Source organism: Alkaliphilus serpentinus (assembly GCF_009017255.1).
Lineage (GTDB): Bacteria > Bacillota > Clostridia > Peptostreptococcales > Natronincolaceae > Alkaliphilus_D > Alkaliphilus_D serpentinus.
In genome coordinates this window covers 1-57,671 of sequence record NZ_WBZB01000013.1, presented here as the reverse complement: position 1 = coordinate 57,671, position 57,671 = coordinate 1, and the positions used below count along the sequence as shown (strand labels likewise).

The window sequence follows — 57,671 nt, the reverse complement described above, 5'->3', positions numbered from 1 at the left end:
GGATCCTACCCAGTATGTAGAAAATGATCCCAGCGCTTCAAGATATAGTGAAGCCAGTCAAACAATAAACTATGAAATTAATGAATTAAGAAGAAAAATTGTTACAGCCCAAGGACAGGTGAAGGATATAACAGTAGCTGTCTACATAAATAGCCAAGCAATTAACACTGGAAGTCTAAGTGATGAGGAAATACAGGAATTACAAAGTATTATCTCTGCTGCGGCAGGCTTAGATACTAGAGTGGTTCAGGTTGGCGTTAAGGAGTTTAATAATGCTATACAGGATCAGATGAGGGCAGCTATTGATGCTTCTGCTACCTCTGGATTTATGGGGATGCCCTTCTGGGTATTGGGAATGTTAGGAGCATTATTATTAGCTGGTATATTTGTTACAGCCACCATAATTAAAAAGAAATCAAAGGCTCAACCTTTAGAAAGTGCAAAGGAAATTATTCCAAAGGAAGAGCTAGAAGAAATAGACCTAGAATTATCTGGATCACAAGTTAAGCAGCAAATCGAAAAAATGGTAGCCAAAAAGCCCGAAGCAGTGGCACAGCTATTAAAAAACTGGCTTAGTGAAGAGTAGAGGTGAAGATCGTGAGAAAGTCTGCCAAGGGAGAATTGTCTGGAAGAGAAAAGGCTGCAATACTGCTTATAAGCTTAGGTCCAGAATATTCTGCCCAAATATTTAAACATTTAAATGATGATGAGATAGAAGAACTGACTTTAGAAATCGCCAATATGAGGAAGGTATCCCCAGAGGAAAAGGAAAGGATTCTTTCTGAATTCTATGAGATATGTGTAGCTCAGGAATATATCTCAGAAGGTGGTATAAATTACGCAAAGGACGTATTGGAGAAGGCTTTAGGCTCTCAAAAGGCCATGGATATCATTAATAAGCTAACGGCATCCCTTCAGGTGAAACCCTTTGATTTTGCCCGCAAGGCTGATCCCAGTCAACTCCTTAATTTTATCCAAAATGAGCATCCTCAAACAATTTCCTTAATATTAGCCTACTTACCATCCAATCAATCTGCACAAATTCTTTCTGCGCTACCTCCTGTTAAGCAAGCGGAGGTTGCTCAACGGATTGCAGTAATGGATAGAACTTCTCCTGAAATTATTAAAGAGGTGGAGTCGGTTTTAGAAAGAAAGCTATCTTCATTGGTAAGTCAAGATTATACTTCAGCTGGAGGACTCCAATCCATTGTTGATATACTCAACTTTGTTGATAGGGGAACAGAAAAGAATATTATGGATACCCTAGATATCCAAGATGCTGAGTTAGCAGATGAAATTCGCAAGAGAATGTTTGTATTCGAAGACATTATTAGCCTTGATAGCTCCTCTATCCAAAGATTTATTAGAGAAATTGATAACAAGGAGTTGGCTATTGCATTAAAGGGAGCAACAGAAGAGGTTGCCAATGTTATTTATGCAAATATGTCTAAGCGTATGGCAGAAATGATTAAAGAGGACATGGAATTTATGGGCCCTGTTAGATTAAGAGATGTAGAAGAATCTCAACAGAAAATTGTGAATATTATCAGAAAGCTTGAAGAAGCTGGCGAAATTATTATAGCCCGAGGCGGAGGAGATGAAATAATTGTCTAAGGTGTTTAAGTCTACGAATGTCGTTTGGGGTTCTAAAAAGGAATTAGAGTATACAGATCATAAATTAGATAACGTCATTAAGCTAAGAGATGATGCAGGAATCAATCTTGCTGATAAATTTGATGATGACATCCTTCAAGAAGCAGAACCTACTCCAGAGGAAGTATTAAATGATGCTATGGAGGAGGCCAATAGGATTATTGAAGAAGCCAAAAGAGAAGCAGCAATGATTATTGAAGAAGCCTATCAAGATTGTAAAAATATCTATGATAAAGCAAAGCGGGAAGGCTATGAGGAGGGCTTCAACGAAGGTTTAAACAAGGGCTATAGTGAGGTAGATGAAGAGATTAAAGAAGCCATGGAAATAAAGCTACATACTATGGAAGAAAAGAAGAGAATGGCTAAATCCCTTGAAAAACAATTAATATATCTTGTGAGAGATATCGCAAAGAAAGTGATAAAACATCAACTAGAAGAGGATCATAGTCTTCTATTAAACTTAATAGAAGAGGGATTAGAGAAATCCACCTTTACTGAGTCCATCATTATTAGAGTTTCAGATAAAGACTTCGATTTAGTAAATACATCCAAAAACAAAATTCTAATGATGACAGAAGGAATTGAGAAGATGGAGGTTAAATGCGATTCCTCCCTTGAAGCAGGAAGTGTAATTATTGAGACACTATCAGGAACCATAGATGCAGGCTTAGAAACTCAACTGCAATTTATTGAAAAACTATTTGAAGAACTTCTACAGGATGAGTGATAATATGGGCCAATTAAAGTTAAACAAGTATAGTGAAGCCTTACAATCAGCAGATTTAATTAAATACTCTGGTAGGGTCTCCCAAGTAATAGGACTAACCATTGAAGCCATAGGACCAGCAGTAAAAATTGGAGAGGTTTGTGTAATATACACCCTAAAGGGTAGGGCTCCAGTTTTAGCTGAGGTGGTTGGATTTAAAGAAAAAAAGGTTTTGCTAATGCCTCTAGGTGATATGGAGGGAATTGGTCCAGGAAGTAAGGTTGAAGCCACAGGAACATCCTTAGAAGTAAAGGTAGGTTACGATTTATTAGGAAGGGTACTGGATGGTCTCGGTAATCCCATTGATGGAAAGGGACCTATTGCAAAGATAAAGTCTTATCCCGTTATGGGAACACCCCCTAACCCCTTAGAACGAAAAAGAATAACAGAACCATTATCAATAGGAGTAAGGGCAATAGACGGAATGCTGACAATTGGTAATGGCCAAAGGATAGGAATATTTGCCGGTAGTGGTGTTGGTAAGAGTACTCTTTTAGGGATGATAGCAAGAAATACCGAAGCAGATGTGAATGTAATCGCACTAATTGGTGAGAGGGGCCGTGAGGTAAAAGAGTTTATTGAAAATGATTTAGGGGAGGAAGGTCTAAAGAGATCTGTGGTTATTGTAGCAACCTCTGATCAACCTCCATTAATTAGAATGAAGGGTGCCCTCCTGGCAACATCCATCGCAGAATTTTTTAGAGATCATAATAAAAATGTAATGCTTATGATGGACTCCTTAACAAGGTTTTCTATGGCCCAAAGAGAGGTGGGTTTAGCAATTGGCGAACCACCTGTTACAAAAGGATATACCCCTTCAGTATTTGCTATTTTACCAAGGTTGCTTGAAAGATCAGGCACCTCCGAGAAGGGCTCTATAACAGGGTTATACACTGTTCTGGTAGATGGAGATGATATGAACGAACCAATTGCCGATGCAGTTAGAGGTATCCTTGATGGACATATCGTGTTGGCAAGGAAGCTTGCCAATCGCAACCATTATCCTGCCATAGATATCTTATCAAGTATTAGCAGGGTAATGCCCAGCATTATAGATGAAGATCATTTATCTACAGCCAATAGACTTAAGGAAATTATGGCCACCTATAATGAGGCAGAGGATTTAATTAATATAGGAGCTTATGCTAAAGGTACCAATAAAAAAATAGATTATGCAATTAAGAAAATTGATAGCATAAATGAATTTTTGGTTCAGGGAACCCATGAAGAAACAGATTTTTCTGAAACCCATATGCTTATGAAAAATATTATTAAGGATTAGTGAGGGATCATCATGGCTAAAGAATTCTCCTATAGATTTGAAACCATCCTTAATATAAAGGAAAAGGATGAAGAAAACAAGAAAATATTGCTGGGAAATGCAACCAAAGCCCTTAATAAGGAAAGAGAGCATTTGCAGCTTTTGTTAGAAAAAAAGACCAGTCTTCAGCAGCAATGGAGATCACTGGGTGAGATTAGAACTACCATTAAGGACATTAAAACCTTCTCAAATACCATTAAGTATTTTGAAGATTTAATTAAGAGTCAAAGTAATACCGTTAAGAATTGTGAAGCAAAGGTAAATGGTTGCAGGTTACAGTTGGTGGATGCCAGAAAACAAACGAAAATTTACTCAAAAATTAAAGAAAAAGATAGGAGTCTTTATCAGTATAAGTTGGCAAAGGATGAAGAAGTCTTAGTAGATGAACTAATCTCATACAATACTGTTAAAAAACAAGGAGGATAATATGGCTAAAAATGAGAAAAAAGGTGGGGCCTTCAAAGCGATAGCCATTATATTAGCATCTTTCCTACTGGTTCCTGCTTTAACATTAGTAATAGTATATTATTCAAATGTCAATTTTCAGTATACAGTTAATAGATTTTTATCCGGCGCACCAGGGGTAATAGGTAACTATTTTGAAAGAATCCCCACTAAAGAAGAGCAGGAGCTATTGAAACGTCAGATTGCTGAAAACTACATCACCCTAGAGGAAGATAGACTGATAGATAAGCTATTACTAATAAGAAGTGAAGATAATAAATTGTTTAATGATCTAATCATCATTTTAAATGATCTTAATTCAAGAAAGATGACAAAGGTAAGTGAGGGTATAAGAAGATCCGATTTAAAGGGTAGTAGTCTAGATAGAGTACTTGAAGAAATTGACTTAGATAAAGAAAAGGAAATCATCCAATTAGTAGATTATTATACAGCTATGAAGGTTAGTGATACAGTTATGGAAATATCTGCAGATCTTAATAATGGCGAATTAACCCTGGAAACCTTACCTCAATTGTTTAGTAAATTCTCTGTAGATACTGCAGCAAAGTACATTATGTATTCTGAAGAAGAATTATCTAATAAGATATTGTTTAATTTACCTGCTCCTAATAAACAGGAAATAGAAATAGAAATTGAGAGAATTATGCAAAGTCTACAGCAATCGAGAGAGATGGCAGAAATCTATGGCATTAAGACTACAGAAGAATTATTGACCTTAATAGGGAATACCGATAAACATAAAATCCAAGAGTTAGTGAATATTTATGGTTATCTTCCTTCGCAAAAGGGAGGACAGGTTTTATCTAAGGTTAGTGATGAAGAGTTAACTTTAACCATAATAGAGGGTCTAGTAGAGCTTGAAAAGTTAGGACAAACTCCAAAGGGTAAGTCAAAAAATCTATCAACAGCCATACAGGTTTATAAAAACTATGACCTAAAAATCCAAGAGCTGGTGGAAATCTATCAAAAGCTACCAATTGAAAATTTAGCAACTCTGGTAGATCAAATGCTCTCAACAAATAGTACCTACCAAATAAATCAGTTGATTGATGAAGATGACATCGTATTTACACAGGAGCAATTAATCATTGATGTACTAAGACAGCTTAAGCCAACCCTTATTGCAGATTTAATAGAACAATTAAGAACTCAAAGGGCAATTGAATTAACTCAGAAATATGTTGGAAATTAACATATTTATTAAAAATGAAGGGAGGTGAAAGAATGATACAGATGGAAAAATTAATCTTTGCCAATGAGGTAAACTCAAAATCCTCCATGCCACTAAAAAAGCCCCAGGGTCAGAAATCCTTTGGCGAAATCTTTAAAACCTTAAAGGATAAGAATGAGGTTGCTAAAGAGGCTGTAGACGAATCTACAAATAACAAAGCCCTTGTGTTAGATCAAGCAAAGAAGCCTCTAGAGAATAAAGAAGCAGTGGGCACTCAAGAACCTGATACCAAAATTTCTGAGGATTACAAAGAAATGCTAGTATTTGAAGAATATTCTTCTGTGGAGTTAATAGAAGAAGAGAATGAAATCATCATTGATATACCTTCTATTTTAAATCTACTACAACAGCTTCAGAATCAGGATATCTTGAATAAAGAAGAGATTAAAGAGATATTAGCGGTACTGAATAGCAGTGGAAAAGAGCTCCCAAAACTTGAAGGCTTGCTTAAGCTATTGGAGGAGAAAATTACAACCATTGAAGAGGGTATTCTTAATCTTTCTAAGCTAGACAGTAATGAAACTGAAGTGCTACAAAAAATGTCAGAAGAAAAAGCCCTATTGTTGAACATAAAGGAGCACATTCAAAAGCTTCATAAGGATATTAAGGTAGATCCTCAATCAGTGTCTCAGAAAAATATGGACCCTATCCTAATGGAAAGCGCTCATAAAAAGGCTGCAACTTCAAATGTAGAGGCAAAGGAAGTAAAGGTGACTGAGGAATCATTAACTGAGCTGACTAAAGAAAAAACAGTTAAGGTAACCTTAGAAGGCAAAGGGGAGGATAAAGGCACCTTAAAGGAATCAAATACTCCTCAACAAAAGGATGCAAGTGTAATAGAATTTAATCCAATAAATCTAACAAAAGATCTTATTAATGAAAAAGTAATTGGTGCAGCAAAGGCATTGAATCAGCAACAAATTGATCCTCAAAATGTTATGAACCAAGTGGTGGATAAGATTGAATTATTGGTGCTAAATCAAAAAAGTGAAATGAAGCTACAGTTATCTCCTGAAAATCTAGGCACCTTGACCATCAAGATTACCATTGAGGATGGAGTATTAACAGGTAAGGTCTTTACCGCTAATCCTCAAGTCAAGGAGCTACTAGAAAACAACCTAAATCAGCTAAAAATTAACTTAGGTGATAAGGGGATTAATGTAAGCAGCCTAGAGGTTTCTGTAGATCAAAACAATCAAAGGTTTGGAGAAAGAGGCTATTTAAAACAAAAGCAAAGTCTTAAAAGAGTTAGTAATATTGCTGGACTAGAAGATTCAGGTTATTTACAAGCTACTGCGCCAGCCTCAAATCCCTATTTGATGACATCTAGCTTTGATGGAACTGTATAAGGAGGTATTTAAATGAGTGAAATAAATGAAATAAACTGGAGAGGACCTAGACTCTACGATGAAAATGCAGGGAAGAAAAAGACTGATCATTTAAACAAGGACACCTTCCTTCAGTTACTTGTTGCACAGATGAGTAATCAAGATCCGTTAAATCCTATGCAGGATAAGGAATTCATTGCACAAATGGCCCAATTTTCATCCCTAGAGCAAATGCAAAACTTGAATCAAACCATGACCGCTTCTCAAGAAAACATCATGGAGCATATTAGACAAATGAACAATAATTTGGTAAAAAGCCAAACCTCCATTATAGATGAACTCGAGAACATTACAAAGCTATTAGGAGGCACTCCGATAGGGGAAGCAGATGAGACTGAGAATTCAGAAGGTACGGAGGGAACTGAAGGTACTGAAGAAACAGAAACAGAAGAATAATATTTAACCTAGATTGGATCAGTAACAGGAGGTGTTCAAGGATGTATGATAACATAAAAATTAAATCCACCGCCTTACAACAAAACAAACTTCAACAATTAGATAAGACTATACAAAAAAATCATGATTTCCAATCTATTTTCCATAAAAAGCTCCAAGAGTCTCAAGAGGTGAAGATTTCTAAACACGCCATGGATCGTTTAGAGGAAAGAAATATTACTTTAACTCCCGATGATCTATCAAAATTGAATCAAGCTATGGAAATGGCCTCAAAAAAAGGAATCAGAGAAACCTTAATTATGATGGACAATAGAGTCTTTGTTGCAAGCGTAAGGAATAACACAGTGATAACCGCAGCTGTAGGTGATCAACTAAAGGATAATGTATTTACAAACATCGATGGTGCTGTAATTATCTAAGCCGGACCAACTATGGAGGCTTACCATTTCTGACCGATTGATGAAATGGAGTACCACAATTTAATAGGAGGTCGAAAGATTATGATGAGATCTATGTTTTCAGCCGTATCGGGTTTAAGGGCACACCAAACCCGTATGGATGTTATTGGTAACAACATTGCCAATGTAAATACCGTTGGCTTTAAGGGCTCAAGGGTTACCTTTCAAGAGGTGTTTAGCCAAACCTTAAGGGGTGCTGGCTCTCCCCAAGACGGTAGAGGCGGAACCAATCCCCAACAGGTGGGTTTAGGTATTAACGTAGCTTCAATGGATACCTTCCACATTAGGGGTGCAGTAGAAAGAACCGATTACAATACAGATTTAATGGTAAATGGAGACGGCTTCTTTATCGTTGCCGATGACCCCAACTTCTTAAATAGAAGCTATACCAGAGGCGGAAACTTTGCCCTTGATGAGGCAGGAAACCTTGTTACTGCCGATGGTTATCGAGTATTAGGTTACATGGCGGATGAAAATGGCGTTTTAAAATCCAATTTAGAGGGGCTTCAAATTTCAAAGGCCGTTACCTTTGATGCTCAAGTAACTGCAAATGTTAATTTTGAGGGCAACCTAAATAGTGAAACGGACATTCTAGCTGATCCAGCTAAAACTGTAGGTAATGATGATACCTTCGTTTATAGACTAAATGGGGCTAAATATGAAATTAATCCATTGTTTGAAGAAACAGTTGCCAGAGAAACTAGCTTTCAGGTATATGACAATTTAGGTGGAATACATCAAATTAAACAGGCTTACATAAAGGTTCCAGGTGCAGCGGGACCGCCAGCAGTAAGTCAATATGCTGTAGAAACCTTCTATGTAAATGAGGATGGTTCCATGATTCGAGCAGCAGCCACCGGAAATTTAGTAGGAACACCTGGACATACTATACAATTTGACAACAATGGTAAATTAGTAGGAGGTACTAATGCTGTCTTCACTGTGGGAGAAGGATTAACAAATGGTGCTGGTGCCTTTACCTTCGATGTGGACTTTTCAAAGCTGACCATGTTCGCCAATACATCAACTGCTTCAGCCACCAAAATAGATGGCTATAAGCAGGGAACCCTAGATGATTTTACCATAGCCTCAACTGGTGAAATTATGGGAATCTTCAATAATGGTCAAAGAAGGGTGTTAGGTCAAATTGCATTAGCCAACTTTAAGAATCCTGCGGGTTTAGAAAAGACAGCCTCCAACATGTATAGAACCACCTCCAACTCTGGACAAGCCATAACCGGTGTACCAGGCTCAGGTGGATTTGGAAATTTAAATCCAGGTGCATTAGAGATGTCCAATGTAGACCTGTCAAGGGAATTTACCAATATGATCACTACTCAAAGGGGCTTCCAAGCCAACTCACGTATCATCACCACCAGTGATGAAATGCTTCAAGAAGTAGTAAACATGAAGCGTTAATTTATAAAAAATAAATAATCCTAGGCACCTAGTATTCTAAAATACCTTAAGGCTTTAGTTTAATTAATACTAGGTGTCAGGAAAACAAAGGAAGATGTGTATGATTAAATTGATAAGAATTAATAACACCCACTTTGTTTTGAATGCAGATTTAATTGAAATGATTGAGGAAACCCCTGATACTGTTATAACCTTATTGAATGGTCACAAAATGATTGTAAGCAATACTGCAGACGAGGTAATAGACCTGGTAGTAGCCTATAAGCAAAGAATCTATTCAGGTATTAGCTACAAAGAATAGGTATAGAAATGAGGTGTTAGCATGGATTTGGCAACCATTATTGGGATAATAGTTGGATTAGTTTTTATCGTAATGGGTATTTTAGTAGACGGTGATCTTGGTAGTTATTGGAATACTGCATCAGTCTTCATCGTACTAGGTGGTACAGTAGCAGCAACCCTAGTAGCCTACCCTCTACAAAAGGTATTAGAGGCTATAAAGATCGTTTCTAAGGCTTTTTCCAATAAGGTAATAGACGCAGGAGAAATCATTAATAAAATCATTGTTCTTGCCAATGTTGCAAGAAAAGAAGGCTTATTAGCCCTTGAGGAGGCTTCAGAAGCTGTTGAAGATAAGTTCTTACAAAAAGGGATCATGCTGATTGTAGATGGTACGGATCCAGAATTGGTTAGAAACCTATTGGAAACGGAATTGTCCTTTGTAGAAGAACGACATCAAAGTGGCCAGGGGATATTTGAATCCATGGGTGCCTATGCACCCGCCTTTGGTATGATTGGTACTCTAATAGGATTAATTAATATGTTAAGAAAGCTAGATGACCCCAGCGCAATAGGACCAAGTATGGCAGTAGCCCTAATAACAACCCTTTATGGTTCACTATTAGCTAACCTGATTTTTATTCCTATAGCCAACAAGCTGAAGATTCGAAGCCGAGAGGAAATTATGAGGAAGGAAATAATGGTTGAGGGCTTATTATCTATACAGGCAGGTGAAAACCCAAGAATTATAGAAGAAAAGCTTAAGGCCTTCTTACCTCCAAAGGTAAGAGAATCACTTAATGAAAAACAAGTAGGAGCTGTTGAAAATGGCTAGAAGAAAAAGAGCCAGTGAAGAAAAAAAGGGCGCTCCAGAGTGGATGACCACATATGGTGACATGGTGACATTACTTCTTTGCTTTTTCGTATTGCTATTTGCCTTTTCAGAAATAGATGCAATGAAGTTTCAAGCAATAATTCAATCCTTTCAAGGCTCTTTAGGGATACTAGAGGGTGGAAAGACCATTGAAGAAAATGATTATGTTGATGAAGCCCTAGTAGAAGAACTTACCACAGATCAAAAGGAAGAGCTTGAGGACTTTAGAAAGCTTCAAATTAGGTTGGAGGAGTTTCTTGAAGAAAATAATCTAGCGGGAGATGTACTGGTTACCTTAGAAACTAGGGGTTTGGTTCTGCGCTTTCAAGATAATGTTCTTTATGATTCGGGTAGGGCTGAGCTGAAGCAATCATCTAAGGAGCTTTTAACTTATTTATCTGGTTTCATGGTGGAACCGGAGCTAATCGAGAAAAATGTCGTTGTTGAGGGACATACAGACTCAGATCCCCTGTTACCAAATGCAAGGTATGAAACCAACTGGGAGTTATCAGTTGCTAGGGCAGCCAATGTAGTAAGGTTTATGATTGAAGAAGTAGGTCTAGAACCCCAACGATTTTCTGCCTCTGGCTATGGTGAATATCAACCTGTTGCTGAGAATGATACTGCAGAAAACAAAGCAAAAAACCGTAGGGTAGATCTTGTAATACTAAAGAAGGAATTAGAATTATCAGCACCATAAGATATTAAATATTGGAGGATTATTATGGGTATGAAGAAGATTATTTTATTTGCACTAATAGGAGTTATTCTAGCTGGTGGAGTTATAGCAGGTGTTCTTTATTTTACCGTTTTTAGAAGTACTGCTGATAAGCCAATAAAAACCTATGAGCACAATTTAGGCGATTTTACCGCAAATCTCAGCTCTACAAAAAATTTCTTTAGAAGTACAATCGTTGTTGAAACAACAAACGATGATATGATAGTAGAAATGAAGAAGAAAAATGCTGTAATTAGAGATCAGATCATTAAAATCATGTTGGGGAAAAAAACAGATGATTTGCTAAGTCCTGAGGGTCTTAGTAAAATTCAAGAAGAAATTAAAAGTAATTTATCTTCAATCCTTGATACCGATAGTATAACCAACGTATTTTTTATCGACTACATAATCCAATAGGAGGTGAAGTCGTTGTCAGATGTAATGTCCCAAAACGAAATTGATGCCCTCCTCAAAGCACTGAGCAGTGGCGAAGTAGATGTTGAAGAAATAAAGGAAGAAAAGTTAGAGAAGAAAATTAGAAATTATGATTTTAAAAGTCCTAAGAAGCTGGCTAAAGATCAGTTAAGGACCTTACAGATTATTCATGATAATTTTTCTAGGATTCTCAATACTTTTTTGTCGGGATACCTTAGAAGCTTTATCCACACAGAGGTCCTTAATGTAGAGGAATTATCCTATTATGAATACAGCAACTCGATTGTTAATCCAGCTGTAATATCTGTGGTGAATTTTCAGCCTCTTTCAGGACAAATTGTAATTGATGTTTCACCCTCTATCGCCTTCACCTTTATTGACAGGATATTAGGAGGTAATGGTAGAGCCTTTGATGACAAAAGGGTATTTACAGAGATTGAAATGACCCTAATTAGAAAACTTATGCGGCAAGTATTGGACTTATTAATTGATCCTTGGGAGAACGTAATAGAACTAGAACCTAAATTGGATAAAATTGAAAACAACTCCCAGTTTGTTCAAATTGTGTCGCCAAACGAAACAGTTGCGTTAATCACCTTAAGTCTTAAGGTTGGTGAAGTGGAAGGATTAATGAATATTTGTATACCCCATATCGTTATAGAACCAATTTTAGAAAAGCTCAGTACAAAATTCTGGTTTTCTAATATAAGTAAAGTGGTAACAGCCGATGATAAAAATACTCTGAAGAAAAGGGTTGAAAAAAGTAAAATTGGTTTAACTGCTGTACTTGGAAAAACCCGTATTACAGTTAAAGATTTTATCGAGCTCCAGAAAGGTGATGTTATTATGCTGGATACCCTTTCAAACCAAGAGCTAGAGATTTTAGTAGGAGACAAGCAAAGATATTATGGAGTGCCAGGAACAATAAAAAATAAAGTAGCAATTCGGGTAACCCGCATCGACAGGAAAGGAGATGAACAAGATGAGTGAAATGTTATCTCAAGAGGAAATAGATGCTTTGCTAAGAGGTACAGCAAGTGATGATAGCCCTAATGAGGAGTATGACTTTACACCAGAGGAGAAGGATGCTATTGGTGAAATCGGTAATATCAGTATGGGAACAGCAGCAACTACCCTTTCTACCTTACTTGGTAATCGAGTAAATATCACAACACCTAAGGTTTCTTTAATATCCATAGATAATTTAGCAGATGAATATCCGCTACCCTTTGTTGCAGTGGATGTTACTTATAAGGAAGGTTTAGAGGGTCTTAATGTACTAATCCTAAAGGAAAGAGATGTTAAGATTATCACTGACCTTATGATGGGTGGAAGTGGTGTAGCTTCTGAAGAGCCTTTGACGGATATAAATTTAAGTGCAATTGCAGAAGCCATGAATCAAATGGTGGGCTCAGCCTCCACCTCTTTATCAGAAATGTTTGCAAAAAAGATTGACATCAATCCTCCTAGGGTATTTCCTATGGATTTATCTACTGAAGAGTTTACACAAATTTTTCCCCAATTGAATATAGAATTTGTACGAATATCCTTTAGAATGGAAATCGGTGATTTGATCGATAGTGAAATTATGCAGCTGGTTCCAAAGGACTTTGCTAAGGAAATGGTTAATAAACTGATGAATGCATATGGAGAGCCTACTCCATCTGAAACTGTAGCAAAACCTCAGCCACAACCCAAAATACAGGTTGAACCACAGTCTACACTTACCACTAATAGAAGTCCTCAACAGGAAGCTAGAAATGAAAGGCATGTGCAACAAGATATCGAAGCTAAACCGCAGAAGCAACAACCCGTAAATGTTCAACCCGTACAGTTCCAATCCTTTGATCAACCCAGTAATAGAGGAATTCCTGAAAATATTGACTTGATTCAGGATGTACCTTTAAATGTTACCGTTGAGCTAGGAAGAACCGTTAAAAGAATCAGTGAAATACTAGAATTTGGACCTGGAACCATTATAGAATTGGATAAGCTTGTGGGGGAACAATTAGACATTCTTGTTAATGGACAATATGTAGCCAAGGGTGAAGTGGTTGTTATTGATGAGAATTATGGTATTAGGATTACAGATATTGTAAGTCCTACAAAGCGGTTTTCTAAAATATAGTTAATAATCTAGTTCATTAATAACATTTTTTATTAAATAATAAATTCCATTGAAAAAAGTAGATTAATAATTATATAATACCATTATAGATTCATATCGAAAAAAGTCATAAAAAGGTAGAATGGTATAATAACAGATTTTATTAGCAAAGTTTAAGGAGGAGTAAGAATGGCAAACGGTATATTAATTGTTGACGATGCAGCTTTTATGAGAATGATGATTAAGGACGTTTTAACTAAGAATGGCTTTGAGGTAGTTGGTGAGGCAGAAAATGGTGCAAAGGCTATAGAAAAATTTAAGGAATTAGCCCCTGCTTTAACCATTATAGATATCACAATGCCAGAGGTTGATGGTATACAAGCAGTAAAGGAAATCAAAAAATTAGATGCAAATGCTAAAGTTATTATGTGTTCTGCAATGGGACAGCAAGCTATGGTTATTGAAGCTATTCAAGCTGGAGCAAAGGATTTTATTGTTAAACCCTTTCAAGCTGATAGAGTAATAGAGGCAGTCAAGAAGGTTTTAGGATAAAGGTGAGATCATGCTAAAACAGATGGTTACCATGTTGTCTTTACTGGCAGTCATGGCAGTAGTGATCTTCTTAGCCTACATAACAACAATCTATGTTGCTAAAAGAACCGGTGGATATTTTAAAAATCCCTCAGGAAGGATTATAGAAAGGTTCACTTTGGGATATCAGCTAAGTATTACAATAGTTGAAATTTATAATAAGGTGTATATTCTTGCGATTTTTAACAAGAATTTGCAGGTAATAGATATTATTCCTAAGGAAGATTGGCAGAAATCAAAGGATGAAATCCTCATGAATCAACTTGAAAAGATTAATGACCAAAGCCCCTTTAGTCATCTGAAGGGGAGATTCCAAGGAAGTTTTATAAACACCCTGTTAAATAAAACAAAGTATTCTAGTAAAAATGAAGGGGACAAAAATGATTAATAATAGTAGAAAAACAAACAAAATCCTGATTTTAAATATAATCATTATCATGCTATTTTTGTCTTTTTCTTGGCAGGTACATGCAGAGCCTAATATTCCTATTCCAAGATTAGGATTAACCATTGATGAAGCTGAAAATCCGCAGCAGGTGGCATCTTCCATTCAAATACTGTTTTTAATAACAATATTATCAATAGCCCCATCTATACTTATTATGATGACGGGCTTTACTAGGATTATCATTGTTTTATCCTTTGTAAGAAATGCCATTGCAACTCAGCAAACACCTCCAACTCAGGTATTAATAGGATTAGCTCTGTTTCTAACCTTTTTCTTAATGAGTCCAATTGCAGCTGAGATTAATCAGACGGCAATACAACCCTATTTAGCGGAAGAGATTTCGGATACAGAGGCTATTAATAATGCCCTTGTTCCTATACGGGAATTTATGTTCAGACAAACAAGAGAAAAGGACTTGGCCCTCTTTATGGAATTAGCAAATAATGAAGCACCGGAGGAAATCGAAGATATACCAACTTCCACACTAATTCCGGCTTTTATTATTAGTGAATTAAAAACTGCCTTTCAGTTAGGTTTTATATTATTTCTACCCTTTATTGTAATTGACATGGTTGTAGCCAGTACCCTAATGTCTATGGGTATGATGATGCTGCCGCCTGTAATGATTTCTCTACCCTTTAAGCTATTATTGTTCATTATGGTGGATGGTTGGAATATAATAATTGGTTCATTAATAACAGGCTTTAAATAGAGGTGATTATATGAATGAAGCAGTGGTTATTGAATTAGCTCAACAAACCCTTTATACAATCTTAATATTATCTGCTCCTATGTTGGGTATCGGCTTATTGGTAGGGCTAATTGTAAGTATATTTCAGGCTACAACCCAAATACAAGAAGCTACACTAGCCTTTATACCTAAGATTATAGCGATATTTGCTGCTGTTGTAATTTTTTCTCCATGGCTATTATCCGTAATCTTAAACTTTACAACCAAGCTTTTCAACAATATGAGTAATTATATACAGTAATGAGATGATGACATGACAGAGTTAATAACTTTTATTTCAAATAACTTCATACTGTTTTTATTATTAGTGGTTAGAACCACTGGAATTTTTGTGGCAGCCCCTGTTTTTTCTAGAAGTACCTTTCCAGCCCTATTAAAGATTGGGCTCTCCGTAGCTATTGCTTTCATTTTGCTACCCATTGTTGGAAGGGATTTTATTATAGAAGCAGATAATCTTCTGATACTGATAGGCTATTCAATTAATGAATTCTTGATTGGTATCATCATTGGATTTATATCTTTTACTTATTTTTCTGTTTTATATCTTGCTGGTACCATAATTGATACTCAAATGGGATTTGGTATGGTGAATGTTTTTGACCCTCAAACCAATGCTCAAATTCCTGTCATGGGTAACTTTTACAATAACGTAGTTTCTATGCTTTTTATCGTTGTCAATGGACACCATTTATTAATACGGGCTTTAGTCTACAGCTACAATCTTTTACCTGTAGGTTTTTCTTTATCTATTAATAGTGACGGTGTTACCTTAATGACAAGAATCATGACTGAGATGTTTATTATGGCTATAAAATTTGCAGCACCTGTCTTGGTGGTTATTCTACTATCTACGATACTTCTTGGGGTATTAGCTAGAACTATGCCCCAGATGAATGTATTTATCGTAGGAATACCCCTAAAAATAGCTGTGGGGATCATATCGGTTATTATAACCTTACAATATATAGTACCCTTCTCAAATCGACTATTTGATAGAATGTTTTCTGCAATATTAGAGATGATGAAAATACTGGCAAGAGGTTGATTTTATGGAATACTTGTTTATTATAGACCTACAGCTCTTTACAGAAGAGAAAACGGAAAAACCAACCCCTAAAAAGGTTAAGGAATCGAGAGAAAAAGGACAGGTATTACAAAGCCGAGAAGTAACCTCAGCATTTTTACTAATTGGCACCTTTGTTGCTATTAGTGTTTTTTCAAAATTTATTGGTGGATTTTTAGCTAGAACCAGCATTTATACCTATCAAAATTACTTAAATCTTGATTATAGCTTCTCCATAACCAATATAAGCAAATTAGCAACTACAGTATTATTAAGTATATTTATCAGTATTCTACCTATAATGGCTGTTGCTATTTTAATTTCGGTAATAACAGGATATATGCAGGTAGGTTATTTATTTACAACTAAAACTCTAGAAATAAAGTTTAGCAAGTTAAACCCAATAGAGGGCTTTAAAAAAATGTTTTCAATGAAGTCTTTAATAGAATTATTAAAGTCCATCATTAAAATTATTTTTATTGGATATGTAGTTTTTATCTATATAAGAGGCAACCTTACGACAATATTTAGTAGCATAGAAATGGATATAGAAACCATTATTGGTACAATTTTAACTATGTCGTTACAAATTGGAATAAGGTCAGGTATCGTCCTTTTATTTCTTGCAGCCCTTGACTATTTGTATCAAAAGTATGAGCATGAGAAGAGTTTAAAAATGACCAAACAAGAGGTCAAGGAAGAATATAAACAAACGGAAGGAAATCCTCAAATCAAATCTAAAATTCGAGAAAAGCAACGTCAAATGTCCATGCGTAGAATGATGCAGGAAATTCCCAATGCCGATGTGATTATTACCAACCCTACCCATTATGCAATAGCAGTTCAATACAAGCATTTGTCTGATTCTGCACCAAAGGTAATTGCAAAAGGTCAGGATCTTATAGCAAAAAGAATTAAAGAAATTGGTCAAGAAAAGAATATTCCAACTGTTGAAAACAAACCATTGGCCCAGGCCTTGTATAAAGAGGTGGAAATAGGGGATTTTATACCACCAGATTTATATCAAGCTGTGGCTGAGGTATTAGCATATGTTTACCAGATGAATAACAGACGCTAGGGGGAACAATTTAATGAAATTTGGTGATGTTATTGTTGTATTGGCAGTAATTGCCCTTGTAATTATTATAATCATACCTATACCTTTAGGGGCCCTTGATGTACTACTCAGCTTTAATATTTCTCTGGCCTTATTGATACTTATTATTTCTATGTACACTCAAGAGACCTTACAATTTTCAATCTTTCCATCTATACTATTGATAACTACCCTATTCAGACTTGCCCTTAATATCACAACTACTAGATACATTCTATCCACTGGTGATGCAGGAGATTTGATTGCTACCTTTGGAGATTTTGTTATGCAGGGAGATGCAATCGTTGGATTTATTGTATTTTTAATTATCATAATAGTTCAGTTTTTAGTTATTACTAAAGGTTCAGAACGTGTAGCTGAGGTAGCAGCAAGATTTACCCTAGATGCTATGCCTGGTAAACAGATGGCTATTGATGCGGACTTAAATGCAGGCTTAATTGATGAAGGCGAAGCAAGGGATCGACGAAAAAAGATCCAGAGGGAAGCAGATTTTTATGGTGCTATGGATGGTGCCAGTAAATTTGTTAAAGGAGACGCTATTGTTGGTATCCTTGTGACAATAGTAAATATCATTGCAGGTTTAGTTATCGGAATGATGAGGGGTGGCTTAGACCTTTCTTCAGCAGTTCAAAAGTATACATTATTAACAGTAGGAGATGGTTTAGCAAGCCAAATTCCAGCACTTCTAATATCTACCGCAACAGGTATTATCGTAACTAGAGCGGCTTCAGAGGGTAACCTTGGTAATGATATGCTTAAGCAGCTATTTAACCAACCAAAGGTTATGTTTATTATTTCAGGAGTATTATTATTCTTAGGCTTAATGCCTCTACCTACTATCCCTTTCATGTTTTTGGCAATTGTCTTTTTCGTTCTCGGTCTACAGCTTAGAAAAGCCATTAAAAAGGCTGAATTGGAGGATATTCCTGTAGAACACCAAGAATCAGCTGAAGAAAAAAGAAAACCAGAGAATGTATTGCCTCTATTAAATGTAGATCCTATTGAATTGGAATTTGGTTATGGGATTATTCCTTTAGCTGATACAAATCAAGGGGGAGATTTGTTTGACAGACTAGTAATGATCAGAAGACAATGCGCTTTAGAAATGGGTATTATTGTGCCAATGATACGGTTAAGGGATAATATTCAACTGGAACCAAATCAATATATTATTAAGATAAAGGGTGCTGAAATTGGTGGAGGAGAGATTATATTTGATCATTATCTAGCTATGAATTCAGGCATTGCAGATGAGGAGATTGAAGGAATTGATACAATTGAACCAGCCTTTGGCTTACCTGCCAAATGGATAAACGAGCAGGAAAGAGAAAAGGCAGAGGTATATGGATATACAGTTGTAGATCCCCCATCGATTATAGCTACCCATTTAACTGAGACTATTAAGAAACATGCCTATGAGCTACTTGGTAGACAAGAAGTTAAAAAGCTCATAGACAATGTAAAAGAGCATCAACCAGCCCTTGTAGATGAATTGATACCAAATCAATTAAATATTGGGGATATTCAAAAGGTATTAAAGAATCTCTTGAAGGAAGGGATTTCAATAAGGAATATGGTGACAATTTTAGAAACCCTTGCGGATTATTCGGGTGTAACAAGGGATACTGATATGCTAACTGAGTATGTTCGACAGTCTTTGTCCAGGAGCATAACAAAACAGTTTATTCAAAATCACCCTACACGGGTTATCACATTAGATCAGGTATTAGAACAAAAAATTATTGATTCAATACAACAGACAGAAAGGGGCAACTACCTTTCTATGGATCCAGATATTGTCCAATCAATACTGAAGAATCTTGCCCATCACATTCAGAAGCTTACATCCTTGGGGGAGCAGCCAATCATCATTACTGCTCCAATAGTAAGGCTTTACTTTAAACGACTAACGGAACAATTGGCTTCAGACTTAATTGTTTTATCCTATAATGAAATAGATCCATCGGTTGAAATTGAAACGATAGGGATGGTGAATGCATAATGAAGGTTAAGAAATTCTGTGGTCTTGATAATCATGAAGCGATGCAAAAGGTTAGAGCAGATTTAGGACCTAATGCAGTTATTTTACATCAGAGAAAGATTAAGCAAAAAGGTTTTTTAGGACTATTTAAAAAGCCTGTGATTGAAATTGTAGCTGCAGTTGAAGAGGTTGAAAAACCAAGAGTCCCATTAACTGTAAATCAGTTTCATAAGCCTGAAGAAATTTTAAAGGCAAGAGTTCATAAGAGTGTAGTAAACTCTAGTGAGGATCATAAGCTCTCCAGGGACATTAATGAAATTAAAAGTATGCTATCTAATGTAATTAAAAAGGTTGATATAGAGGGAGGAGATGACTTACTTAAAGATCTTAATAATGATGACTTGATTAACCTCTATAATCATTTAAAGGAACATGAAATTGATGAAGAGCTAATTAAATCCCTTATACAGGATATAAAGGAAATAAACAGTGATGATGAAAAATTGAATTTTTCTATAGAAGAGGCCTTTAAGAAAATCATCGATAAATATATTGCCAAAGGTCAAAGTATCCACTCAAAAATAGTATTTTTTGTTGGTCCCACAGGCGTTGGTAAAACAACTACAATTGCAAAGCTTGCTGCAAATTACACCTTAAATTTTGGTAAAAAAGTAAGCTTTATAAGTGCTGATACTTATCGTATTGCAGCAGTAGAGCAATTAAAAACCTATAGCGATATTTTAAATATTCCTATCGAAGTTATTTATGAAACGCAAGAAATCCATAGAGCCATAGACAAACTAAAACATAATGACATCATCATGATTGATACAGCTGGTAGGAGTCATAGGAATAATCAGCAGATCAATGAATTAAGTCAGTTATTAGATGAAGTTCAAGAAAAGGAGATTTATCTAGTTATCAGCTGCACATCTAATAATAAGGATGTAAAGGATATTGTAGATACCTACAGTTTTATAGAGGATTATCGTATTATATTTACAAAAATTGATGAGACCAACACTTATGGTACCATCTTAAATACAGCATATAAAACCAATAGACCGATATCGTATATTACAACTGGCCAGTGCGTGCCAGATGATATTGAAGTTGTCAATGTTGATCGACTAATTAGTCTCTTAATGAAGGAGGCATAGACATGAAGGACCAAGCAGCAAGATTAAGAGAAATGATAAACCAGAGAAGAAATAATATTATTGAGCAAAGAAAAACAAAGGGTGGACCTAGAGTAATTTGTGTTACCAGTGGTAAGGGAGGAGTAGGTAAAACCAATTTTACCTTAAATCTTGCAATAGCCTTAAGCAAAGAGAATAAAAAAGTGGTTATCATAGATGCAGATTTAGGCCTAGCCAACATAGATATCGTTATGGGAGTAGTGCCTAAGTATAATTTAATGAATGTGATTAATGGTGATAAGGAGTTAGAAGATATATTAGTAAATGGACCCAATGGTATCAAGATTATCGCTGGAGGATCAGGAATCACAGACTTAGTTGATATGCCCAGCGAAAGAATAGGCTATGTGATAGAAAAATTTGAAAGACTCAATAATATTGCAGATATTATTCTTGTAGATACTGGAGCAGGATTATCAAGATCTGTTCTTTCATTTGTTTTGGCAGCTGAGGAGGTAATAATTGTAGCTACACCAGAGCCAACTGCCATCACCGATGCCTATGCTATGATCAAAACCATTGGTAAATCAGGAAATAAAAAAAAGCTAAGTCTGCTGATTAATAGAGTAGAGAATATTAATGAAGGTAAAATAGCCTTTGAGAAACTAAAAAATGCCAGTGAAAAATTTCTTAATATAAAAGTAGAAAAACTAGGTTTTTTGTCGGAGGATATTAGTGTCAGTAGAGCTGTAAAGTCACAAAATCCTTTTTTACTTCAGTACCCCAATAGTCCTGTAAGTAAAAATATTGAACTAATAGCTATGCGAATTATTGATGAGACTCATGGCGAGGGAGAGTTCCATACTTCAGGTGGCTTCTTTAACAAGGTCTTAAGTTTATTTAGGTAGGGGTGATAAAGATGAATATTAAGGAGCTAAAAATTGGAGATCCATTAGAAATAGAATTAGTAGAAGTAAAAAATCGTAGTAAGCATATGATTGTTTCCCAATTAATCGACATAAAGGGAGATTTATTAGTCATAAATAATCCCCTCAAGAGAGGAATTCCCTACCCTTTACGTGAGGGTCAACAGATAAAGATTATTTTTTACAGAGAAGAAAAAGGAATATTCAGCTTTCTTGCCGAAATATATAAGAAATTACAAGGTCGATTAACCATCTATACAGTTAAAGCTTTATGTGAGCCTGAGAAAATTCAAAGAAGATATTTTTTCAGATTAGATGCCATTTTAAAGGTAACTCTAAGAGATTTATCTGAGGATGAAGTGATAGAATCCTTTACTAAAGATATAAGTGGAGGTGGGATGAAGCTCATTAGCAAAAAGACCTTTCCAGAAGGTAGTATAATGGAATGCACCCTTTTCTTTAGGGATCATGATAAGGTAACCTTTACAGGAGAAGTCATTAGATCCATTAAGAATCCAGAAACCAATGAGTTTGAGCTGGGTATAAGATACAAAGATATAGGAGAGGGAGTCAGAAACCAGATAATCTCATTTATTTTTGAAAGACAGAGACTACTAAGAAAAAAAGGGCTGATTTAAATGGTTAAAAACAACAAGGAAATAAAGGTATTAATCGTTGACGACTCTGCCTTCATGAGAAAAATCTTGTCAGATATCATAAATGCTGATAAACATTTGACTGTAATCGGTACAGCTAGAAATGGATTAGAAGCCATTGATAAGGTAAAGGAGCTAAAACCTGATGTTGTAACAATGGATGTTGAAATGCCCATAATGAATGGTATAGAAGCTTTGGAGATCATAATGAAAAACAGTCCTTTACCTGTTGTAATGCTCAGTAGTTTAACCACTGAGGGGGGAGAAGCAACTATTACAGCTCTAGAGTTGGGGGCAGTAGACTTTATTTCAAAACCTTCCAGTGTTTTTAAAATCAATGCTGAGGTTATGAAACAGGAGCTAACAACGATGGTAAAGGCTGCAGCGAATGTTAAGCTTATCAAGAAGCTTCAGTCAGATGTTAAGTTCGAGGAAAAGAGTCTCGATATTAACTTTATAGAAGCAACTAGTAAACAGTCTTCAAGCTTAAAGATTATTGCTATTGGAACCTCTACTGGAGGACCTAGGGCATTACAATCAATAATCCCATTAATACCTGAAAATGTTTCTGCTGCCATTCTTATTGTACAACATATGCCGGCAGGCTTTACCAAATCTCTAGCAGATCGATTGAACTCAATGTCTAAAATTCAAGTAAAAGAAGCCGTAGACAATGAAAAAATTCTTAAGGGAACTGCCTATGTAGCTCCAGGCAACTACCATCTTACTGTGAAAATTGATCATAATGGTGAATACTTTATAAAGTTAACACAGGAAAACCCAGTATTAGGCCATAGACCATCTGCCGATGTGATGTTTAGCTCAATAGCACAGCTAAGAAAAAGAAACGTTATAGGTGTAATATTAACCGGTATGGGCTCAGATGGGGCAATGGGTCTTAAGGAACTTAAAGAAAAAACCAATTCGCCAATTATAGCCCAAGATGAATACAGCTGTGTAGTTTATGGAATGCCCAAAAGTGCTGTAAAACATGGAGTTGTCGATGAAATAGTTCCATTGAATAGAATTGCTAATGTAATAATAAAAAGGTTGGAGGTGCTGTAGTATGGATATGAGCCAATATTTAGATGTCTTTATTGAAGAATCTAAGGAACATCTACAAAGTATGAATGCAATATTGTTAGAAATGGAAAAGGAACCAAATGAAGAAGGGATGCTTAATGAAATCTTCAGAATAGCCCACACTCTAAAGGGCATGTCTAGCACCATGGGGTTTCAAAATATTGCTGGATTAACTCATGAAATGGAAAATGCACTGCATTTGATTAGAGGTGGAGAATTACAAATGAATTCTTCAATAATAGATTTATTATTCAAATGCTTTGATGAGTTGGAAAAGTACCTATATGAAATAGAATCTAATGGAAGTGAAGGTCCTAATACCTCAAAGGATATCATAAAGGAGTTAGAAGAAATTAGATCCTATAAGGGTAGAGAAGTAAAGGATCCTGTTAAGGAAGCTTCTGTAGTTAACCCTTCAAGTAATGATATTCAATTAAATGAATATGTACATAGTATTGTTAAAAAAGCCTTACTTCAAGAGTTAAATGCCTATTTATTAAAGGTTACCTTAGATAAAAAGTGTATGCTAAAGGCTGCTAGAGCTTATATCATAATCAACACCTTAGAAAAACTTACAGAAATTGTCCACTCTACACCTTCAATAGAAGATATTGAAGATGAAAGATTTGATCTAAGTTTTCAATTGGTATTAATATCTAAGTCAGATGATAAAATTCTGCTTAAAGAACTAAACAGCATACCAGAAATTGCAAACATCGAGATAATAAGCCTTGCTGATAATGTTTCAATTATGGAGAATACAGGCTCAAATGAAGAGGCTAACCTCTTTATGGAGGATGAGATTATTGAAAATGCCATGACTCAAAAGGTAGAGGATAATAAGGGGAAAAAGGCAAAGACTGGTAAAACCGTTAGGGTAGATATCGATAGACTAGATAATCTCATGAATTTAGTTAGCGAGCTAATTATTATTAAAACGAGATTAGAAGATATAGATGACTCAGGTACCCAACATAACATGCATGAAGCAATAGAGTATTTGGAGAGAATAACTACGAGTCTCCATGATGCAGTAATGAAGGTTCGAATGGTACCTATAGAGAGGGTATTTAACAGATTCCCACGAATGGTTAGAGATTTATCTAAGGATTTAGGTAAAGAAATAACCCTATTTATGAGTGGTGAGGAAACAGAAGTAGACAGAACAGTTATTGACGAGATCGGCGATCCTCTAATACATCTAATTAGAAACTCCATTGATCATGGTATAGAAGAGCCAGATGAGAGAATTAAATATGGAAAGAACCCAAATGGTTCCTTAAAGTTGATTGCTTATCCAGATGGAAATAGTGTTGTTATAGAAGTTGAGGATGATGGAAAAGGCATAGATGTTGAAAGGGTTAAAGCAAAAGGGCTGGAAAAGGGCCTAATTACCCAACAACAGGCAGAAATTATGGATGAGTCAGAAATCATTCAGCTTTTATTCTCTCCTGGCTTCAGTACAGCCAATAAAATCACCGATCTTTCTGGTAGAGGTGTAGGATTGGATGTAGTAAAAACAAAGATTGAATCATTAGGTGGAGTTGTTGAGGTAGATACAAGGAAAAATATTGGTACCAAGTTTATTATTAGATTACCATTAACCCTTGCAATTATTCAGGCATTATTGGTAAAGGTCTCCACAGAAAAATATGCTATACCATTAAATACAATAAAAGAAATCACCACCATTGAGGAGTCCCAAATTAGAAGGGTACAAAATAATGAAGTGGTACTATATCGCAATTCAACCCTTCCTATTCTTCGTCTATCTCAGCTTCTAAAGGTTGAAGGAACAACGGAGGCCACTGAAGATTTAATAGTAGTTATTGTAAAGAAGGGTGATAAGACTGCAGGAATTGTTGTTGACAATCTAATAGGACAGCAAGAAATCGTTATTAAGTCCCTAGGCAAGTTCCTCTCTAACATTAAGGCAATTGCAGGGGCAACAATCTTAGGTAATGGTTCTGTTGCACTAATAGTTGACACGAATTCATTTTTTTAGGGGGTGAGGTAGCTTGAATGCAAATGTAGAAAACAATAAGCAATATGTCATTTTTAAACTTGAGGATGAATTTTATGGTGTGCCTATTACCTTTGTTGAAACCATAGAAAAGGTTACTGAAATTACTAGAGTACCCAATTCTCCCCATTATGTTAAGGGTGTAATTAACCTAAGGGGGGAAGTAGTTCCTGTTATAGATTTAAGACGTAGGTTTCAATTTCAAGATAAGGAGTTGACGGAGGAGTCTAGGATTATCGTATTGGCCCTAGAGGACATCAATGTGGGTTTCCTAGTTGAAGGCTCCTCAGAGGTCCTAACAATAGAACCTGATGATATTGATAAAACCACTAATTTTGTTAATTCCTTTGATGATGATTATATTAGTGGAATAGGCAAAGTGAAGGACAGAATGATTATAATCGTTAATATCTACAAAATACTTGGAATTGAAGCTAATTAAGGTGGTGTATGAATGTCTTTTTCAATTGATGATTTAAATAACCTTCATTTGGATGTACTAAGGGAAATTGGTAATATTGGCTCAGGTAATGCTGCTTCTGCCTTGGCTAAGATGATTAACAAGCGGATTGATATGGCTGTACCTATTGTGCAAATATTACCCTTTGAAGGCGTCGCTGCCATCCTTGGTGGCGAAGAGATGGTGGTGGCAGGAATTTATTTTCTTGTTGAAGGAGATATTTCTGGTAATATTATGTTTTTATTAGATATCGCTTCATCAAAGGTATTAACCAACATGTTAATGGGAAGAGAAGATATGTCGGAAGAATTTGATGAAATGGATAGATCTGCTTTACAAGAGGTAGGCAATATCCTTTGTGGCTCTTACCTTAACTCCTTATCTGCCTTAACTGGTTTAAATCTAAAGCTATCTGTACCATCACTATGTATTGATATGGCAGGAGCTATACTAAGTGTTCCAGCCATACAATTTTCTCAAACCAGTGATAAGGTTGTATTGATTGAAACGTTATTATCTGAAGGTAGCTATAAGGTTAAGGGGAACTTTTTCTTAATCCCCGATAGTAATTCCTTCGATAAATTACTGGAAAGTTTAGGAGTGTATATGTAGATGCAAAGGGTTATAAAGGTAGGGATGGCAGATTTAAAAGTAGTTATAGAACCGGATGTATTAACCACATTAGGTCTAGGATCTTGTGTAGGAATAGCATTATACGACAAATATAAAAAAATTGCTGGATTAGCCCATATTATGCTACCCTCCAGTCAACAAATAAAAAACAATTCAAATCCTGCTAAATTTGCTGATACTGCTATAGAGCTACTGATTCAGGAGATGCTTAATCAAGGAGCCGTATTAAGTAGAATATCAGCAAAAATTGCAGGTGGATCGCAAATGTTCTCCTTTGGAAATAATGGTAGCGACTTAATGAAAATAGGATACCGTAATACTGTGGCTACAAAAGAAATATTAGCGGCTAGTAAAATTCCCATTCTTTCAGAAGACACCGGTGGTAACCACGGAAGAACCATCGAATTTTATTCTGAAACAGGCGATTTATTGGTTAAAACCATTGGACATGGAGTAAAAACCATATAGGTGATTTGTTAAAGGGTGAAGTAGGGAGGTTTTCAATGGAACACATCAAACTGTGGCAAAACTATAAAAACAATAATGACGTAATTTCAAAACATTCCCTTATTGAGGCTTATATTGAACTGGTTAAAATCATCGCTGGTAGATTATATTCAAACTATGGCACCAATGTGGAATATGATGATTTAGTTAGCTATGGTATTTTTGGCTTAATTGATGCCATTGAAAAATTTGAAATAGATAAAAATGTCAAATTCGAAACCTATGCTCAAATCAGAATTAGAGGTGCTATTATAGATCAGCTAAGAAACTTAGATTGGATACCAAGATCTATAAGACAGAAGGCTAAGACAGTAGAGGTTGCCTATCGAAAACTTGAAAATCAACATGGAAGAAATGCAACAGATACTGAAATTGCAGATGAGCTCCTAATTTCTGTAGATGAGTTTCATTCATTACTTCAGCAAATAAATAATCTGAATATTGTATCATTAGAAGAAAATCTATTGGAAGGTAGCATTAAAAATCTATCAGGATCAAAGGAGAATACCCCTGAAGAAATTTTATGCGGTCAGGAGACTAAACAGATTTTACAGACCTCCATAGAACTATTGCCTGAAAGAGAAAAACAAGTAATATCCTTATATTATTTTGAGGAATTAACCTATAAAGAAATTGGAGCTATATTAGGAATATCGGAATCTCGAGTTTCTCAATTACATTCCAAAGCAATTTCTAGATTAAAGAGTAAGCTAACTTAATGAAAGCAATTTATTATGATATCAGTGGGAGGGGACAAGATGGCTAGGGATCATCAAATCTTTGAAGGAGAAAACTATCACGAAACGCTTAATAAAGCGTTAGAGCATTTGAATCTTAAAGAAGATCAAGTAGAGGTTGAAATTCTAGAAGAAAAAAAGGGATCCCTCTTTAGAAAGGGGTTTACAAAGTTAAAAATAGTTCCTAAGGATAACCATCAAACAGCTGTAACTGTTTCTGAGGATGATTTAAATCTTCAGTTGGATAAAATACTGACCACTGATAGGAATAATGAAGAAAATCGATATTTTACCATTGATTTTAAAGAAGATGGAATTTATTTAACAGTTAATCATGGAAGTAACAAAAAAGCTAGAGAAGAAGTTGACGATATACTTGATTTCATCAAAAGCAAAGCTATAGAGGGCTTCGATTTAATTAACATCACTTCAGCCATCAACGAGAAGCAAAAGTCCTTTATAATTGCACCACCCCAAGATGAAAAGATCATTGATAGTACAGCAAAATTTGAAATTAGTAAAAATAAAATGGAAGCAAAAATCCTCCTTACTGAACCTATAGGTGGTAAGTTTTTTACCCTTGAAACCTTAAAGGAAGCAATTAATGAACATGGTATAACCTATGGTGTTCAATATAACCAATTGGAGAATATGGTGAATGGAAAAATAACAGAAACCTTCTTGAAGATTGCAATAGGAAAAGAGCCTGTTAATGGGATAGATGGAAAAATAGCCCACTATTTTAAAACTTCGAAGGATTATAAACCCATTCTATTAGAAGATGGTTCAGTAGATTTTAAAACCCTTGATATTGTTAGCAATGTAAACAAAGGGCAGCTTTTGGCTGAGGCGATTCCCCCTACCCCTGGTGTAGAAGGCTATGATGTATTTGGTAATGTAATAAAACCAAAGGCTGGAAGAGATTTTAAGCTTAGAGGAGGAAAAAATACTGTTACAAGTGCCGATGGCTTAAAGCTATACTCTACTATTGAAGGGGAAGCCTTAATACTAGATGGAAAAATCGTAGTTAATGAAGTCTATACCATTCATAATGATGTAGATAACTCAACAGGAAACATCACCTTCAACGGTTCAATTAATGTTAGAGGTAATGTTAAAGCAGGGTTTACTATAAAGGCTGAAGGTAATATTGAGGTCCATGGAGTTGTTGAAGGAGCCAATTTATATGCTAAGGGTGACATAATCCTAAATAGAGGAGTTCAAGGAAGTAATCAGTGCTACCTTGAATGTGAGGGAAACCTATTTGCAAAGTATATTGAAAGTGCAAATATTAATGTTCATGGTAATGTAGAATCTGATTGTATTCTTCATAGTAATGTCTATGCTAAAGGTAAAATTTTAGTTATTGGTAAAAAAGGTTTGATGGTGGGGGGCGAGATTAAAGCTGGTGATGAAATACGGGCAAAAACCCTAGGCTCCCACATGGGTACCCAAACTAAGTTAGAGGTTGGTATTGATCCTGAGGAAAAGGCAAAATACGATGAAGTAAGACATCTCATTCAAGAAACAGAAAGAAACATGGATCATTTAAAAAAGACTATAGATTTACTAAGTAGAGCAGCAAAATCCAACCAGTTACCTAAGTCTAAAGAAGAAATTTTTGTGAAATCTATTAAAACCTATGAATTTCTAAAGGACAAGCTACAAAAGCTAAAAGAGGAAGAATTGGTTCTTGAAACAAAAATTCAAGCTATGGACAGAGGAAAGATTCATATTTCTGGGACTATATACCCAGGGGTTAAGGTAACCATTTTGAATTCTTCAAGGCATATTAATGATGAATTGTCCCACAGTACTTTATTTAGAAAGGATGGAGATGTAAGAATCGGTCCTTATGAAAATTAGGGGGAATTATAATGTCTATTAAACCAGTAGATTATCATTTAACCTATGCTAATTCAATAAAGGAGTCTAAAATAAAACAGGATGATGTCAATCGCTTTAAGGATACCAACCAATTTCTCCAGCAAAAAATTAATCAAGATACTGAGAAAAAGCTACATAGACCTGAAAATACTGAAAAATCCAATAAAAAAAACATAGGTAGAGAAGAGAATAAAAAGGGTAAGGGGTCTTATCAAGGAAAAAAGAGAAGAGAAGGGCAAAATTCAGCAAGTCATAATCAGGAAAATAAACCTAAAACAAAGAGTGGAATTGGTGATAAAATTGATATTATGATATAAAGAGGTGTAATATGGATTATAACACAATAATAGTTTTAGTAGGAATCCTCGTCACGATAATAGCGATATATGTGATTGTTAAGACAAATCATACTGATGAGATAAGTAAGGAAGATAATGATTTTACATCCATTAATAGAAATTCCATTAGAAATAAAGATCAAGAAAGTCTTCAAGAAATGGCAACTAGAATGGATATAGCTGAGGGAGATATCATTCAGCTTAGAAAAGATACTAGACAGTTAATGGAAGTTTATAATAAAGCTAAAGAAGCTGCTTTAGCAGTTAAGAAGCAAAATGATGAGGAAGCAACAAGCTTCAATCAAAAGTTCAATTATAATCTATTTACCCAAAGAAATCATGATATTATAGAGCTTCATCAGCAGGGATTGAGGGCTGAAGAAATAGCAAAGAAATTGAATAAAAGCATTCGTGAAATTGAAATGGTCATAAAGCTTACAAAATGAGGTGAAGTAATTGAAGGGTTTTTGTATAAAGAGCTTAGCCGTTGGTCTTGGCATTGGAATGATTCTTACAGCCTCCTTTAATATCTTCATGGAGCCTAGAATGCCTGAGGAAAATGTCACACCCATTGTAGAAGAAGAGAATACAAATGATTTAGAAAAATCAATAGAAAATTTAAAGAAAAACTTTGATAATCAAGAAGAGCCAGAAAAAGAAGAAGAAGATCTTCAACCATTGGTGGAAGAAAATACTGGTTTAGAAAATACAGAAGAGGCTGATAATCCTGAAGAAATTAAGAATCCAGAAGAAACTGAAAATCCAGAAGTAGAAGCCATCGAAGAGGAATCGGAATATCACGAAATTTATATCACTGGTGGAATGATATCCACAGAGATCGCCCAACTCCTTATGGAAGAGGGGGCAATTGAAGATGCTTCCGATTTCGTAAACTACCTTATCATAAATAATGCTGCTACCAAAATCAAAATCGGTAGAAAAATCATTCCTATGGGCAGTAGCTATGATGAAATTGTTAAAATATTATTAGATTATTAAAAAGCAATTATAATCTTAAATGTTAAATGTTGAATGTTGAATGTTGAATTGTTGTAGCTTCGACAGGTCGAAGCTTTTAATTATTCGTATTTCTAAAATCTAAAATTTATAATAATAAAGTTATCCTAGTGCATAAAACTTCTTAAAATATTTAAAAATAAATATTGCTTCATATTACCTAGTGTGTTAAAATACTATAGGTGAGAAAAACACACATTCTGTAATCTTCCCAGTAGTGCCTAATGGTTCTGGGCAGAAATGATCAGGATGGAGGAAAAACTAAAGGAGGTGTAGTGAAAATGTCAGTAATTTCTATGAAACAGTTACTTGAAGCAGGTGTTCATTTTGGACATCAAACTAGAAGATGGAATCCTAAGATGGCTGAGTATATCTTCACTGAAAGAAATGGTATTTATATCATCGATCTACAGAAAACCGTTAAGAAGGTTGAAGATGCCTACAGCATAATGAAGGATATCGCAGCTGAAGGAAAGAACATCCTTTTCGTAGGTACAAAGAAGCAAGCTCAAGAGGCTATTGAAGAAGAGGCTAAGAGATGTGGAATGTACTATGTTAACCAAAGATGGTTAGGTGGTATGCTAACAAATTACGGTACCATTAAAAACAGGATTGATCGTCTACGTGAGCTTGAGAAAATGGAAGAGAATGGAACCTTTGAGGTTCTACCCAAAAAGGAAGTTATTAAGCTTAGACATGAAATGGAAAGGCTTGAAAAGTTCCTAGGTGGAATCAAGGATATGACCGTACTTCCAGAAGCATTGTTTGTAGTTGATCCAAGAAAAGAGAGAATTGCCATCAAAGAAGCTCATAAGTTAGGTATACCTGTTATAGCTATTGTAGATACTAATTGTGATCCCGATGAAGTAGACTATGTAATACCAGGTAATGATGATGCAATCAGAGCTGTAAAATTACTAACTGCTACCATGGCCAATGCCGTAATTGAAGGTAAGCAGGGAGAACAAATTGAAGAATAGAAATAAAGCAAGGTAAGGGTTTAAGGGGTTGTCCCTTACTCCCTTACCTTTATTAATTTTAAGAAGGAGGCGTATACAAATGAATATTACAGCCGGAATGGTAAAGGAGCTTCGTGAAAAAACTGGAGCTGGAATGATGGATTGTAAAAAGGCATTAACAGATGCCAATGGGAACATGGAAAAGGCAGTTGAAGTATTAAGAGAAAAAGGCTTAGCAGCAGTTGCTAAAAAAGCAGGCAGAGTTGCAGCAGAAGGCTTAGTAGAATCATACATACATGGTGGAAGAATCGGAGTTTTAGTTGAGGTTAACTCAGAAACAGATTTCGTTGCTAAAAATCAAGAATTTAGGGACTTTGTTAAGGATATAGCAATGCAAATAGCAGCTTCTAATCCTACATATGTTAAGAAGGAAGAAGTTCCAGCTGAAAGCATAGAAAAGGAAAAAGAGATCCTTAGAAAACAAGCTCTTAATGAAGGTAAGCCAGAAAAGATCGTTGATAAAATGGTTGAAGGAAGAATTGAAAAGTATTATAAAGAAGTATGTTTATTAGAGCAACCATTTGTTAAGAATCCAGATATAACTATTAATGACTTACTCACTGAAAAAATTGCAAAAATAGGTGAAAACCTAAGTATAAGAAGATTTGTTAGATTCGAGGTTGGAGAGGGTATTGAAAAGAAAGAAGAGAATTTTGCTGAGGAAGTAGCAAAGCAAATCGGACAACAATAGAAGCAAAGGAGAACACTACTTGTGTTCTCCTTTATAATAAAATGTGATAAAGAAATACTTTATTTATGAAGGCACTTTCTCTATACTTTAAAACAGAGAAATTTAGAAAACAGTGTAGGATCTCAGGAAGCAAAATATATCGTAGTGTAGATTTAAGTTGAATTATATTCTATTAAATAGATTAAACATAAAGAGGATTTTTTATATAGCTGTAGAAATATATAGAAATGGAGGTTTTTTATGAAAAAGCCTATTTACAAACGCGTTCTTCTAAAAATTAGTGGAGAGGCCCTTGCAGGAGAACAAGGCTTCGGATTAGATACGGAAACCATCAACCACATTGCAGATGAAGTAAAAAATATTGTTGATATGGGAGTAGAAGTTGCAATAGTAGTAGGTGGAGGAAATTTCTGGAGAGGCAGAAGTGGCCAAGGAATGGATAGAACAACTGCCGATTATATGGGAATGCTAGCCACTGTTATTAATGCCTTAGCCCTACAGGATGCTTTAGAAAATATCGGTATTTTGACAAGAACTCAAACAGCCATAGAAATGCGGCAGATTGCAGAGCCCTATATAAGGAGAAGAGCTGTAAGACACCTTGAAAAGGGTCGGGTGGTGATATTTGCTGCAGGAACCGGAAATCCCTATTTTTCTACAGATACCACTGCAGCCTTAAGGGCAGCAGAAATTGAGGCAGAGGTAATCCTACTGGCAAAAAAAGTAGATGGTGTATATGATTCAGATCCCTACGAAAATCCAACAGCTGTTAAATTCGACGAGTTGAGCTATCTTGATGTGTTAAGGCTTGGCTTAAAGGTTATGGATTCTACTGCCACCTCCCTATGTATGGATAACAGTATACCAATTAAGGTCTTCGGAATAGATAAACCTAATAATATCACTAAGGTTATCTTAGGAGAATCAATCGGGACCTTTATAAATAGATAAAAAGGAGGAGATTATATGTATTTAGAAGTTCATATGGAACTTGAAGAAAAAATGCAGAAAACTATTAATGTTATTAAAGACGACCTCAATAGTATTAGGGCCGGAAGGGCTAATCCAGCTATGCTAGATAAAATAACTGTAGACTATTACGGTACCACTACTCCTTTGAAACAAATTGCATCAGTTTCTGCACCTGAACCAAGAATGATTATTGTTCAACCCTATGATAAATCAGCTATGCAACTTATCGAGAAGGCCATCATGACCTCAGATTTGGGCATCAATCCATCCAATGATGGAAAGATTATTCGACTGAATATTCCCATGCTTACAGAGGAAAGAAGAAGGGATTTATCTAAACTTGCAAAAAAAACAGCAGAAGAGGGTAAGATTACCATAAGAAATGAACGTAGAGATGCCAATGATAGCCTTAAGAAACTTCACAAGGATGGAGAATTAACTGAAGATGATTTAAAAAAGGCTCAGGATGAAGTTCAAAAATTGACAGATAAATTCATTCAGCAAATCGATGACCTATTAGCTAAAAAAGAAGTAGAGATTATGGAGGTTTAATTATTGAAGCCAATAGTTGATATCCTTGGATTTAAAACAGAGGAAGCTATTAATGCACTAAATATTCTTGGTTATGAAGTTATAATTAAAGAGAGCTATGGAAAAAATACCACTAAATCCAATGATAGTAGAATAATCAGGCAAAGGCTTGTATCAAAAAATGAGATGGAATTAATAATATCCTTTTTTTAAGCCCCCTTCTTGGGGGTTTAAAATTGATAGAGGTGAATAAGACTAATGAAATTCTTCAAAAGCAGTCCTTCATCATTACAGGAAATAATCCTTGATAATGAAAAATTACCCCAACATATAGCCATTATTATGGATGGTAACGGAAGGTGGGCTAAAAAGAGATTTTTGCCAAGAACCCTGGGGCATAAGGCCGGTGTTGAAGCCCTTAGAGATATCATCAAGACTGCATCAAATACGAAAATAGCCTATCTAACCCTTTATGCCTTTTCTACAGAGAATTGGAATAGACCCAATGATGAAGTTTCTGCCCTTATGGAGCTATTGGTTGAATACCTTAGAAAAGAGGGAGAGGAGCTCCATTCAAATAACATTAAGATCAACACAATTGGAGATATTGATGGTCTGCCAGAATTTGCAAGAAAAGAGGTTCTTAGAGCAAAGGAGCTTACAAAAAACAATACAGGTCTTTGGGTAAATATAGCCTTGAATTATGGCGGTAGAGATGAAATTGTAAGGGGAATTAAAAGGATTGCTAAGGACATAAAAGAGGATAAGATTAGTATAGAGGATATAAATCAAGAAGTTTTTAGTAGCTACCTTGAAACTGCCAATATGCCAGATCCTGACCTTTTGATAAGAACCAGCGGAGAATACCGATTTAGCAATTTTCTTATATGGCAATCTGCCTATACGGAACTTTGGTTTACAGATATTTTATGGCCAGACTTTAGAGGAGAAGATTTACTGATGGCCATATCAGATTTTCAAAAAAGAGAAAGACGGTTTGGCAAAGTTTAAGGGGGAGAACAAATGCTAAAGAGGATAATTAGTGGAGTACTAGGTATACCCATCTTGATAACTGTGGTTTGGTATGGTGGCTACCTATTATATTTATCGCTTTTAATTGTATCACTAATTGGTATACATGAGTTTTATATAGCCTTTAAAAGTAAAAATATTCATCCAATAAGGTGGATAGGATATATTATTACCTTAATCATCTTAAGTGATTTTTACTTCTCTGGTACCCAAGGAAGGATTCTATTCCTTCTAGTAGCCACTACACTATTGATTAGTATCATACTTTTAATCAATAACAAATATAATATCATTGATGGTGCCGTAACCCTATATGGAATTATTTATGTTGGGATTTTTTTAGGACATATTATTTTAATATCCAATAGTGACAAAGAAGCTTATATATGGCTTGCCTTTATAACAGCTTGGGCATCCGATACCTTCGCATACTTTGCTGGGAACTTTTTTGGCAAAAGAAAGCTTTGTCCAACAATCAGCCCGAAGAAAACCGTTGAAGGAGCCATCGGTGGTGGATTGGGTAGCATGTTATCCTGTGGGATTTTTGGATATCTTGTAATTGGTGAAAATATACTAGCTATTATAATCATCGGACTAATTGGAAGTATATTCTCCATGCTAGGAGATTTGACAGCATCCATTATTAAGAGACATATCGGTATTAAAGATTATGGGAATCTGATTCCTGGTCACGGTGGAATTTTAGATCGTTTTGATAGCATATTATTTACGGCTCCCTTTGTCTATTACGCTATAACGCTTTTAAAATAGACATTAAAGTAAGCATGGCTTTTAGCTATGCTCAGACTGTTGAAAAACTATCATATTCTTCGTTGCTGCAGAAACCCAGCATTTTCATTAACCCCTGAGAGACAGACCAAGCCATATTACAGCCTTACGTATTGTGTATACGCTGCAATCGCTGGCTTTCTTTGCGCCTAGACTCTAACAGCTTTTGAACAGTCTGTACATTGTTAAAAAGAATTTATAGGAATATAAAAGGTGATTATATGAAAAAACGAGTTGTAATTTTGGGTTCAACAGGTTCAATTGGAAAACAGGCATTAAAAGTGGTGGAAAGCAATTCTGAATCCTTTGAAGTTGTTGGCTTAGCAGTAATGACTAGTATCAACGAGTTAGAAAAACAAATTCTCAAATATAAGCCAAAGGCCGTAGCTGTCTATGATGCTTCTAAGGCCAAAGAGCTGAAGGACAGAATCAAAACAGATATTAAGGTTTTATCTGGAATGGAGGGACTCTTAGAGTTGTCTGCCATGGAGGAGGCCAACATCCTATTAAACTCTGTTGTTGGTAGTATTGGCTTACAGCCCACCCTTACAGCCATTAGAGCAGGAAAAACCATTGCCCTTGCCAATAAAGAAACCTTAGTAGTGGCTGGTAGGATCATTATGGAGGAAGCTAAAAGGTATGGTGTAGATATTATACCAGTGGATAGCGAGCATTCTGCTATATTTCAATGCTTAAAAGGAGAAAATGTGAAGGAGATTGCCAAAATCATTTTAACAGCCTCTGGTGGACCCTTTAAAGACTGGAGTAAAGAAAATCTAAAGAATGTAAAACCCAAAGATGCATTAAAGCATCCCAACTGGGAAATGGGCAAGAAAATTACTATAGACTCATCAACTCTTATGAATAAAGGCTTAGAAGTAATTGAGGCCAAGTGGTTATTTGATGTGGATATGGATAATATAAAAGTATTGGTACACCCACAAAGTATCATACATTCTATGGTGGAGTTTATAGATCATTCAGTGATGGCACAGCTGGGAGTCCCAGATATGATGCTACCAATTCAATACGCCTTTACCCACCCCGATAGAATTGAGGGTAGGATACCACAGTTGAAGCTTCATGAGGTGGGGCAATTAACCTTTCAACAGCCAGATCTAGAAAAATTTCCATGCTTATCTTTAGCCTACAAAGCCCTTGAGGCAGGCGGAACTATGCCCTGTGTTGTTAATGGAGCCAATGAGGTGCTGGTGGAGGCCTTTTTACAGGAGAGCATAGGCTTTTATGATATACCTCGTTATATCGAAGGAGCAATGATGGTCCATAAGCCTTATGATTATAGAACTATTGAAGATGTACTTGAAGTTGATAAATGGGTTCGTAACTGGGTAAAATCTCAAATATAGGGGTGATGAGTGATGCAAACAATCATAGTAGCTTTAGCTGTTTTTGGTGTACTGGTAATTTTTCATGAACTAGGACATTTCTGCGTAGCTAAGGCAACTGGAATTAAGGTACATGAATTTGCTATAGGAATGGGTCCAAGGATATTTCATCATAAAGGGAAGGAAACAGAATATTCCTTAAGGGCATTACCTATTGGTGGTTATGTGAAAATGGAAGGTGAGGATGAAGCCTCTGAAGATGCTAGAAGCTTTTCAAAAAAATCTATCCCTGTGAGAATGGCTGTTTTGTTTGCAGGCTCCTTTATGAATATTGTACTTGCCATTATTCTATTTACAATCATTTTCTTTTCACTTGGTGCTGCCACAAACACAGTTGGAGACGTTGTAATTGGTTCACCAGCAGAATCTGCTGGATTACAGCCTGGTGATACTATAACCCAAATAGATTCTGAAAAAATTTATACATGGAATCAATTGGTGGAAAGAATAATGGAATCCAATGGAGATCCTTTGGAAATTCAGATAAAAAGAGGAGAAGAAATATTTCAAAAAACTGTTACTCCAAAACTCAATGAAGAAACAAACAGATTCACCATTGGTATAGAAACAAAAGTAGAAAGATCCATAGGACAATCTATTAAAACAGCTGTATTAAGCGCCTATGAAGTTATGAAGCAAATCGTTGGTTTTCTTAGACAGCTTATAACCCGACAAGCTGACGCCGACCAGCTAACGGGGCCGGTGGGAATAATTGCTGTAGTGGGTCAAGCCTCTAAATCAGGCTGGCAGGATGTAGTTTCCTTAGCTGGCTTAATAAGCATTAACTTAGGAATTATGAACCTTTTACCAATACCTGCCCTTGATGGAAGTAGAATCATGTTCTTATTCGTTGAATTGCTAAGGGGTAAGCCTGTAGACCCTGAGAAAGAAGGGATGATTCATCTGGTAGGGTTTGGGTTATTGATTATGCTTATGCTCTTTGTAACTTGGCAGGATATCCTTAGATTGGTTCAGGGTTAGTTAACATAAAAATATTATGTATACTTAGGTTGGGGTGATCCTATGAGAAAAGAAACAAGGCCAGTAAAATGCGGCAACCTATATGTTGGAGGTCAGCATCCAATATCTGTACAATCCATGACCACAACAGATCCCATTAAAATTGAAGAGTCCATTAGCCAAATTTTAAGGCTTCAAGAAGCCAACTGTGATATTGTTAGGGTTGCTGTACCCAGTATGGAGTCAGCCTATAGTCTTCATAAAATCATTGATAAAATCTCTATACCTTTGGTTGCTGACATCCATTTTGATTATAGAATAGCCCTTGAAGCCATTCATCAAGGAGTTGATGGATTAAGATTAAATCCTGGTAATATAGGCAGTAAGGAAAGGGTTAGGGAGGTTGTTAAAGCAGCCTCAGAAAAGAAAATTCCAATCAGAATTGGTGTGAATGCTGGATCTCTAGAAAAGGAGTTGCTTAAAAAATACCACCACCCTACGGCTGAAGCCATGGTTGAAAGTGCTATGGGACACGTTAGAATCCTTGAAGAGTTAGGTTTCCAGGATATTGTCATTTCTCTAAAGGCCAGTGATGTTGTAATGACAGTAAAGGCCTATGAGCTCATTTCTGAAATAACCAATTATCCATTGCATGTTGGTATAACAGAGGCAGGAACCATTTGGAGTGGAACGATAAAATCTGCCATAGGAATTGGCTCTCTTCTATTGAAGGGTATAGGAGATACCATTAGAGTTTCCCTAACTGGAGATCCTGTAGAAGAGGTTAAGGTTGGCAGACAGATCTTGAAATCCTTAGGGATTGTTCAAAATGAAATAACCATCATATCCTGCCCAACCTGTGGAAGATGTCAGGTGGATTTAATAAAGTTAGCCAATGAAGCAGAGAAAAGAATAGGGAATATTAAAAAACCTATTAAGCTGGCAATAATGGGTTGTGCTGTTAATGGTCCCGGTGAAGCGAAAGAAGCCGATATTGGTATAGCTGGCGGAAAGGATTCCGTATTATTATTTAAGAAGGGTCAAATCATAAAGAAAATCCCGGAGGATCAGGCTTTAGAAGTGTTAATTAAGGAAATTGAAGAATTGTAGATGAGGTGAAAAAAATGAGGGCTTCTGCTATTATACCTGCCTACAACGAAGAAAATAGAATAGGAACAGTACTTAAAGCTGTTGAAGGTCATCCTTTCATAATTGAAGTGATTGTAGTCAATGATGGTTCTCAAGATGATACTGCTGAGGAAGTTTCTAATTATCGGGTAAAGCTGGTTGATTTACCAGAAAATAAAGGCAAGGCTGAAGCTATTAAAGTAGGATTAAGCTACTGTAGTGGTGAATATATAATCATGCTGGATGCAGATTTAATTGGCTTAAGACATCAACATATTTCAGCCCTATTGGAGCCATTAGAAGATGATCATATGGATATGACCTTAGGAATATTTAAAGGTGGAAGACTAATAACTGATTTAGCTCAAAAAATTGCCCCAAATCTATCAGGACAAAGGGCAATGAAGGCCTCCTTAATTCAGGATGTTCTTCAGCTAGATACAGAGGGTTATAGCTTAGAAATGGCTTTGTCAAGGCTGATTAAAGATAAACAACTAAAGGTTCAACGGGTATTACTAGAGAATATTAGTCATGTTACCAAGGAGGAAAAGCTTGGCTTTTATGAAGGTACCAAGTGGAGAATGAAGATGTATAAGGATATCTTAAAGTATTGGTTTAATTAGAAGAGGTGTAGACTTATGATGACAGACTTACCAATGACTCTTAGAAGCTTTTGTTCATACCTAGGACATGCTGTTGATGAGAGCCTTGATGATTATATAATGAATAAGGTTAAATTTTATAAAAACTCTAAAAAGTTAGAACTACAGGTTCAAATTGATTCCATTATTTCATGGCAGCAGGTAGACCAAGTCCTAGCGGGAATTAAGGGTCATCTACAGCTGAAGGAAGTAATCCTTGTTCCTGAGTACCTTTCTGTTCATGAATCTCTTGAAGTCCTAATTGAAGAAAATTGGAAAAATATCCTTTACTTCATTTATAAGGCTATTCCCGCAGTTAAGGGTTTTTATGACAAAATAAGCTACCAAATTAATGATAAAAACCTCACTATTAAAATAGCGGAGGATGTCTTATACCAAAAGGCAGCTGAAAGACAAATCAATCGAATTATCGAAGGTTACTTTTTAAATAATTTTAAATTGAATATAATCTGTAAAATTGATATAGATACAAGGAACAGTTTTTGTATGGAAGAGTATAAGGAGGAAAAGGAGAAGGAAAGCAGCCTAATAGCTGATGAGTTAATTAAGGTTGCTGCTTCTGCACCTTCCTCTTCTCCAGCTCCCTCCTCCACGGATAATAGGGATAAAAAGCAATGGAAAAAAACTGAGGCTAAAGCCAGTAAAGGTGCAATCATGGGAAAGACCTTTACAGGGGAGGTAACTCTTTTATCAGAAATCAAGGGAGAATTGGCTAAAGGAATCATGGAGGTTGAAATCATCTCATTTGAAAGGAAGGAATTAAATAGCGGAAAGGCTTTATTTATTTTGCAGGTGACGGACTATACCAATTCCATTACAGTAAAAATATTTGAAAGAAAAAATCAAATTGATGATATCATAGAAGAGTTAAAGGTGGGTAATTGGATTAGGCTGAGGGGTGATGTAGTATTTGATAAGTTTATAAGGGAGTACATCATCATGGCCAGTGATATTATGAAGCTCCAAAAAGATGAAATAAAGGATACCTGCGAGAACAAGAGGGTAGAGCTCCACCTCCATACACAGATGTCAGCTATGGATGGTATATCCAACACCACAAGCCTCATTAAAAGAGCTGCCAGCTGGGGCCATAAGGCAATTGCCATAACCGATCATGGTATTGTCCAAGCCTTTCCTGAGGCAATGGAGGCAGGAAAAAAGCATGGAATTAAAATCATCTATGGACTTGAGGGTTATTTAGTCAATGATCTGGCTAAGCTTGTTGAAGGTTCAGATGATTATCGTCTTGATGACACCTTTGTGGTATTTGATATCGAAACCACAGGACTCTCCAACAAAATTGACAGAATCACTGAAATAGGTGGAGTAAAAATCTCTGAAGGTAAGGTAATTGAGGAGTTTTCTTCTTTAATAAATCCAGGGATTCCTATTCCTGCAAAAATAACAGAATTAACGGGAATAACGGATGAAATGGTGAAGAATGCCCCCTCCATTGAAACGGTCTTACCTAGATTTTTAGAGTTTATAGGAGAGGTACCAATAGTAGCCCACAATGCATCCTTCGATGTGGGCTTTATAAGAGAAAATGCCACTAAAATGGGGCTACAGTTAAAAAATCCAGTTATTGATACTCTAAAGCTGGCACGGGTCCTCTTAAAAAACCTAAAAAGACATAAGCTAGATGTCATTGCAAAGGAGTTGGATATAAAGCTGGATAATCATCATAGGGCAGTGGATGATGCTAAGGCTACTGCAGAAATCTTTATAAAGTTTGTAGCTATGATTAAAGGAAGAAATATAAATACCCTAGGGGACATTAATCAGAAGCTAAGTACCCAACTGGACTTCACTAAGCTTGAAAGCTACCATGTATTGATTCATGTAAAAAATTATACCGGATTACAAAATCTATATAGATTGGTTTCGGAATCCCATATAAACTATTTCTATAAAAAGCCTAGAATCCCTAAGAGTTTGTTAAATAAGTATCGTGAAGGCCTGATTATAGGATCCGCCTGTGAGGCTGGAGAGCTTTTTAAGGCAGCTGTAGCCAACCCCTCCGCTGACTTCGTAAAGGAGATCGCCAGCTATTATGATTTTTTAGAAATACAGCCCGTGGCTAATAATCATTTCATGATCGATAAAGGAATATTGGCAAGTATTGAGGATATTAGAGGAATCAATAAACGAATAGTATCCATAGGTGAGGAACTGGGAATTCCTGTTGTAGCAACAGGAGATGTTCATTTTTTAGATAGGCGAGATGAAGTATTTAGAAGAATCTTAATGGCAGGTCAGGGTTTTTCAGATTCAGATGACCAAGCACCCCTTTATTTGAAGACCACCAATGAAATGATGGAGGAGTTCTCCTATCTAGGTAGGGAAAAAGCTGAAGAGGTGGTCATTACCAATACCCTAAGAATCAGTGAAGAGATTGAAGAACTCATACCAATTCCCGATGGCACATTTCCACCAGTAATTGAAGGCTCCGATGACGAGCTTAGAAGACTATGCTATAGCAAAGCTGAAAGAATCTATGGAAATCCACTACCAGAGATAGTACAATCTAGATTGGATAGGGAACTAAACTCTATTATAAGCAATGGCTATGCTGTAATGTATATCATTGCACAAAAACTGGTTACGAAATCCTTATCCGATGGATACTTGGTTGGTTCAAGGGGTTCAGTTGGATCCTCCTTTGCCGCCACCATGAGTGATATAACAGAAGTAAATCCTCTGCCACCCCATTATATTTGCTCCTATTGTAAACATTCAGAGTTTATCACCGATGGTTCCTATGGGGCAGGGGCAGATTTGCCGGATAAAACCTGTCCTCAATGCCAAAACACCCTGATTAAAGAAGGGCATGATATTCCCTTTGAGGTTTTTTTAGGCTTTGAAGGGGATAAAGAGCCTGATATAGACTTAAACTTTGCCGGGGAGTATCAAAGTGAAGCCCATAAATACACCGAGGAGCTATTCGGTAGGGGTAAGGTATATCGTGCAGGTACAATTGGTACAATTGCTGATAAAACAGCCTATGGATTTGTCAAAAAATATCTAGATGAAAGGGAAATTCATGCTTCCTCAGCTGAAATAAACAGACTTACCCTTGGCTGTACTGGGGTTAAGCGAACCTCAGGTCAACATCCAGGTGGAGTTATGATTGTTCCAGCTGATAGAGACATCCATGAGTTTACCCCAATACAATATCCAGCCAACGATTCTAGTTCTGGAGTGATTACCACCCATTTCGATTATCATTCCATAAGTGGTCGATTGCTTAAGCTTGACATACTGGGCCACGATGTACCTACCATCATTAAGATGCTGGAGGATTTAACTGGAGTAAATGCACAGCTTATCCCTCTAGATGACAAAAAAACCGTCAGTATATTCACCAGCACTGAGGCCTTAGGGATCACTGCTAAGGAGTTGGGCCTTGAGGTTGGAACCTTAGGCATTCCTGAATTCGGTACGAAATTCGTAAGACAAATGCTGATGGATACTAAACCCACAACCTTTGCTGAATTGGTGCGGATAAGTGGATTGTCCCACGGGACGGATGTTTGGTTGAACAATGCCCAAGAGCTGGTTAGGGGCAATATTGCAGAGCTTAAGGATGTTATTTCAACCCGTGATGATATAATGAACTACTTAATCTACAGGGGACTCCCTAAAAAAGCATCCTTTAAGATTATGGAGAACGTTAGAAAGGGTAAGGGGTTAAAGCCAGAAGATGAAGAGCTGATGAAGGAAAACAATGTACCCCAATGGTATATAGATTCCTGTAATAAAATAAAATATATGTTCCCAAAGGCCCATGCATCTGCCTATGTTATGATGTCCTTTAGAATCGCCTATTTTAAGGTATACCACCCTGAGGCCTTTTATGCCACCTATTTTACCACCAAGGCAGAGGACTTTGATGCAGACCTGATTGTGAAGGGAAAGGATGCGGTTATCAATAAAATCAAGGCTCTAGATGATCAGGAAAAGGAACAGGATAATAAAATAATGGCTAAGGAGAAAAATCTTTTAACGGTTTTAGAGGTAGCCATGGAAATGTATTTGAGGGGTATATCCTTGCTACCGGTAGATATTTATCAATCAGATGCAGATCGCTTTCAAATTGTAGATGGAAAGCTTCTACCCCCTTTAAAATCCCTACAGGGAGTAGGACAAAATGCAGCTAGGAATATAGTAGAAGCCAGAAAACAGGGAGAATTCATTTCCCTAGAGGATCTAAGAGAACGTACAAAGGTAACCAAAACCGTTATTGAAGCACTGGTAAGTCATGGATGTATTAGTGATTTACCAAAAACTAACCAATTAACCCTTTTTAGCTTGCAAGGCTAATAACCTTATGATATACTTTAGGTAATCCAATAGGTTACTATGGAAGAGTGGGAGTTCCCCACTCTTTCCTGTTATACTAGACATATAAAAACTATTCAGGAACCATATGGAATAATTCGGGCTAAAATGTTGACAATAACAATATAAAACTTAATATAGGGAGGTTATAAAATGGGTCAAAACAAAGTCGAAAAAATCACAGAAGAACTGGTTACACCCATTATTGAGTCAGGGAACTATGAACTGGTGGATATAGAATTCAAAAAAGAAGGTCCCCATCGCTATCTTAGGGTTTATGTTGATAAGCCCGGTGGCATTACCTTAGATGACTGCCAGGGAATTAGTGAAGCCCTAAGTGAAAAATTAGATGAAAGGGATCCAATTCCAGAAAACTACTTTTTAGAGGTTTCATCCCCGGGGATAGATAGGCCCTTAAAAAAGGATAAGGATTTTCAAAAATTCAAGGGTGAACTGGTGGAGCTTAAGCTTTTCGAAGCAATAAATGGGCAAAAACTATTAGAAGGCCAATTAATGGGTCTTGAGAATAATCATATCATGTTAAAGATTAATCATTCCGATACATTGCAGATACCAAGGGATAAGATTGCAATAACCAGATTAGCAATAAAATTTTAAGGAGGGCATAAAAAAATGAATATTGAGTTTATTGAAGCGCTGCAGCAGATTCAAAAAGATAAGGGTATCTCAAAGGATATACTAATAGAAGCCCTAGAAGCAGCGTTGATTTCTAGCTACAAAAGGAACTTTGGAACATCTCAAAATGTTCGGGTAGAAATCGATAAAGACAAGGGAGATGTACATGTTTACTCCCAAAAAAACGTTGTAGAAGAAGTTGAGGATGACCTACTTGAAATTTCCCTTGAGGATGCAAGAGCCATAAATCCTAAATATGAGGTTGGAGATATAGTCGAACGGGAGGTAACCCCTAGAAATTTTGGAAGAATAGCTGCCCAAACTGCTAAACAGGTGGTTGTTCAAAGAATTAGGGAAGCCGAACGAGGTGTAGTATTTAATGAATTTATAAATAGAGAATCTGATATTATAACTGGGAATGTCGCAAGGGTTGCAAAGGGCATGGTGTATATTAATCTAGGTAAAACCGAAGCTATTCTTGGGCCAACTGAGCAAATGCCCAATGAAGAATATAATCATGGAGAAAGAATCAAAACCTACATAGTAGAAGTGAAAAAAACCACAAAAGGACCACAAATTGTTGTATCTAGAACCCACCCTGGATTAATTAAACGATTATTTGAATTAGAGGTTCCAGAAATCCATGATGGGGTTGTGGAAATAAAGAGTATTTCAAGGGAAGCCGGCTCTAGAACCAAAATTGCTGTTGAATCAAAGGATCCCAATGTTGATCCAGTGGGTGCTTGTGTTGGTCCTAAGGGTGCAAGGGTACAGACAATTGTAGATGAGCTAAAGGGTGAAAAAATTGATATCATAAAGTATAGTAAAGACCCCGCTGAATTTATATCCAGTGCACTAAGCCCTGCAAAGGTGGTTACGGCAGATATTAATTTAGAGGAAAAAACAGCAAAGGTTGTTGTTCCAGATTATCAATTATCCTTGGCCATCGGTAAGGAAGGACAAAATGCTCGTTTAGCTGCAAAGCTTACCGGTTGGAAGATCGATATTAAGAGTGAAAGTCAGGCTAAGGAAAATCAGGAGTGATTGTATGAAAACAAAAAAAATTCCTTTGAGAAAGTGTGTAGGCTGCAACGAGATGAAGCCTAAAAAGGAACTTATTAGAGTAGTGAAAAACCAGGAGGGTGAAGTTAAAGTTGACTTAACAGGTAAGGCCAACGGAAGAGGTGCCTATATCTGCTATAATATACCCTGCTTTGAAAAGGCTAAAAAAACAAAGGCATTAAATAGAGCCTTTGAATGTAGTATTTCCGATGAGGTTTATAATAAACTTATACAGGAGTTAGATAAGGGTGAATGATAAAATATATAATCTTCTGGGCTTTGCAATGAAGGCAGGAGTTATTGCTTCAGGTGAAGATACCTGTAGAATAGAAATAAGAAAAAATCGTGTTAATTTAGTTCTTCTGGCCGATGATGCTTCAGTGAATTCGAAAAAGACCTTTCATGACAAAACAACCTATAGGAAAATACCATTAAGAATCATTGGTACAAAGAACACACTTGGAGCTGCTATAGGTAAGGGCAGTAGAGCAGTAGTAGCTATAAAGGATAAAGGTTTTGCAAATAAGCTTATGGAGCTTATTGATGAAGAAGGTAAAGGCTTATAGGGGGTGATTAGCTTGTCAAAGTTTAGAGTTTATCAACTAGCGAAGGAACTTGGCATAAGCAGTAAAGATCTCATCGAGAAATTAAAGGATTTATCAGTTGAAGTAAGTAATCACATGAGTACATTAGAGGACGAAGAAGCTAATTTAGTCATTGACTTATTGTCTGAGGATAAAAAAGAGAAGGCTAATAGTAAAAAAGAAAAGCAAACTGTTGAAAAGAAGGTAGAAACTAAAGGCAATAAGGTAGAAACCAAGGTAGAAGCTAAGGTAGAAACTAAAGTAAATAAAGCAGAAACTAAGGTAGTTAATGCTAACAATCCAAATCCTCATGAGGGTAAAAAGAAGAATAAGAATCATAAAAATCATAAGAATAATAGTAATAGTAACAAAAACAATAAGCAGCTAAGTCGCGAAACAGTAAAGGAAGAACAGAAAACCATGGAAAATAACGACAAAAAGTTAATTGAAATAAATGAAAAAATCATAGTTAAGGATTTCGCTGAGCTCATAAAAAGACCTGTAAATGAAGTTATTACAAAGCTGATTCAATCCGGAGTAATGGCGGCCATGAATCAGGAAATTGATTTTGAGACGGCTGAAAAGATTGCAGCGGACTTTGACTTTGAGGTTGTAAAAGCTCAAGAAAAGGAAGCAACCGATGAGGTTAAAGATATCGTAATCCCAGAGGATAAAGAGAGTGATTTAAAACCAAGACCACCAGTTGTAACGGTTATGGGGCACGTTGATCATGGAAAAACATCACTGTTGGATGCCATAAGAGAGACCAAGGTAACCGAGCGGGAGGCTGGAGGAATCACCCAGCACATTGGTGCTTCTGAGGTTCATATAAATGGTAAGAAGATCGTATTTTTAGATACTCCTGGTCATGAGGCCTTTACTGCTATGAGGGCTAGGGGTGCAAAGGCAACGGACATTGCCATATTGGTTGTTGCAGCAGATGATGGTGTTATGCCTCAAACTGTAGAAGCTATTAACCATGCTAAGGCTGCAGGTGTACCTATTATTGTAGCAATTAATAAAATCGATAAACCAGGGGCCAACCCCGACAGAGTAAAGCAGGAATTATCAGAGCATGGAGTATTAATTGAAGAATGGGGTGGAGATATCATCTCTGTAGCAGTTTCAGCCCTTCAAGGCATCAATATTGATGAACTATTGGAAATGATTCTACTGGTAGCAGAAGTGGAGGAGCTTAAGGCCAATCCAAATAGAGATGCAATTGGTGTAGTAATAGAGGCCCAGCTGGATAAAGGTAGGGGCTCCGTTGCAACCATCCTTGTACAAAAGGGTACTCTAAAGGTGGGAGATTCTGTTGTTATTGGTAATACCTATGGTAGAGTTAGGGCTATGGTTAACGATAAAGGAAAACGAGTTAAGATTGCACCTCCTTCGACAGCTGTTGAGATTACTGGATTAAACGACGTTCCAGCTGCCGGTGACCAGATGGTGGTGGTAGCTGATGATAAGCTTGCTAGAACAATTGCTGAAAAGCGTATTGATAAAATCAAAGAGCAGCAGCTTAAGGCCAGTCAGAAGATCTCCCTTGATGCATTATATAGTCAAATGCAACAGGGTGAAATTAAGGAGTTAAATATCATTGTAAAGGCTGATGTACAGGGTTCAGTAGAAGCTGTTAAGCAATCCTTAAATAAGCTTTCTAATGATAAGGTAATGATTAGACCTATTCATGGGGGTGTAGGAGCCATTACTGAAACCGATGTTATGCTGGCATCTGCATCTAACGCCATTATTATCGGCTTTAACGTGAGGCCAACCTCTGGAGCTACCTCCTTAGCTGAACAGGAAGCTGTAGATTTAAGAACCTATAGAATTATCTATAATGCCATAGAAGATATTGAAGCCGCAATGAAGGGTATGCTTGACCCTGAATTTAAAGAGGTGGAGCTAGGAAAAGCCCAAGTGCGTGCCACCTTTAAGGTTCCAGGTGCTGGGGTTGTTGCAGGCTGCTATGTAATTGAAGGTAAGATCATCAGAAGCGCAAGTATTCGGCTAGTTCGTGATGGTATCGTAATTCACGAAGGTACCATTAGCTCCTTAAGAAGATTTAAGGATGATGTAAAGGAAGTAGCTACCGGATATGAGTGCGGTATTGGTATAGATCATTACAATGATGTAAAGGATGGAGACATTATAGAAGCATATAAAATGCAGGAAATAGAAAGATCATAGGAAGGATGAGGACTTTGGCGTATCCGAGGGTTAGCAGACTTTCAGAGGAAATCAAAAAACTGATAAGTCATATAATTAGAAACGAGCTTAGAGACCCTAGAATTGCCCCCATGACCAGTGTAACCGTGGTGGAGGTAACAAGGGACTTAAGGTATGCTATGGTTTATATTAGTGTATTAGGTAGTGAAGAAGAGAAGGAAACAACCCTTGAAGCCTTAAAGAACAGTAGTGGATTCGTAAGACGAGAGATTGGCAAAAAAATATCTGCCAGATATACTCCTGAAGTAATCTTTAAATTAGATCAATCTATTGAAAAGGGCTTTGAGATACAAAAGGTAATAGATCGTGTCAATAAGCAGGAGACTATAAATAGGGATTCTGAAGAGGAAGAATTTAAAATTGAAGATTAATCCGTGAACATTTTAGTATTTTAACAAATGTTATATTTTTCCTTTAGGAATGAAAGGATAACTCTAATATGAACAATCTTAAAGACATGGTTTTTAGTGCTAAAAACATTGCCGTTATATCCCATATTAATCCAGACGGAGACAGTCTTGGTTCTGCTTTAGCTTTGGCTGTTACCTTAAGTACAATTAATTCTAATGTAACATTATATATAAATGATGTACTTCCAGCAAAATATGAATTTTTGCCAGAGGTACATCGCTTTATAATGTTCAAGGAAGAGGAGCTCGAAGAATTTGACATAACCTTTGTGTTGGATTGTGGGGACATAGATCGTCTTGGTAGCAGCCGGTCGTTGGCTGACAGAACCAAGAATTTAGTGAATATCGACCATCATGTTAGTAATAATCATTATGGGGATATAAACATTATAGATGTAAAAGCTTCATCAACAAGTCAAATGGTATACCACCTAATAGATGAGATTCTGCAGCTGCCCATAACGCCAGAAGTAGCCACCTGTCTATATGTTGGGATTGTAACCGACACCGGAAGCTTTAAATACGACAACACTTCTCCTGAAACCCATAGAGTAGTGGCAAAGCTTTTGGAATTAGGAGTTGATATAGAGGATATCACTATCCATCTTTTTCAGAACAATTCCTATAAGGGAGTGAAATTTTTAGGAGAATTCCTAAAAAGTTTAGAGATTCTAATAGATGGTAAGCTGGCATTGGCAACAATATCCTTGCAAATGCTTAACAAATATAGTCTTGACCCTGATGAAACCGATAGTATAATTAATTATGGTAGAGATATAAAGGGAGTAGAGGTCGCAGTAACCCTCAAGGAAGTAGATAAAAACCTAATAAAAATCAGCCTTCGGTCTAAAACCAATATTGATGTTAATGAAATAGCCAAGGCATTTGGTGGAGGAGGCCATAAAAAAGCCTCAGGAGCCACATTAAAAGGTACCATAGAAGAAGTGCGTGAAAGAGTTGTTGAAGAAGTAAGGAAAGCCTTCATGCACAACGGGGACGGTTCTCATTGTGCAATAGGAATCAGGAATAGGTAATGGGTCATGAAACTTGATTAATCAAATTTCTTCCGGAATTCAACATTCAACATTTAACATTTAACATTACTTTATAGCTTTCTATTCTTTTAAAGGATTTGATATAATGAATGGTATATTAAATATGCTAAAGCCTCCAGGAATGACCTCCCATGATATGGTTTCGGTGGTTAGGCGGAAGCTGGGTATCAAAAAGGTGGGACATACAGGAACCCTTGATCCCAATGCAGCAGGGGTTTTACCCATTTGTGTTGGACAAGCCACAAAAATATCTCAGTTTCTTTTGGACAGCAATAAAAAATATCGGGCAGAGCTAACCTTGGGTATAACCACAGACACTCAGGATATCTATGGAGATATAATTGATGAAAGAGAATTAAATGCTTCAGAAGATCAAATCATAAAAGTAATTTCCACCTTCCAAGGAGAACTTCAGCAAGTACCTCCAATGTATTCTGCTTTAAAAATTGGCGGTAAGAAACTTTATGAAATAGCCAGGGAGGGTAAAGAGGTAGAACGAGCTTCTAGAAAAATCACTATACATCAACTAGAAATTTTGCGTATCAATAAAAATAAGATTATGATGGATGTCACCTGTTCCAAAGGGACCTATATAAGAACCTTATGTAATGATATCGGTGAAGCGTTGGGCTGTGGCGGCACCATGTCCTTTTTGTTAAGAACCGCTACAGGTAATTTTGATATCAATACCGCAATCACAATTGAAGATTTAATGGAGTTGGAAAAGGACGATATCCAGCTTTATCCTGTTGATTTTCCCTTAGTTGATCTTCCCAAGGTTTTAATTGATTCTTTCCAAAAGAAAGCAGCTTTAAATGGAAATAAAATTAGACTAGAGGATACTTCAGCAAATATAAAATTAGAAAACAATCAAACTGTTAGGGCCTATATAGAGGATGTCTTTATTGGCATAGCTACAGTTCATCAAATAAATGATAGAGATGGGTTTATCAAATTTAATAGGCTATTTGTTTAAAGGGGAGAAATTATGAAGGTACATGAAGAACTAAATACACTAGACTCTAGTAAATTTAGAGGAGTGGCTCTCGGTAATTTTGATGGAGTTCATTTAGGACATCAACAATTGATTCATACTTTGGTGGAAAAATCCAAACAATATAATATTGATTCTTGTGTATATACCTTTAGAAATCACCCTCAGGAGTATATAACAGGAGAAGGACCACAGGAAATAACCAATCACGACATGAAAATTATGCTTTTTCAAAACTTTAAAATAGACACTGTTGTCTTCGATGAGTTTAATAAAGACATTATGAGTAAGTCTCCTGAAGCCTTTATTGAGGATATCTTGGTTAAAGGTTTGAATTCTAAATTTGTTGTTGTAGGTTTCGACTATCGTTTTGGCTTCAAAGCCAAAGGAGATGTAAAGCTATTAAAGACCTTGGGTAAGAAGTACAATTTTGTGGTATTTGAAATACCCCCAGTGCTGATGTATAGCGATAAAATAAGCAGTACAAGAATCAGAAATGCTATTGAAGAGGGTGAAATCAACCTATCAAATCTTTTGCTTGGAAGATATTACTCTATATATGGCAAGGTAATTCACGGAATGGGCAGAGGTAAATTTTTGGGTTATCCTACTGCAAACATTCAAATTCAGGCTAACTGGGTAATCCCGAAGGATGGAGTTTATGCCACCTTTGTAAAAATTAAGAGTCAATATTATAAGGGTGCTACATGTGTGGGAACCAACCCTACCTTTGATGGTACCGATAGAACCATAGAAACCTTCATTATAGACTTTAAAGGAAGCTTGTATGATGAGTTTATCGAAATTCAGTTTGTTAATAGATTAAGGGAAAATATAAAGTTTTCAAATGTAGAGGAGTTAACAACCCAAATGATGCAGGATGTTGAAAACTCGAAAAATTATTTACAAGGCAAGCAAATTATGTTAAAATAATTAAGGTCAAGAACCTACTCTCGGTAATTTGAATCACCGACGGTTACTTAGAGTATGGGGATATCATTAGAGGAGGTGAAATAATGAATAAGGAAGTTAAGGGTAATATTATCAATACTCATAAGGTTCATGAAAACGATACTGGATCTCCAGAAGTGCAAATTGCACTATTAACAGAGAGAATTAATCATCTAAATGAGCATCTTAAACTCCATAAAAAAGATCATCACTCAAGAAGAGGTCTTTTAAAAATGGTTGGTCAAAGAAGAAATCTTCTTAACTATGTAAAGGATAAAAACATAGAGCGTTACAGAGCTATTATCGAAAAATTAGGTTTAAGAAAATAATTAAGAGCGGGTTATCCCGCTCTATTATTTAATCACAAAAATGGTAAATGTTTCTATACATAGAGCTACTAGGAATGATAAGCTTTTAAAAGGAAATACTAACAACTAGGGAATCTAACCAAAAACAAAGGTAGGTTTCCTTGAAATATAATTTAATAATGAAAGGAGGAAAAATTATGGTGAAAACATTTAAAACAGAAATAGGTGGTAGACCCTTTAGTGTGGAAATTGGTAAGGTGGCAGAGCTAGCCCACGGAGCTTGTACAGTTAGATATGGAGATACTGTTGTTCTTGTTACAGCATGTGCTTCTAAGGCTCCAAGGGAAGGGATAGATTTTTTTCCTTTAAGCTGTGATTACGAGGAAAGATCTTATGCTGTAGGGAAGATACCAGGAGGCTTTATTAAAAGGGAAGGTAGACCCTCAGAAAAGGCAGTCCTAACCTCTAGATTAATAGACCGTCCTATTAGACCATTATTTCCAAAGAACTATAGAAATGATGTTCAGGTAATTGCTACAGTATTATCAGTTGATCAAGATTGCCCTTCAGATATAGCAGCTATGATTGGCTCCTCAATAGCTTTATCCATTTCCCATATTCCCTTTCAAGGGCCAACAGGTTCCGTTAATGTTGGAATGATTAATGGTGAATTTGTTGTAAATCCCACCAGTGGGGAAAGGGAAAAGAGCACTCTAAACCTTGTTGTCTCTGGAACCAAAGAAGCTATCATGATGATAGAAGCTGGAGCTAATGAGCTTACAGAAGAGGAAGTTTTAAATGCCATCATGTTTGGTCATGATGAAATTAGAAAGATTGTAGCCTTTATTGAAGATATCGTAGCCGAAGTTGGACAACCTAAAGAAGAGGTTTCAGTAGTAGAAAAGGATGAAGAATTAGAAGCTGAGGTTAAGGCCTATGCTACTGAAAAGCTGGTTAATGCAATAAAAACCTTCGAAAAGCAAGAGAGAATTGAAAATATCGATAGTGTTAAGGAGGAAACCTTAGCATATTTCTCAGAAAAATATGAGGATCGATTAAAGGAAGTTAGTGATATTCTTTCTAAGATTGTAAAAGAGCAAATTAGAAGAATGATTGTTCATGAAGGAATTAGACCTGATGACCGGAAATTAGATGAAATAAGACCTATTTGGAGTGAGGTAGGAATCCTTCCCCGAACCCATGGTACTGGTTTATTCACTAGGGGGCAAACTCAAGTATTGACAATAGCTACCCTTGGAGCTCTTGGTGATGTGCAAATTTTAGATGGTTTAGGTGAAGAGGAAGAAAAACGTTATATGCATCATTATAACTTCCCACCCTATAGTGTTGGTGAAACTAGATTTTTAAGGGGTCCAGGCAGAAGAGAAATTGGTCATGGAGCATTGGCAGAGAGGGCTTTAGAGCCAATGATTCCTAGTAAGGAAGAGTTCCCCTATGCAATTCGTTTGGTTTCAGAGGTGGTAAGTTCTAATGGCTCAACCTCCCAAGCCAGCGTATGCGGTAGTACCCTTGCCCTAATGGATGCAGGAGTTCCCATTAAGAAAATGGTGGCAGGTATTGCAATGGGTCTTGTTAAAGATGAGAACCAAGTAGCTGTTCTATCAGATATCCAAGGTATGGAGGATTTCTTAGGAGACATGGACTTTAAGGTTGCCGGGACTGACGAAGGAATTACTGCTATTCAAATGGATATTAAAATAGCCGGAATTGATAGACCTATCTTACAAAGGGCCTTAGAGCAAGCAAGGGTAGGTAGACTTCATATCCTTGGGAAAATGAGAGAAGCCATCACAGAGCCAAGGAAAGAATTATCACCCTATGCACCAAAAATCATTCAAATGAAGATTAATCCTGATAAAATAAGGGATGTTATTGGTACAGGTGGTAAGATCATTAACAAAATTATTGAAGACACCGGAGTAAAGATTGACATAGAAAACGATGGAACAATTTATATTGCTGCTCCGGATCAAGACTCTGGAAATAGAGCCCTTGCAATAATCGAAAACATCGTTAAGGAACCTTTAGTTGGCGAAGTTTATATGGGGAAAATCGTGAAGATCATGAATTTTGGAGCCTTTGTAGAATTTCTACCTGGTAAGGAAGGCTTGGTGCATGTATCTAACATAGCCCATGAAAGAGTGAATAAGGTAGAAGATGTCTTTGAAGTAGGACAAATGGTTGAGGTAAAGGTAATTGAAATCGACCCTCAAGGAAAAATTAGTCTATCAAGAAAGGCCTTACTACCAAAGCCTCAAAAAGAAGAAAAACCCAATAATAATGAGAAAGCATAAACCCATATGGTTTATGTTTTTTTATTTAAAAATTTATCCCATTTAGAATAAGTAGCTGATTTTGGAATAATATTATATCAACCTGATAAAATTTATAAAAGGGGGGAAGATAATGATTATACTAATAAATAAGAGAACAATTGTAGTCGTTGTAGCCATTATACTGATTTTGCTGCTGATTATATCAGGAGTTGTAATTTATAGCAGAAGCAGTAGAGATTCCTCAGTAAGTTCATATGAAAGACTTGAAAAGCCCATTGAAAAGGGAAATAATCAAAACTATATTGCCTTTGCCTGTAATGTTGATTGGGGCAATGAGGTTCTACCAGAAATGCTAACGGTTCTTAGGGAGAAGAATATAAAAATTACCTTCTTTGTTACTGGGAGATGGGTAAAAGAATTTCCAGAGCTATTCATGACAATAGTAAATGAGGGTCATGAAATTGGCAGCCATGGATATAAACATTTAAACTATGGAACCTTAACCCAAAAGCAAAATGAGGAACAAATACAGCTGGCTGAGGATTTAATCATGAAATATACAAAGGAAAAGCCCATACTTTTCGCACCACCTTCAGGATCCTATAATGAAAATACCCTATTAGCAGCAGATAAGCTTGGCTATAAAACCATTTTATGGACAATCGACACCATCGATTGGCGATCAGGTAGTACAAAGGATTTAATTGTAAAGAGGGTTATTGAAAAAGAAAGCCTAGGCGGGTCAATCGTTTTAATGCACCCTATGGATGAAACTGCTAAAGCATTGCCAGAACTTATTGATGCATTATTAGAGAAGAACCTAACCGTCGGAAGAGTATCGGATGTTTTGAATTAATTCTAATTGTTGCATATATTAATAAAGTCCATTATAATTGATAGGGTAAGTCTTAATGCAGAAGAATCGGTTTAGGAGGATAAAATGTATAAGAAATATACACTAGATAATGGATTACGGGTAGTTACAGAGCATATACCATTTGTCAAATCAATTTCCATAGGAGTCTGGTTTGCAGCTGGATCAAACAACGAAAATATAAATAATAACGGCATATCTCATTTCATTGAGCATATGCTTTTTAAAGGTACAGAAACTAAAACAGCCAAGGATATAGCTGATATCGTCGATGGTGTAGGGGGACAAATCAATGCCTTTACTGGTAAGGAATGTACCTGCTACTATATAAAGGTATTGGATTCTCACTTTATATTGGCAATCGACCTTTTAGCAGACATGATTTTCAACTCAAAGCTTGATACAGTTGAAATGGATAAGGAAAGAAGTGTTATACTAGAAGAAATCAACATGTATGAGGATTCACCTGAGGATCTGGTACATGATTTATTAACACAGACAATATTTAAAGACAATCATATAGGAATGCCTATATTAGGAACTAAAGAAACATTGGCAAATATTGATGATCGTACACTAAGAAACTATCTGAAGGATTTTTACATTCCAGAAAATGCTGTTATTTCAGTAGCTGGTAACTTTCATGAAGAAACTTTATTGCAAACTATCGAAAAAAACTTTAGTAGTTGGAGCTCATCTGGTAAAATAAACCATATAAATAATGAGATAGAATACAACTATGAAAAGGTACACCGAGTTAAAGATGTAGAGCAAGCCCATCTTTGTATGGCCTTTAAAGGGGTGGCCTTAGACGCTAAAAACCTTTATCCTTTACTGGTGGTTAATAATATCTTAGGTGGAAGTATGAGCTCTAGATTGTTTCAATCCATTAGAGAGGAAAAAGGATTAGTATACTCTATCTATTCTTATCCCTCCATTTATAAAGAGGGAGGACTGTTAACGATTTACGGAGGAATGAATCCTCAACAAATAGAAGAGGTTGCCCATCTAATTAAACAAGAGCTTATGGATTTAAAACAAAATAGCTTAACCAAAGAAGAATTGGTTAAAGCTAAGGAGCAGCTAAAGGGTAATTATATATTGGGATTAGAAAGCACCAGTAGTAGAATGACATCCATAGGGAAATCTGAATTACTTTTAGGTAGAATTTTTAGCCCTAAGGAAGTAATTGATAAAATTGATAAAATTAATATGGAAGAAATTCGTAATGTTATAGATGAGGTCATTAACTTAGACCAATTGGCTGTTGCTACCCTCAGTAAGCAAGATCAAAACGAAATCATCAGTAATATATTCAAATAACATATAAAAGTTCATACATGTTTTAATACCCTCCATAATATAAATATAAAAACAAAAGAATGGAGGGTTTTTTATGCGCTTTAGTATGATAGGTGGAAAAGAGATCGTTAATCTTTGCGATGGTAGTCGATTGGGTGTAATAGGGGACTCCGATATGCTAATTGATGAGAAAACCGGTAGAATTATTGCTTTATTAATTCCCGATGAAAAGAGTTTCTTTAGCTTTTTATCCAGTGGAACCCTAATGGAAATTCCATGGGAGTCTATTAAAAAAATCGGTAATGATATGATTATCATAGAGGTTGAAGATGAAGAAAAGAAAAAGATACAATTATAAAGCCCTTCGGGGCTTTTTTATTTAATAGCCTTTTTTCCTATTAAATGGGGGATTTTAAGGGGGTAACCCCCTTATAAAAATAAGGAGAGTACAGGGAAGCGTCCTAGAGAACGCATGGGTTCTCTGGAAAACAAAAGCATTTTAACCATACAAAATTAACTCATGAAATGCTTTTGTTCAAACATAAAGGTTATGAAGTTTAATAAGAAG

62 protein-coding genes (1 of these 62 running past the window's edge) are annotated in these 57,671 nt (G+C 36.2%); all 62 read left to right on the top strand.

Translation table 11 applies throughout. From position 1 onward, the window contains the following. Positions 1-586: the final stretch of a flagellar basal-body MS-ring/collar protein FliF gene (gene fliF, locus F8153_RS04200; protein WP_151865114.1), read on the top strand. Its footprint begins 962 nt before the window's first position; 586 of the gene's 1,548 nt are visible here — the last part of the coding sequence; the start codon falls outside the window, past its left edge; the stop codon is at positions 584-586. 11 nt (positions 587-597) lie between these two features. After that, complete coding sequence (gene fliG / locus F8153_RS04195; protein WP_330577601.1) at positions 598-1,614, top strand: flagellar motor switch protein FliG; 1,017 nt, start codon at positions 598-600, stop codon at positions 1,612-1,614. A 1-nt stretch (position 1,615) separates the two neighbouring features. After that, on the top strand, positions 1,616-2,380 hold the full coding sequence (locus F8153_RS04190; RefSeq protein WP_243136901.1) for a FliH/SctL family protein: 765 nt from the start codon (positions 1,616-1,618) through the stop codon (positions 2,378-2,380). A 4-nt stretch (positions 2,381-2,384) separates the two neighbouring features. Further along, positions 2,385-3,701, top strand: coding sequence for a flagellar protein export ATPase FliI (fliI, locus tag F8153_RS04185; protein ID WP_151865112.1), 1,317 nt, complete (start codon positions 2,385-2,387; stop codon positions 3,699-3,701). 12 nt (positions 3,702-3,713) lie between these two features. Then, the gene (gene fliJ, locus F8153_RS04180; RefSeq protein WP_151865111.1) at positions 3,714-4,166 is read left to right on the top strand and encodes a flagellar export protein FliJ; all 453 of its coding nucleotides are present in this window, start codon (positions 3,714-3,716) and stop codon (positions 4,164-4,166) included. A gap of 1 nt (position 4,167) precedes the next feature. After that, positions 4,168-5,397, top strand: coding sequence for a hypothetical protein (locus F8153_RS04175; RefSeq protein ID WP_151865110.1), 1,230 nt, complete (start codon positions 4,168-4,170; stop codon positions 5,395-5,397). Positions 5,398-5,429: 32 nt separating this feature from the next. Then, entirely contained in the window at positions 5,430-6,785 is a 1,356-nt protein-coding gene (locus tag F8153_RS04170; RefSeq protein ID WP_192929649.1) for a flagellar hook-length control protein FliK, read from the top strand. A 12-nt stretch (positions 6,786-6,797) separates the two neighbouring features. Beyond that, complete coding sequence (locus F8153_RS04165) at positions 6,798-7,220, top strand: flagellar hook assembly protein FlgD (protein ID WP_151865108.1); 423 nt, start codon at positions 6,798-6,800, stop codon at positions 7,218-7,220. Between the two features lie 41 nt (positions 7,221-7,261). Beyond that, positions 7,262-7,639, top strand: coding sequence for a TIGR02530 family flagellar biosynthesis protein (locus tag F8153_RS04160; RefSeq protein ID WP_151865107.1), 378 nt, complete (start codon positions 7,262-7,264; stop codon positions 7,637-7,639). Positions 7,640-7,720: 81 nt separating this feature from the next. Then, on the top strand, positions 7,721-9,097 hold the full coding sequence (locus tag F8153_RS04155) for a flagellar hook protein FlgE (protein WP_151865106.1): 1,377 nt from the start codon (positions 7,721-7,723) through the stop codon (positions 9,095-9,097). A 100-nt stretch (positions 9,098-9,197) separates the two neighbouring features. Continuing rightward, positions 9,198-9,398 carry a flagellar FlbD family protein gene (locus F8153_RS04150; protein WP_151865105.1) on the top strand — a complete coding sequence of 67 codons (201 nt, stop codon included), beginning with the start codon at positions 9,198-9,200 and terminating at the stop codon, positions 9,396-9,398. A gap of 21 nt (positions 9,399-9,419) precedes the next feature. Beyond that, positions 9,420-10,211 carry a flagellar motor protein gene (locus F8153_RS04145; RefSeq protein WP_151865104.1) on the top strand — a complete coding sequence of 264 codons (792 nt, stop codon included), beginning with the start codon at positions 9,420-9,422 and terminating at the stop codon, positions 10,209-10,211. Then, complete coding sequence (locus F8153_RS04140) at positions 10,204-10,950, top strand: flagellar motor protein MotB (RefSeq protein WP_151865103.1); 747 nt, start codon at positions 10,204-10,206, stop codon at positions 10,948-10,950. Before F8153_RS04145 ends, F8153_RS04140 begins: the two co-directional genes overlap by 8 nt. Before the next feature lie 24 nt (positions 10,951-10,974). Further along, entirely contained in the window at positions 10,975-11,385 is a 411-nt protein-coding gene (locus F8153_RS04135; RefSeq protein ID WP_151865102.1) for a flagellar basal body-associated FliL family protein, read from the top strand. Positions 11,386-11,397: 12 nt separating this feature from the next. Beyond that, positions 11,398-12,393: a flagellar motor switch protein FliM gene (fliM, locus tag F8153_RS04130; protein WP_151865101.1), complete on the top strand. Its 996-nt coding sequence runs from the start codon at positions 11,398-11,400 to the stop codon at positions 12,391-12,393. Further along, positions 12,386-13,531 carry a flagellar motor switch phosphatase FliY gene (fliY, locus tag F8153_RS04125; RefSeq protein WP_151865100.1) on the top strand — a complete coding sequence of 382 codons (1,146 nt, stop codon included), beginning with the start codon at positions 12,386-12,388 and terminating at the stop codon, positions 13,529-13,531. Before fliM ends, fliY begins: the two co-directional genes overlap by 8 nt. Positions 13,532-13,699: 168 nt before the next feature. Then, the gene (locus tag F8153_RS04120) at positions 13,700-14,062 is read left to right on the top strand and encodes a response regulator (RefSeq protein ID WP_151865099.1); all 363 of its coding nucleotides are present in this window, start codon (positions 13,700-13,702) and stop codon (positions 14,060-14,062) included. A 10-nt stretch (positions 14,063-14,072) separates the two neighbouring features. Beyond that, positions 14,073-14,489: a hypothetical protein gene (locus F8153_RS04115; RefSeq protein WP_151865098.1), complete on the top strand. Its 417-nt coding sequence runs from the start codon at positions 14,073-14,075 to the stop codon at positions 14,487-14,489. Further along, on the top strand, positions 14,482-15,261 hold the full coding sequence (gene fliP, locus F8153_RS04110) for a flagellar type III secretion system pore protein FliP (RefSeq protein ID WP_151865097.1): 780 nt from the start codon (positions 14,482-14,484) through the stop codon (positions 15,259-15,261). Before F8153_RS04115 ends, fliP begins: the two co-directional genes overlap by 8 nt. 10 nt (positions 15,262-15,271) lie before the next feature. Continuing rightward, positions 15,272-15,541, top strand: a complete 270-nt coding sequence (fliQ, locus tag F8153_RS04105) for a flagellar biosynthesis protein FliQ (RefSeq protein WP_151865096.1) — start codon at positions 15,272-15,274, stop codon at positions 15,539-15,541. Between the two features lie 12 nt (positions 15,542-15,553). Next, positions 15,554-16,345, top strand: coding sequence for a flagellar biosynthetic protein FliR (gene fliR, locus F8153_RS04100; protein WP_151865095.1), 792 nt, complete (start codon positions 15,554-15,556; stop codon positions 16,343-16,345). A 4-nt stretch (positions 16,346-16,349) separates the two neighbouring features. Further along, a complete protein-coding gene (flhB, locus tag F8153_RS04095) occupies positions 16,350-17,441 on the top strand; it encodes a flagellar biosynthesis protein FlhB (RefSeq protein WP_151865094.1) in 1,092 nt (363 codons plus the stop codon). Between the two features lie 13 nt (positions 17,442-17,454). Next, entirely contained in the window at positions 17,455-19,482 is a 2,028-nt protein-coding gene (flhA, locus tag F8153_RS04090; protein ID WP_151865093.1) for a flagellar biosynthesis protein FlhA, read from the top strand. Next, the gene (flhF, locus tag F8153_RS04085) at positions 19,482-20,621 is read left to right on the top strand and encodes a flagellar biosynthesis protein FlhF (RefSeq protein WP_151865092.1); all 1,140 of its coding nucleotides are present in this window, start codon (positions 19,482-19,484) and stop codon (positions 20,619-20,621) included. Before flhA ends, flhF begins: the two co-directional genes overlap by 1 nt. Before the next feature lie 2 nt (positions 20,622-20,623). Then, entirely contained in the window at positions 20,624-21,508 is an 885-nt protein-coding gene (locus F8153_RS04080; protein WP_151865091.1) for a MinD/ParA family protein, read from the top strand. A gap of 11 nt (positions 21,509-21,519) precedes the next feature. Then, positions 21,520-22,164, top strand: coding sequence for a flagellar brake protein (locus tag F8153_RS04075; RefSeq protein ID WP_151865090.1), 645 nt, complete (start codon positions 21,520-21,522; stop codon positions 22,162-22,164). Then, complete coding sequence (locus tag F8153_RS04070) at positions 22,165-23,247, top strand: protein-glutamate methylesterase/protein-glutamine glutaminase (protein WP_151865089.1); 1,083 nt, start codon at positions 22,165-22,167, stop codon at positions 23,245-23,247. Position 23,248: 1 nt separating this feature from the next. Beyond that, positions 23,249-25,270, top strand: coding sequence for a chemotaxis protein CheA (locus F8153_RS04065; RefSeq protein WP_151865088.1), 2,022 nt, complete (start codon positions 23,249-23,251; stop codon positions 25,268-25,270). A 13-nt stretch (positions 25,271-25,283) separates the two neighbouring features. After that, the gene (locus F8153_RS04060; protein WP_151865087.1) at positions 25,284-25,730 is read left to right on the top strand and encodes a chemotaxis protein CheW; all 447 of its coding nucleotides are present in this window, start codon (positions 25,284-25,286) and stop codon (positions 25,728-25,730) included. Positions 25,731-25,742: 12 nt separating this feature from the next. Beyond that, positions 25,743-26,360 carry a chemotaxis protein CheC gene (locus F8153_RS04055; protein ID WP_151865086.1) on the top strand — a complete coding sequence of 206 codons (618 nt, stop codon included), beginning with the start codon at positions 25,743-25,745 and terminating at the stop codon, positions 26,358-26,360. Further along, on the top strand, positions 26,361-26,849 hold the full coding sequence (locus F8153_RS04050; protein ID WP_151865085.1) for a chemotaxis protein CheD: 489 nt from the start codon (positions 26,361-26,363) through the stop codon (positions 26,847-26,849). 35 nt (positions 26,850-26,884) lie between these two features. Further along, positions 26,885-27,607, top strand: a complete 723-nt coding sequence (locus tag F8153_RS04045; protein ID WP_151865084.1) for a FliA/WhiG family RNA polymerase sigma factor — start codon at positions 26,885-26,887, stop codon at positions 27,605-27,607. 39 nt (positions 27,608-27,646) lie between these two features. Further along, complete coding sequence (locus F8153_RS04040) at positions 27,647-29,491, top strand: FapA family protein (RefSeq protein ID WP_192929648.1); 1,845 nt, start codon at positions 27,647-27,649, stop codon at positions 29,489-29,491. Between the two features lie 11 nt (positions 29,492-29,502). Then, positions 29,503-29,829: a hypothetical protein gene (locus tag F8153_RS04035; protein ID WP_151865082.1), complete on the top strand. Its 327-nt coding sequence runs from the start codon at positions 29,503-29,505 to the stop codon at positions 29,827-29,829. 11 nt (positions 29,830-29,840) lie between these two features. Next, complete coding sequence (locus tag F8153_RS04030) at positions 29,841-30,296, top strand: DUF6115 domain-containing protein (RefSeq protein WP_151865081.1); 456 nt, start codon at positions 29,841-29,843, stop codon at positions 30,294-30,296. Positions 30,297-30,306: 10 nt separating this feature from the next. After that, positions 30,307-30,849 carry a hypothetical protein gene (locus F8153_RS04025; RefSeq protein WP_151865080.1) on the top strand — a complete coding sequence of 181 codons (543 nt, stop codon included), beginning with the start codon at positions 30,307-30,309 and terminating at the stop codon, positions 30,847-30,849. A 299-nt stretch (positions 30,850-31,148) separates the two neighbouring features. Beyond that, complete coding sequence (gene rpsB, locus F8153_RS04020) at positions 31,149-31,847, top strand: 30S ribosomal protein S2 (protein ID WP_151865079.1); 699 nt, start codon at positions 31,149-31,151, stop codon at positions 31,845-31,847. 79 nt (positions 31,848-31,926) lie between these two features. After that, positions 31,927-32,577: a translation elongation factor Ts gene (tsf, locus tag F8153_RS04015; protein WP_151865078.1), complete on the top strand. Its 651-nt coding sequence runs from the start codon at positions 31,927-31,929 to the stop codon at positions 32,575-32,577. A 240-nt stretch (positions 32,578-32,817) separates the two neighbouring features. Further along, a complete protein-coding gene (gene pyrH, locus F8153_RS04010) occupies positions 32,818-33,528 on the top strand; it encodes a UMP kinase (RefSeq protein WP_151865077.1) in 711 nt (236 codons plus the stop codon). 15 nt (positions 33,529-33,543) lie between these two features. Continuing rightward, entirely contained in the window at positions 33,544-34,101 is a 558-nt protein-coding gene (gene frr, locus F8153_RS04005) for a ribosome recycling factor (RefSeq protein ID WP_151865076.1), read from the top strand. A gap of 3 nt (positions 34,102-34,104) precedes the next feature. Beyond that, positions 34,105-34,293 carry a hypothetical protein gene (locus tag F8153_RS04000; protein ID WP_151865075.1) on the top strand — a complete coding sequence of 63 codons (189 nt, stop codon included), beginning with the start codon at positions 34,105-34,107 and terminating at the stop codon, positions 34,291-34,293. A 45-nt stretch (positions 34,294-34,338) separates the two neighbouring features. Next, positions 34,339-35,091: an isoprenyl transferase gene (locus F8153_RS03995; protein WP_151865074.1), complete on the top strand. Its 753-nt coding sequence runs from the start codon at positions 34,339-34,341 to the stop codon at positions 35,089-35,091. Positions 35,092-35,103: 12 nt separating this feature from the next. Further along, complete coding sequence (locus tag F8153_RS03990; protein ID WP_151865073.1) at positions 35,104-35,883, top strand: phosphatidate cytidylyltransferase; 780 nt, start codon at positions 35,104-35,106, stop codon at positions 35,881-35,883. A gap of 239 nt (positions 35,884-36,122) precedes the next feature. Then, complete coding sequence (locus F8153_RS03985) at positions 36,123-37,268, top strand: 1-deoxy-D-xylulose-5-phosphate reductoisomerase (protein WP_151865072.1); 1,146 nt, start codon at positions 36,123-36,125, stop codon at positions 37,266-37,268. Positions 37,269-37,280: 12 nt separating this feature from the next. Beyond that, the gene (gene rseP, locus F8153_RS03980; RefSeq protein ID WP_151865071.1) at positions 37,281-38,288 is read left to right on the top strand and encodes an RIP metalloprotease RseP; all 1,008 of its coding nucleotides are present in this window, start codon (positions 37,281-37,283) and stop codon (positions 38,286-38,288) included. Between the two features lie 42 nt (positions 38,289-38,330). After that, positions 38,331-39,377: a flavodoxin-dependent (E)-4-hydroxy-3-methylbut-2-enyl-diphosphate synthase gene (gene ispG / locus F8153_RS03975; RefSeq protein ID WP_151865070.1), complete on the top strand. Its 1,047-nt coding sequence runs from the start codon at positions 38,331-38,333 to the stop codon at positions 39,375-39,377. 14 nt (positions 39,378-39,391) lie between these two features. Further along, the gene (locus tag F8153_RS03970) at positions 39,392-40,018 is read left to right on the top strand and encodes a glycosyltransferase family 2 protein (protein WP_151865069.1); all 627 of its coding nucleotides are present in this window, start codon (positions 39,392-39,394) and stop codon (positions 40,016-40,018) included. A gap of 15 nt (positions 40,019-40,033) precedes the next feature. Next, positions 40,034-44,380: a PolC-type DNA polymerase III gene (locus F8153_RS03965; RefSeq protein ID WP_243136889.1), complete on the top strand. Its 4,347-nt coding sequence runs from the start codon at positions 40,034-40,036 to the stop codon at positions 44,378-44,380. A 171-nt stretch (positions 44,381-44,551) separates the two neighbouring features. Further along, entirely contained in the window at positions 44,552-45,016 is a 465-nt protein-coding gene (rimP, locus tag F8153_RS03960) for a ribosome maturation factor RimP (RefSeq protein WP_151865068.1), read from the top strand. A gap of 15 nt (positions 45,017-45,031) precedes the next feature. Continuing rightward, complete coding sequence (nusA, locus tag F8153_RS03955) at positions 45,032-46,078, top strand: transcription termination factor NusA (RefSeq protein ID WP_151865067.1); 1,047 nt, start codon at positions 45,032-45,034, stop codon at positions 46,076-46,078. A gap of 4 nt (positions 46,079-46,082) precedes the next feature. Next, a complete protein-coding gene (gene rnpM / locus F8153_RS03950) occupies positions 46,083-46,352 on the top strand; it encodes an RNase P modulator RnpM (protein WP_151865066.1) in 270 nt (89 codons plus the stop codon). Continuing rightward, complete coding sequence (locus F8153_RS03945) at positions 46,345-46,662, top strand: L7Ae/L30e/S12e/Gadd45 family ribosomal protein (RefSeq protein ID WP_151865065.1); 318 nt, start codon at positions 46,345-46,347, stop codon at positions 46,660-46,662. The genes rnpM and F8153_RS03945 overlap by 8 nt, the downstream gene beginning before the upstream one ends. Before the next feature lie 12 nt (positions 46,663-46,674). Beyond that, positions 46,675-48,873, top strand: a complete 2,199-nt coding sequence (gene infB, locus F8153_RS03940; RefSeq protein WP_151865064.1) for a translation initiation factor IF-2 — start codon at positions 46,675-46,677, stop codon at positions 48,871-48,873. Positions 48,874-48,878: 5 nt separating this feature from the next. Continuing rightward, positions 48,879-49,283, top strand: coding sequence for a 30S ribosome-binding factor RbfA (rbfA, locus tag F8153_RS03935; protein ID WP_151865063.1), 405 nt, complete (start codon positions 48,879-48,881; stop codon positions 49,281-49,283). Between the two features lie 68 nt (positions 49,284-49,351). Further along, entirely contained in the window at positions 49,352-50,356 is a 1,005-nt protein-coding gene (locus F8153_RS03930) for a DHH family phosphoesterase (RefSeq protein WP_151865062.1), read from the top strand. 106 nt (positions 50,357-50,462) lie between these two features. After that, positions 50,463-51,353, top strand: a complete 891-nt coding sequence (truB, locus tag F8153_RS03925; protein ID WP_151865061.1) for a tRNA pseudouridine(55) synthase TruB — start codon at positions 50,463-50,465, stop codon at positions 51,351-51,353. A 12-nt stretch (positions 51,354-51,365) separates the two neighbouring features. Continuing rightward, on the top strand, positions 51,366-52,304 hold the full coding sequence (locus F8153_RS03920) for a bifunctional riboflavin kinase/FAD synthetase (RefSeq protein ID WP_151865060.1): 939 nt from the start codon (positions 51,366-51,368) through the stop codon (positions 52,302-52,304). An 80-nt stretch (positions 52,305-52,384) separates the two neighbouring features. Continuing rightward, a complete protein-coding gene (rpsO, locus tag F8153_RS03915) occupies positions 52,385-52,651 on the top strand; it encodes a 30S ribosomal protein S15 (protein ID WP_151865059.1) in 267 nt (88 codons plus the stop codon). Between the two features lie 176 nt (positions 52,652-52,827). Continuing rightward, positions 52,828-54,945, top strand: a complete 2,118-nt coding sequence (locus F8153_RS03910) for a polyribonucleotide nucleotidyltransferase (protein WP_151865058.1) — start codon at positions 52,828-52,830, stop codon at positions 54,943-54,945. A 112-nt stretch (positions 54,946-55,057) separates the two neighbouring features. Next, positions 55,058-55,783 carry a polysaccharide deacetylase family protein gene (locus F8153_RS03905; RefSeq protein ID WP_151865057.1) on the top strand — a complete coding sequence of 242 codons (726 nt, stop codon included), beginning with the start codon at positions 55,058-55,060 and terminating at the stop codon, positions 55,781-55,783. Between the two features lie 84 nt (positions 55,784-55,867). Next, positions 55,868-57,124: a M16 family metallopeptidase gene (locus F8153_RS03900; RefSeq protein WP_151865056.1), complete on the top strand. Its 1,257-nt coding sequence runs from the start codon at positions 55,868-55,870 to the stop codon at positions 57,122-57,124. 73 nt (positions 57,125-57,197) lie between these two features. Beyond that, the gene (locus tag F8153_RS03895) at positions 57,198-57,461 is read left to right on the top strand and encodes a YlmC/YmxH family sporulation protein (protein WP_151865055.1); all 264 of its coding nucleotides are present in this window, start codon (positions 57,198-57,200) and stop codon (positions 57,459-57,461) included. Positions 57,462-57,671 lie beyond the last annotated feature (210 nt).

Bases quoted from the DNA above. Each gene is read 5' to 3' on its own strand.
- fliI (WP_151865112.1), top strand. From the start codon at position 2,385: ATGGGCCAATTAAAGTTAAACAAGTATAGTGAAGCCTTACAATCAGCA.
- fliJ (WP_151865111.1), top strand. From the start codon at position 3,714: ATGGCTAAAGAATTCTCCTATAGATTTGAAACCATCCTTAATATAAAG.
- F8153_RS04175 (WP_151865110.1), top strand. From the start codon at position 4,168: ATGGCTAAAAATGAGAAAAAAGGTGGGGCCTTCAAAGCGATAGCCATT.
- F8153_RS04170 (WP_192929649.1), top strand. From the start codon at position 5,430: ATGATACAGATGGAAAAATTAATCTTTGCCAATGAGGTAAACTCAAAA.
- F8153_RS04165 (WP_151865108.1), top strand. From the start codon at position 6,798: ATGAGTGAAATAAATGAAATAAACTGGAGAGGACCTAGACTCTACGAT.
- F8153_RS04160 (WP_151865107.1), top strand. From the start codon at position 7,262: ATGTATGATAACATAAAAATTAAATCCACCGCCTTACAACAAAACAAA.
- F8153_RS04155 (WP_151865106.1), top strand. From the start codon at position 7,721: ATGATGAGATCTATGTTTTCAGCCGTATCGGGTTTAAGGGCACACCAA.
- F8153_RS04150 (WP_151865105.1), top strand. From the start codon at position 9,198: ATGATTAAATTGATAAGAATTAATAACACCCACTTTGTTTTGAATGCA.
- F8153_RS04145 (WP_151865104.1), top strand. From the start codon at position 9,420: ATGGATTTGGCAACCATTATTGGGATAATAGTTGGATTAGTTTTTATC.
- F8153_RS04140 (WP_151865103.1), top strand. From the start codon at position 10,204: ATGGCTAGAAGAAAAAGAGCCAGTGAAGAAAAAAAGGGCGCTCCAGAG.
- F8153_RS04135 (WP_151865102.1), top strand. From the start codon at position 10,975: ATGGGTATGAAGAAGATTATTTTATTTGCACTAATAGGAGTTATTCTA.
- fliY (WP_151865100.1), top strand. From the start codon at position 12,386: ATGAGTGAAATGTTATCTCAAGAGGAAATAGATGCTTTGCTAAGAGGT.
- F8153_RS04120 (WP_151865099.1), top strand. From the start codon at position 13,700: ATGGCAAACGGTATATTAATTGTTGACGATGCAGCTTTTATGAGAATG.
- F8153_RS04115 (WP_151865098.1), top strand. From the start codon at position 14,073: ATGCTAAAACAGATGGTTACCATGTTGTCTTTACTGGCAGTCATGGCA.
- fliP (WP_151865097.1), top strand. From the start codon at position 14,482: ATGATTAATAATAGTAGAAAAACAAACAAAATCCTGATTTTAAATATA.
- fliQ (WP_151865096.1), top strand. From the start codon at position 15,272: ATGAATGAAGCAGTGGTTATTGAATTAGCTCAACAAACCCTTTATACA.
- fliR (WP_151865095.1), top strand. From the start codon at position 15,554: ATGACAGAGTTAATAACTTTTATTTCAAATAACTTCATACTGTTTTTA.
- flhB (WP_151865094.1), top strand. From the start codon at position 16,350: ATGGAATACTTGTTTATTATAGACCTACAGCTCTTTACAGAAGAGAAA.
- flhA (WP_151865093.1), top strand. From the start codon at position 17,455: ATGAAATTTGGTGATGTTATTGTTGTATTGGCAGTAATTGCCCTTGTA.
- flhF (WP_151865092.1), top strand. From the start codon at position 19,482: ATGAAGGTTAAGAAATTCTGTGGTCTTGATAATCATGAAGCGATGCAA.
- F8153_RS04080 (WP_151865091.1), top strand. From the start codon at position 20,624: ATGAAGGACCAAGCAGCAAGATTAAGAGAAATGATAAACCAGAGAAGA.
- F8153_RS04075 (WP_151865090.1), top strand. From the start codon at position 21,520: ATGAATATTAAGGAGCTAAAAATTGGAGATCCATTAGAAATAGAATTA.
- F8153_RS04070 (WP_151865089.1), top strand. From the start codon at position 22,165: ATGGTTAAAAACAACAAGGAAATAAAGGTATTAATCGTTGACGACTCT.
- F8153_RS04065 (WP_151865088.1), top strand. From the start codon at position 23,249: ATGGATATGAGCCAATATTTAGATGTCTTTATTGAAGAATCTAAGGAA.
- F8153_RS04055 (WP_151865086.1), top strand. From the start codon at position 25,743: ATGTCTTTTTCAATTGATGATTTAAATAACCTTCATTTGGATGTACTA.
- F8153_RS04050 (WP_151865085.1), top strand. From the start codon at position 26,361: ATGCAAAGGGTTATAAAGGTAGGGATGGCAGATTTAAAAGTAGTTATA.
- F8153_RS04045 (WP_151865084.1), top strand. From the start codon at position 26,885: ATGGAACACATCAAACTGTGGCAAAACTATAAAAACAATAATGACGTA.
- F8153_RS04040 (WP_192929648.1), top strand. From the start codon at position 27,647: ATGGCTAGGGATCATCAAATCTTTGAAGGAGAAAACTATCACGAAACG.
- F8153_RS04035 (WP_151865082.1), top strand. From the start codon at position 29,503: ATGTCTATTAAACCAGTAGATTATCATTTAACCTATGCTAATTCAATA.
- F8153_RS04030 (WP_151865081.1), top strand. From the start codon at position 29,841: ATGGATTATAACACAATAATAGTTTTAGTAGGAATCCTCGTCACGATA.
- rpsB (WP_151865079.1), top strand. From the start codon at position 31,149: ATGTCAGTAATTTCTATGAAACAGTTACTTGAAGCAGGTGTTCATTTT.
- tsf (WP_151865078.1), top strand. From the start codon at position 31,927: ATGAATATTACAGCCGGAATGGTAAAGGAGCTTCGTGAAAAAACTGGA.
- pyrH (WP_151865077.1), top strand. From the start codon at position 32,818: ATGAAAAAGCCTATTTACAAACGCGTTCTTCTAAAAATTAGTGGAGAG.
- frr (WP_151865076.1), top strand. From the start codon at position 33,544: ATGTATTTAGAAGTTCATATGGAACTTGAAGAAAAAATGCAGAAAACT.
- F8153_RS03995 (WP_151865074.1), top strand. From the start codon at position 34,339: ATGAAATTCTTCAAAAGCAGTCCTTCATCATTACAGGAAATAATCCTT.
- F8153_RS03990 (WP_151865073.1), top strand. From the start codon at position 35,104: ATGCTAAAGAGGATAATTAGTGGAGTACTAGGTATACCCATCTTGATA.
- F8153_RS03985 (WP_151865072.1), top strand. From the start codon at position 36,123: ATGAAAAAACGAGTTGTAATTTTGGGTTCAACAGGTTCAATTGGAAAA.
- rseP (WP_151865071.1), top strand. From the start codon at position 37,281: ATGCAAACAATCATAGTAGCTTTAGCTGTTTTTGGTGTACTGGTAATT.
- ispG (WP_151865070.1), top strand. From the start codon at position 38,331: ATGAGAAAAGAAACAAGGCCAGTAAAATGCGGCAACCTATATGTTGGA.
- F8153_RS03970 (WP_151865069.1), top strand. From the start codon at position 39,392: ATGAGGGCTTCTGCTATTATACCTGCCTACAACGAAGAAAATAGAATA.
- F8153_RS03965 (WP_243136889.1), top strand. From the start codon at position 40,034: ATGATGACAGACTTACCAATGACTCTTAGAAGCTTTTGTTCATACCTA.
- rimP (WP_151865068.1), top strand. From the start codon at position 44,552: ATGGGTCAAAACAAAGTCGAAAAAATCACAGAAGAACTGGTTACACCC.
- nusA (WP_151865067.1), top strand. From the start codon at position 45,032: ATGAATATTGAGTTTATTGAAGCGCTGCAGCAGATTCAAAAAGATAAG.
- rnpM (WP_151865066.1), top strand. From the start codon at position 46,083: ATGAAAACAAAAAAAATTCCTTTGAGAAAGTGTGTAGGCTGCAACGAG.
- rbfA (WP_151865063.1), top strand. From the start codon at position 48,879: ATGAGGACTTTGGCGTATCCGAGGGTTAGCAGACTTTCAGAGGAAATC.
- F8153_RS03930 (WP_151865062.1), top strand. From the start codon at position 49,352: ATGAACAATCTTAAAGACATGGTTTTTAGTGCTAAAAACATTGCCGTT.
- truB (WP_151865061.1), top strand. From the start codon at position 50,463: ATGAATGGTATATTAAATATGCTAAAGCCTCCAGGAATGACCTCCCAT.
- F8153_RS03920 (WP_151865060.1), top strand. From the start codon at position 51,366: ATGAAGGTACATGAAGAACTAAATACACTAGACTCTAGTAAATTTAGA.
- F8153_RS03910 (WP_151865058.1), top strand. From the start codon at position 52,828: ATGGTGAAAACATTTAAAACAGAAATAGGTGGTAGACCCTTTAGTGTG.
- F8153_RS03905 (WP_151865057.1), top strand. From the start codon at position 55,058: ATGATTATACTAATAAATAAGAGAACAATTGTAGTCGTTGTAGCCATT.
- F8153_RS03900 (WP_151865056.1), top strand. From the start codon at position 55,868: ATGTATAAGAAATATACACTAGATAATGGATTACGGGTAGTTACAGAG.
- F8153_RS03895 (WP_151865055.1), top strand. From the start codon at position 57,198: ATGCGCTTTAGTATGATAGGTGGAAAAGAGATCGTTAATCTTTGCGAT.